Annotated in this window: 55 protein-coding genes, 1 tRNA gene and 1 riboswitch (2 of these 57 running past the window's edge); of the genes, 16 read left to right on the forward strand and 40 right to left on the reverse strand. The window is 40.1% G+C overall.

Features of this window, described 5'->3' with window-relative positions; all coding sequences use genetic code 11:
- From B6F02_RS00545 to glgB, 5 genes are all read right to left on the reverse strand, one after another.
- Positions 1–2333, reverse strand: the 5' portion of a protein-coding gene (locus B6F02_RS00545) for a glycogen/starch/alpha-glucan phosphorylase (protein WP_080145458.1). The gene continues 103 nt to the left of window position 1, outside the view; 2333 of the gene's 2436 nt are visible here — the first part of the coding sequence; it begins with the start codon at positions 2331–2333; its stop codon lies off the left edge, out of view.
- A gap of 101 nt (positions 2334–2434) precedes the next feature.
- Positions 2435–3874 carry a glycogen synthase GlgA gene (gene glgA, locus B6F02_RS00550; RefSeq protein WP_080145459.1) on the reverse strand — a complete coding sequence of 480 codons (1440 nt, stop codon included), beginning with the start codon at positions 3872–3874 and terminating at the stop codon, positions 2435–2437.
- Between the two features lie 8 nt (positions 3875–3882).
- Positions 3883–5055 carry a glucose-1-phosphate adenylyltransferase subunit GlgD gene (gene glgD / locus B6F02_RS00555; RefSeq protein WP_080145460.1) on the reverse strand — a complete coding sequence of 391 codons (1173 nt, stop codon included), beginning with the start codon at positions 5053–5055 and terminating at the stop codon, positions 3883–3885.
- The gene (locus tag B6F02_RS00560) at positions 5045–6190 is read right to left on the reverse strand and encodes a glucose-1-phosphate adenylyltransferase (protein ID WP_080145461.1); all 1146 of its coding nucleotides are present in this window, start codon (positions 6188–6190) and stop codon (positions 5045–5047) included. Before B6F02_RS00560 ends, glgD begins: the two co-directional genes overlap by 11 nt.
- Positions 6191–6324: 134 nt before the next feature.
- Positions 6325–8235: a 1,4-alpha-glucan branching protein GlgB gene (gene glgB, locus B6F02_RS00565; RefSeq protein WP_143745157.1), complete on the reverse strand. Its 1911-nt coding sequence runs from the start codon at positions 8233–8235 to the stop codon at positions 6325–6327.
- Positions 8236–8823: 588 nt separating this feature from the next.
- Between glgB and B6F02_RS00570 the strand changes: the two genes are divergently transcribed.
- Genes B6F02_RS00570 through B6F02_RS00580 form a run of 3 tightly spaced genes read left to right on the forward strand, consistent with a single transcriptional unit; the run spans position 8824 to position 11005 of the window.
- Positions 8824–9432 (forward strand): NfeD family protein, encoded by a 609-nt coding sequence (locus B6F02_RS00570; RefSeq protein ID WP_080145462.1) that lies wholly within the window; start codon positions 8824–8826, stop codon positions 9430–9432.
- A 28-nt stretch (positions 9433–9460) separates the two neighbouring features.
- A complete protein-coding gene (gene floA / locus B6F02_RS00575) occupies positions 9461–10447 on the forward strand; it encodes a flotillin-like protein FloA (RefSeq protein WP_143745179.1) in 987 nt (328 codons plus the stop codon).
- A gap of 6 nt (positions 10448–10453) precedes the next feature.
- Positions 10454–11005 carry a hypothetical protein gene (locus B6F02_RS00580; RefSeq protein WP_080145464.1) on the forward strand — a complete coding sequence of 184 codons (552 nt, stop codon included), beginning with the start codon at positions 10454–10456 and terminating at the stop codon, positions 11003–11005.
- 41 nt (positions 11006–11046) lie between these two features.
- On the opposite strand, the gene B6F02_RS00585 is transcribed toward B6F02_RS00580, so the two are convergent.
- The 6 genes from B6F02_RS00585 to B6F02_RS00610 all read right to left on the reverse strand — a co-directional run bounded on the left by B6F02_RS00585 (position 11047) and on the right by B6F02_RS00610 (position 16170).
- Positions 11047–11604: a hypothetical protein gene (locus B6F02_RS00585; RefSeq protein WP_080145465.1), complete on the reverse strand. Its 558-nt coding sequence runs from the start codon at positions 11602–11604 to the stop codon at positions 11047–11049.
- The gene (locus B6F02_RS00590) at positions 11591–12064 is read right to left on the reverse strand and encodes a DUF4430 domain-containing protein (protein ID WP_080145466.1); all 474 of its coding nucleotides are present in this window, start codon (positions 12062–12064) and stop codon (positions 11591–11593) included. The genes B6F02_RS00585 and B6F02_RS00590 overlap by 14 nt, the downstream gene beginning before the upstream one ends.
- A gap of 39 nt (positions 12065–12103) precedes the next feature.
- Positions 12104–13078, reverse strand: coding sequence for an aromatic acid exporter family protein (locus tag B6F02_RS00595; protein WP_080145467.1), 975 nt, complete (start codon positions 13076–13078; stop codon positions 12104–12106).
- A gap of 78 nt (positions 13079–13156) precedes the next feature.
- Positions 13157–14758, reverse strand: coding sequence for an ABC1 kinase family protein (locus B6F02_RS00600; RefSeq protein ID WP_080145468.1), 1602 nt, complete (start codon positions 14756–14758; stop codon positions 13157–13159).
- 60 nt (positions 14759–14818) lie between these two features.
- Positions 14819–15127, reverse strand: a complete 309-nt coding sequence (locus tag B6F02_RS00605; RefSeq protein ID WP_080145469.1) for a phasin family protein — start codon at positions 15125–15127, stop codon at positions 14819–14821.
- A 131-nt stretch (positions 15128–15258) separates the two neighbouring features.
- Positions 15259–16170 carry an aldo/keto reductase gene (locus tag B6F02_RS00610; protein WP_080145470.1) on the reverse strand — a complete coding sequence of 304 codons (912 nt, stop codon included), beginning with the start codon at positions 16168–16170 and terminating at the stop codon, positions 15259–15261.
- A 316-nt stretch (positions 16171–16486) separates the two neighbouring features.
- On the opposite strand from B6F02_RS00610, the gene spx reads away from it, so the two are divergent.
- Positions 16487–16906, forward strand: coding sequence for a transcriptional regulator Spx (gene spx, locus B6F02_RS00615; RefSeq protein ID WP_080145471.1), 420 nt, complete (start codon positions 16487–16489; stop codon positions 16904–16906).
- Positions 16907–16970: 64 nt separating this feature from the next.
- On the opposite strand, the gene B6F02_RS10970 is transcribed toward spx, so the two are convergent.
- The 6 genes from B6F02_RS10970 to gloA2 all read right to left on the reverse strand — a co-directional run bounded on the left by B6F02_RS10970 (position 16971) and on the right by gloA2 (position 22521).
- On the reverse strand, positions 16971–17795 hold the full coding sequence (locus tag B6F02_RS10970; RefSeq protein ID WP_179128492.1) for a YrhK family protein: 825 nt from the start codon (positions 17793–17795) through the stop codon (positions 16971–16973).
- Between the two features lie 404 nt (positions 17796–18199).
- Positions 18200–18835, reverse strand: a complete 636-nt coding sequence (locus tag B6F02_RS00625) for an SGNH/GDSL hydrolase family protein (RefSeq protein WP_256864614.1) — start codon at positions 18833–18835, stop codon at positions 18200–18202.
- A gap of 93 nt (positions 18836–18928) precedes the next feature.
- On the reverse strand, positions 18929–19804 hold the full coding sequence (locus B6F02_RS00630; RefSeq protein WP_080145472.1) for an ROK family protein: 876 nt from the start codon (positions 19802–19804) through the stop codon (positions 18929–18931).
- Between the two features lie 126 nt (positions 19805–19930).
- Positions 19931–21547, reverse strand: coding sequence for a gamma-glutamyltransferase (gene ggt, locus B6F02_RS00635; RefSeq protein WP_080145473.1), 1617 nt, complete (start codon positions 21545–21547; stop codon positions 19931–19933).
- Positions 21548–21625: 78 nt separating this feature from the next.
- Positions 21626–22009 (reverse strand): lactoylglutathione lyase, encoded by a 384-nt coding sequence (gloA, locus tag B6F02_RS00640; protein WP_080145474.1) that lies wholly within the window; start codon positions 22007–22009, stop codon positions 21626–21628.
- 131 nt (positions 22010–22140) lie between these two features.
- On the reverse strand, positions 22141–22521 hold the full coding sequence (gene gloA2, locus B6F02_RS00645) for an SMU1112c/YaeR family gloxylase I-like metalloprotein (protein ID WP_080145475.1): 381 nt from the start codon (positions 22519–22521) through the stop codon (positions 22141–22143).
- Between the two features lie 273 nt (positions 22522–22794).
- Here gloA2 and B6F02_RS10975 point away from each other — a divergent pair, with 273 nt between their 5' ends.
- From B6F02_RS10975 to B6F02_RS00660, 4 genes are all read left to right on the forward strand, one after another.
- Positions 22795–22938: a hypothetical protein gene (locus tag B6F02_RS10975; protein ID WP_179128493.1), complete on the forward strand. Its 144-nt coding sequence runs from the start codon at positions 22795–22797 to the stop codon at positions 22936–22938.
- Positions 22939–23061: 123 nt separating this feature from the next.
- A complete protein-coding gene (locus B6F02_RS00650) occupies positions 23062–23955 on the forward strand; it encodes an AEC family transporter (protein WP_256864621.1) in 894 nt (297 codons plus the stop codon).
- Between the two features lie 98 nt (positions 23956–24053).
- Positions 24054–24428 (forward strand): iron chaperone, encoded by a 375-nt coding sequence (locus tag B6F02_RS00655; protein WP_080145477.1) that lies wholly within the window; start codon positions 24054–24056, stop codon positions 24426–24428.
- A gap of 43 nt (positions 24429–24471) precedes the next feature.
- Positions 24472–24912 carry a PH domain-containing protein gene (locus tag B6F02_RS00660; protein WP_080145478.1) on the forward strand — a complete coding sequence of 147 codons (441 nt, stop codon included), beginning with the start codon at positions 24472–24474 and terminating at the stop codon, positions 24910–24912.
- Between the two features lie 57 nt (positions 24913–24969).
- On the opposite strand, the gene B6F02_RS00665 is transcribed toward B6F02_RS00660, so the two are convergent.
- The 5 genes from B6F02_RS00665 to B6F02_RS00685 form a co-directional block, all read right to left on the reverse strand.
- Positions 24970–25053: transfer RNA gene (locus B6F02_RS00665), tRNA-Leu, on the reverse strand.
- Between the two features lie 56 nt (positions 25054–25109).
- A complete protein-coding gene (locus B6F02_RS00670) occupies positions 25110–25583 on the reverse strand; it encodes a SprT family protein (RefSeq protein ID WP_080145479.1) in 474 nt (157 codons plus the stop codon).
- A gap of 73 nt (positions 25584–25656) precedes the next feature.
- Entirely contained in the window at positions 25657–27834 is a 2178-nt protein-coding gene (locus B6F02_RS00675; protein ID WP_080145480.1) for a Tex family protein, read from the reverse strand.
- A 126-nt stretch (positions 27835–27960) separates the two neighbouring features.
- Entirely contained in the window at positions 27961–28785 is an 825-nt protein-coding gene (locus B6F02_RS00680; protein ID WP_080145481.1) for a metallophosphoesterase, read from the reverse strand.
- 9 nt (positions 28786–28794) lie between these two features.
- Positions 28795–29538 carry a metallophosphoesterase gene (locus B6F02_RS00685; RefSeq protein ID WP_080145482.1) on the reverse strand — a complete coding sequence of 248 codons (744 nt, stop codon included), beginning with the start codon at positions 29536–29538 and terminating at the stop codon, positions 28795–28797.
- A gap of 256 nt (positions 29539–29794) precedes the next feature.
- Here B6F02_RS00685 and B6F02_RS00690 point away from each other — a divergent pair, with 256 nt between their 5' ends.
- From B6F02_RS00690 to B6F02_RS00700, 3 genes are read left to right on the forward strand one after another with little or no spacing between them, the layout of a single operon-like run.
- The gene (locus B6F02_RS00690; RefSeq protein WP_080145483.1) at positions 29795–30658 is read left to right on the forward strand and encodes an efflux RND transporter periplasmic adaptor subunit; all 864 of its coding nucleotides are present in this window, start codon (positions 29795–29797) and stop codon (positions 30656–30658) included.
- 14 nt (positions 30659–30672) lie between these two features.
- Positions 30673–31380 (forward strand): ABC transporter ATP-binding protein, encoded by a 708-nt coding sequence (locus B6F02_RS00695; RefSeq protein WP_080145484.1) that lies wholly within the window; start codon positions 30673–30675, stop codon positions 31378–31380.
- Positions 31380–32600: an ABC transporter permease gene (locus B6F02_RS00700; RefSeq protein ID WP_080145485.1), complete on the forward strand. Its 1221-nt coding sequence runs from the start codon at positions 31380–31382 to the stop codon at positions 32598–32600. The genes B6F02_RS00695 and B6F02_RS00700 overlap by 1 nt, the downstream gene beginning before the upstream one ends.
- 66 nt (positions 32601–32666) lie before the next feature.
- Here the strand turns inward: B6F02_RS00700 and B6F02_RS00705 are convergent, their stop codons facing one another.
- Positions 32667–34139 carry an NCS2 family permease gene (locus B6F02_RS00705; RefSeq protein ID WP_080145486.1) on the reverse strand — a complete coding sequence of 491 codons (1473 nt, stop codon included), beginning with the start codon at positions 34137–34139 and terminating at the stop codon, positions 32667–32669.
- 201 nt (positions 34140–34340) lie between these two features.
- Positions 34341–34438, reverse strand: a riboswitch (purine riboswitch).
- 200 nt (positions 34439–34638) lie between these two features.
- Positions 34639–36012, reverse strand: a complete 1374-nt coding sequence (gene gorA, locus B6F02_RS00710; RefSeq protein WP_080145487.1) for a glutathione-disulfide reductase — start codon at positions 36010–36012, stop codon at positions 34639–34641.
- Between the two features lie 306 nt (positions 36013–36318).
- Here gorA and B6F02_RS00715 point away from each other — a divergent pair, with 306 nt between their 5' ends.
- Positions 36319–36900 (forward strand): chromate transporter, encoded by a 582-nt coding sequence (locus B6F02_RS00715; protein ID WP_080145488.1) that lies wholly within the window; start codon positions 36319–36321, stop codon positions 36898–36900.
- Positions 36897–37460, forward strand: a complete 564-nt coding sequence (locus B6F02_RS00720; RefSeq protein WP_080145489.1) for a chromate transporter — start codon at positions 36897–36899, stop codon at positions 37458–37460. The genes B6F02_RS00715 and B6F02_RS00720 overlap by 4 nt, the downstream gene beginning before the upstream one ends.
- Before the next feature lie 52 nt (positions 37461–37512).
- Here the strand turns inward: B6F02_RS00720 and B6F02_RS00725 are convergent, their stop codons facing one another.
- Positions 37513–38529: an RnfABCDGE type electron transport complex subunit D gene (locus tag B6F02_RS00725; RefSeq protein WP_143745159.1), complete on the reverse strand. Its 1017-nt coding sequence runs from the start codon at positions 38527–38529 to the stop codon at positions 37513–37515.
- 4 nt (positions 38530–38533) lie between these two features.
- A complete protein-coding gene (rsxC, locus tag B6F02_RS00730; RefSeq protein ID WP_256864615.1) occupies positions 38534–39997 on the reverse strand; it encodes an electron transport complex subunit RsxC in 1464 nt (487 codons plus the stop codon).
- A gap of 95 nt (positions 39998–40092) precedes the next feature.
- Between rsxC and B6F02_RS00735 the strand changes: the two genes are divergently transcribed.
- Together B6F02_RS00735 and B6F02_RS00740 are read left to right on the forward strand one after the other, a co-directional pair.
- Positions 40093–40806 (forward strand): MgtC/SapB family protein, encoded by a 714-nt coding sequence (locus B6F02_RS00735; RefSeq protein ID WP_080145490.1) that lies wholly within the window; start codon positions 40093–40095, stop codon positions 40804–40806.
- 220 nt (positions 40807–41026) lie between these two features.
- On the forward strand, positions 41027–41281 hold the full coding sequence (locus B6F02_RS00740) for a hypothetical protein (protein WP_080145491.1): 255 nt from the start codon (positions 41027–41029) through the stop codon (positions 41279–41281).
- A gap of 94 nt (positions 41282–41375) precedes the next feature.
- Here B6F02_RS00740 and B6F02_RS00745 read toward each other — a convergent pair whose 3' ends face one another.
- The 6 genes from B6F02_RS00745 to B6F02_RS00770 form a co-directional block, all read right to left on the reverse strand.
- A complete protein-coding gene (locus tag B6F02_RS00745) occupies positions 41376–42350 on the reverse strand; it encodes a Gfo/Idh/MocA family protein (RefSeq protein WP_179128494.1) in 975 nt (324 codons plus the stop codon).
- Positions 42351–42752: 402 nt separating this feature from the next.
- Positions 42753–43703 (reverse strand): DNA-binding protein WhiA, encoded by a 951-nt coding sequence (gene whiA / locus B6F02_RS00750; protein WP_080145493.1) that lies wholly within the window; start codon positions 43701–43703, stop codon positions 42753–42755.
- A 44-nt stretch (positions 43704–43747) separates the two neighbouring features.
- Positions 43748–44758 carry a gluconeogenesis factor YvcK family protein gene (locus tag B6F02_RS00755; RefSeq protein WP_080145699.1) on the reverse strand — a complete coding sequence of 337 codons (1011 nt, stop codon included), beginning with the start codon at positions 44756–44758 and terminating at the stop codon, positions 43748–43750.
- Entirely contained in the window at positions 44758–45645 is an 888-nt protein-coding gene (rapZ, locus tag B6F02_RS00760; protein WP_080145494.1) for an RNase adapter RapZ, read from the reverse strand. The genes B6F02_RS00755 and rapZ overlap by 1 nt, the downstream gene beginning before the upstream one ends.
- A gap of 210 nt (positions 45646–45855) precedes the next feature.
- Positions 45856–46692 carry an S-formylglutathione hydrolase gene (gene fghA, locus B6F02_RS00765; RefSeq protein WP_080145495.1) on the reverse strand — a complete coding sequence of 279 codons (837 nt, stop codon included), beginning with the start codon at positions 46690–46692 and terminating at the stop codon, positions 45856–45858.
- A 4-nt stretch (positions 46693–46696) separates the two neighbouring features.
- Positions 46697–47812, reverse strand: a complete 1116-nt coding sequence (locus tag B6F02_RS00770; protein ID WP_080145496.1) for an S-(hydroxymethyl)glutathione dehydrogenase/class III alcohol dehydrogenase — start codon at positions 47810–47812, stop codon at positions 46697–46699.
- Positions 47813–47924: 112 nt separating this feature from the next.
- Here B6F02_RS00770 and B6F02_RS00775 point away from each other — a divergent pair, with 112 nt between their 5' ends.
- A complete protein-coding gene (locus B6F02_RS00775; protein ID WP_080145497.1) occupies positions 47925–48281 on the forward strand; it encodes a winged helix-turn-helix transcriptional regulator in 357 nt (118 codons plus the stop codon).
- Between the two features lie 138 nt (positions 48282–48419).
- Here the strand turns inward: B6F02_RS00775 and B6F02_RS00780 are convergent, their stop codons facing one another.
- The 8 genes from B6F02_RS00780 to ppaX form a co-directional block, all read right to left on the reverse strand.
- Positions 48420–48617 carry a YgaP family membrane protein gene (locus B6F02_RS00780; protein ID WP_080145498.1) on the reverse strand — a complete coding sequence of 66 codons (198 nt, stop codon included), beginning with the start codon at positions 48615–48617 and terminating at the stop codon, positions 48420–48422.
- Positions 48618–48744: 127 nt separating this feature from the next.
- Entirely contained in the window at positions 48745–50475 is a 1731-nt protein-coding gene (locus B6F02_RS00785) for a phospho-sugar mutase (protein ID WP_080145499.1), read from the reverse strand.
- A gap of 253 nt (positions 50476–50728) precedes the next feature.
- A complete protein-coding gene (gene trxB, locus B6F02_RS00790; RefSeq protein WP_080145500.1) occupies positions 50729–51682 on the reverse strand; it encodes a thioredoxin-disulfide reductase in 954 nt (317 codons plus the stop codon).
- Between the two features lie 100 nt (positions 51683–51782).
- A complete protein-coding gene (locus tag B6F02_RS00795) occupies positions 51783–52211 on the reverse strand; it encodes a hypothetical protein (protein WP_080145501.1) in 429 nt (142 codons plus the stop codon).
- Positions 52212–52347: 136 nt separating this feature from the next.
- Entirely contained in the window at positions 52348–55254 is a 2907-nt protein-coding gene (locus B6F02_RS00800; RefSeq protein ID WP_080145502.1) for an insulinase family protein, read from the reverse strand.
- 125 nt (positions 55255–55379) lie between these two features.
- A complete protein-coding gene (gene galU, locus B6F02_RS00805; protein WP_080145700.1) occupies positions 55380–56318 on the reverse strand; it encodes a UTP--glucose-1-phosphate uridylyltransferase GalU in 939 nt (312 codons plus the stop codon).
- A gap of 120 nt (positions 56319–56438) precedes the next feature.
- Complete coding sequence (locus tag B6F02_RS00810) at positions 56439–57440, reverse strand: NAD(P)H-dependent glycerol-3-phosphate dehydrogenase (protein ID WP_080145503.1); 1002 nt, start codon at positions 57438–57440, stop codon at positions 56439–56441.
- Positions 57437–57671, reverse strand: partial view of a pyrophosphatase PpaX gene (gene ppaX, locus B6F02_RS00815; RefSeq protein WP_080145504.1) — the final stretch only. 449 nt of this gene lie beyond the right edge of the window; the window shows 235 of its 684 coding nt (coding positions 450–684); its start codon lies beyond the right edge, outside the window — the gene reads right to left on this strand; it ends in the stop codon at positions 57437–57439. The genes B6F02_RS00810 and ppaX overlap by 4 nt, the downstream gene beginning before the upstream one ends.

Genomic DNA, 57671 nt, shown 5'->3' on the forward strand with positions numbered 1-57671 from the left:
AATGGAGCTGAAGCAGCAATATTCAGCAGCGACTTGCGGTTCCATACCTTTTTGTCTGCATACAGTTGATCAATTTTATCTTGAGCAGCAATATAGTCATCGAAGTCTTCCAGCACAAAGTATTCATCATTATAATGAACCAGAGAATCAAAGACAGCTTCTCCTTCTTGCTGAGCATTCGGAATGGTTCCATCAATCAATGCATTTAACACACGATTCAATCGTTCATTAGATTCATAAAGTGATTTTGAGTGATAAGCATGGCTCTGATTAAGCTGATCAACTTCTGTACTGGAAAGACCAAAGACAACAATATTGTCTTCTCCAACATACTCTTTGATCTCAATATTTGCGCCATCCAATGTAGCTAAAGTCATTGCACCGTTCGCCATCAGTTTCATGTTACTGGTTCCTGAAGCTTCTTTACCAGCTAATGAAATCTGTTCACTTACGTCTGCTGCCGGAATAATCTTTTCTGCTAAAGAGACGCCGTAATTTTCAAAAAAGACAACTTTCATTTTATCTCCGACGTCTGGATCGTTATTGACTAAGTCAGCGATCGCATTAATCAGTTTGATGATCTGTTTAGCATATGTGTAACTCGGTGCAGCCTTAGCCCCAAACAAAAATACACGCGGTTGGATGTCTATAGCAGGATCATCTTTGATTCTCAGATAACGATCAAGTATATGCAACGCATTCAGATGTTGCCGTTTATATGCATGCAGCCGTTTGATCTGGACGTCAAATATAGACTGCGGATTCACTTTTAATCCATGTTGCTGCTCAATATAGTCCGCCAAATCTGTTTTGTTCTGAAGCTTGACTTCTGCCAGCTTCTCTAATGTGTCGTCATCTTGTTCGAAGGTCTTCAGCAGTTTCAACTCTGCCGGATTCTGTTTCCATTCCTCTCCAATTTTTGAATCTATTAATTGAGTCAATCTAGGATTAGCTAGATGCATCCAGCGTCTCTGTGTGATCCCATTGGTTTTATTGTTAAATTTCCCTGGATAGAGGGTGAAAAAGTCTCTTAGTACATCATTCATCAAAATCTCAGTATGCAGTTGAGCAACTCCATTGACACTATGACTGCCAATAATGGCTAAGTGCGCCATATTCACCATTCCATCTTGCAGTATAGCAGTTTGCCACGTTAACTTCTCTCCGTAAAGCGGTAAAGTCTCTTCAACAAAACGACGATTGATTTCTTCAATGATCATATAAATCCGCGGCAGCAAAGACTGCATCATATCGATCGGCCATTTCTCCAGCGCCTCTCTGAGGACAGTATGATTGGTATAGCTGCATGTCTTGCAAGTAATCTCCCATGCTTGTTCCCAGCTCAAATGTTCTTCATCCACTAAGATCCGCATCAATTCAGCTACAACCAAGGCTGGATGTGTATCATTAATATGAATAGCGATTTTTTCCGGGAAAAACTTTCTCGGCAGATTATACTTCTGAAATTGTCTAACGATTGACTGCACACCGGCAGACACCATGAAATACTCTTGTTTCAAACGTAAAAGTCGACCTTCATAATTAGAATCATCTGGATACAATACTTGTGTGATGCCTTTGATCTGGTCTGTTTCTTGAACCGTATGATAGTTTTCTTCTTCTTCTACCGGTATCTCTGCTGACCATAGTCTCAAGTTGTTCACTTTATTTGTTCGGTACCCAACCATTGGCGTGTCGTAAGGAACCGCAAGTACATTCTGTGTTCCTTCATATTTAGGAATCCAGTGATCTTGGTGATCTATTTCCATCCATACATGTCCGCCGAAACGAACGATATAAGAAGACTGATCATTTCTAGTTTCCCAGACATTCTGGTTTCTCAGCCAATATTCCGGCAGTTCAACTTGATGTCCATCCACGAATTTTTGACGAAACAAACCGTATTGATACCGAATTCCATTGCCATTTCCAGGAATCCCTAAAGAAGCCAGTGAATCCATAAAGCAAGAAGCCAGACGTCCAAGCCCTCCATTACCCAATGCCGGATCCGCTTCCGCTTCAACAAGTTCATCAAAGTTCAGACCCAGTTCAGCAACGCCTTTTTCAATTTCAGAAAGAATACCCATATTATACGCATTGCTCTTCATTTGTCTGCCTGGTAAAAACTCCATTGAAAAGTAATAGACCTGCTTCACTTTTTCATTTAAGTACTGTTCTCTTGTTGCCTGCCAGTTCTCAGCTAACTGATTTTTGATCAGTGTCGCTAGAACAATATACTGCTGTTCTGTTGTTCCTTGTTCATAAGTAAAGGCATATCGATTCTGAAATAATTTTTTATACGCTTGAACAAATTTATCTGTTGATGTAAACATGGTGTTCCTCCTGTTCTGCTTTGGCTTCGGTTAAACGAAGACCCTTGAAAGGTTTCCCGTGTGTTGCTTACAAAGGAAATTTCAAGGGTAACGGTTGCTGATCAATAAATTAAGTATTTATATTGATCAAGATATTTTTCTGCTGACTTGTCCCAGCTGTTATCTTGCTTCATACCTGTGACAACCATTTTATGCCACTGCTCTGGCTGGTCGTAATAAACAGAAAGTGCTCGATCGATCGTTTCAAGCATGGTCCGGGCATTAAAGCCATAAAAACTGAATCCATTGCCTTCACCATTCTCTTTATTATATGGCGTAACCGTATCTACCAGTCCACCGACTTCATGGACGATAGGCAGTGTGCCATAGCGCAGAGAGTTCAATTGTGATAATCCGCAAGGTTCAAATTTAGACGGCATTAAAAAGGCATCGGATCCAGCATAGATCCACTGTGCCAAATTGCTGTCAAATTCAATTCTGGCACTGAATTTATCTGGATATTTATCTGTAAAGTAACGGAATGAGTCTTCAAAGTAAGGCTTTCCGGTTCCAATCAGTACGACTTGAACTTGTCTGTGCGAAAGCAGTTCATCCATTGCTTCAGCAATCAGTTGAACACCTTTTTGCTCATCTAAGCGAGTCACCACGCCGATCAGCGCAACATCTTCATCTACAGGTAATCCAAATTTTTCCTGAAGTGCTGCTTTATTTTTCTTTTTGCCGGATAAGTTGTCCACGGTGAATTGTGCCGGTATAATCGGGTCTTTTTCTGGATCATAAACATCATAATCAATCCCATTCAAGATCCCAACTAATTTATAAGATACATTGCTCAAATCTTGATCCAGTCCATAACCATTCTCGGCTGTTTTAATTTCTTCAGCATAGGTGGGACTGACTGTAGTCACTAGATCCGCATAGTAGATGCCGCCTTTTAACCATCCGACCTGTTCTTCATATTTTAAACCATGATCATGGAAGGCACTGTATCCCATATCAAACAAGTCCGATAGAACCACTTGATCGAACTTGCCTTGAAACAAGATATTGTGAATCGTCAATACTGTTTTGATGTCTTTCAGTGCATTGACCCAATGGTATTTATCTTTCAGCAGCACTGGGATAACAGCTGTCTGCCAATCGTTGACATGAAGGATATCAGGAATAAAGTCAACTTTTTCCAGCATTTCAACGACCGCTTGGCAGAAGAAAGCAAAGCGTTCGCCATCGTCCGGATAGTCATAGAGTTCAGGACGGTCAAAATAATAGAGATTATCAACAAAATAGTAGACTACGCCGTCCATCTTCAGCTGCTTGATCCCGCAATACTGATTACGCCAGCCGACACGCAGATTAAAACTCGTTACATCGGTCAACTGTTCCTGAAACTCCTGAGGCATTTTCTGCTTGTAAAACGGCAGCACGACACGGACATCATTACCTTTTTTGGCTAATTCTTTTGGCAGTGCGCCCATCACGTCGCCTAATCCGCCCGTTTTGAAAAACGGGGCACACTCTGAGGCTGTAAAGACAATATTCATTTTCTCTGTCATCCTCTCATCAGAGTCCCGTCTTCTTCGACGATCTCATTTTTCCCAATGACGATTGGATTTTCTGGTGTTCCTTCTAAGTGAGCACCTTTTTTGACATACACGTGTTTATCAAGAATGACGTAGTTTAGTGTGGCACCTTCTTCGATATAACAGTTTTTCATAACAATAGAATTCTCAACTTTTGCACTTTCAGCTACTTTGACTTTTCTAAATAGTAAAGAATTAGTTACTTCTCCATATACTTCGCAGTCATTTGCCACTTGTGAATTATGAATAGCGGCTTCTTCACCATAATAAGAAGGGGCAGAATTCTGCGAACGTGTCAGAACTGGATCTGCTCTATAAAACAGTGCATTAAAGTTATCCTCATTCAGCATATCCATATTCGCTTCGAAATAGCTCTTCAGATCTTCAATCGGTTTTAAATAGCCAGTGTACTCATAACCATACATTGGGTCTCCATCTTCTAATGCTAATTTGGAGAAACTGTTTACACTAACGCAAAGATTTTGTTCTCTAGCTTTTTGCAGGTAGTCCAGGAACGTTTTCTTGTTGATCACCATTACTTCTATTCCTAAAGAAATCATATCATCATTCATTGGCGTTTCTGCTACTGGATTCACGGCAGTAATATTTCCTGCTTTTTCTTCATCAAATGTATAGTGATTATAAACAGAATCTTCTATCAGTATAGTTCGTGGTACATTTTTGTAAGCGATAGTCACTTCACTCTGTTTTTCATTGTGATAATTGATTAGAGAATCTAGATGCATATTAGATAGAACACTGGATCCCATCAATAGAACATAGTCTGCTTTTGATTTTGTCACGTATTTATAGTGATCATCATAGTAAGCCGGTGTAAAATCTTCATCCGTACTGTTGGTTTTCAATCGAATCTGTGAGTGAGTGAAAACACCGCCGCCTGCAATAGAGTCCAGTCCCCAAGTTGCTCCTGAACGGATGTGATCATAAAGTGAGTGTCCTGATTCAGAAATAAATAATGCAGCTGATACTGCTTCAGCATTATATAAGCTTGAGAATGGGAAATCGATTAGACGATAGCGACAAGCAAACGGCAAGGACGCAATCGGTCTGCGATTCGTTAAAGGTCTTAACTTTTCATCATTTTCTACTAAATTAAAGATTGCTGCTATATCATTCCGCATCTTTATAGCCTCCTACTTCTTCTCCATAACCGACAACGGAAATTTCTCCATTGTCTCCTATAATTGTAGCACCATCATAGATATTGGCATTTTCTCCAATAATGGCTTTTTCAATTTTAACATTTTCCCCGATAACCGCTCCAGGCATAATTACGCTGTCTTTGATTACCGAATGTTTACCGACTTTAACATTGTGCGATAGTATTGAATGATCGACTTCTCCAGCTACGTAGCACCCATCTGTAATCATAGAGTTTTTGACTTTTGCTGTATTCGTCAAGAACTGAGGGGTTGTATTGGGATTTTGTGAATAGATTTTCCACTTGGAGTCGCGAATATCTAATTCATGTTCAGGATTTAAGAATTCCATGTTCGCTTGCCACAGACTTTCTACTGTCCCGACATCTTTCCAGTAACCTTTGAAAGAGTAAGCATAAACAGATTCACTGTTTCTCAGATATGCTGGAATTACGTGATGTCCAAAATCATCCATCTGACGGTTTTTAGACTGGTTATCAATCAAATATTGCTTCAGACGAGGCCAGTTGAAAATATAAATTCCCATAGAAGCTAGGTTGGATTTCGGTTCATCCGGTTTTTCTTGGAATTCCGTGATTCGATCTGTTCGGTCCGTATTCATCACACCGAATCTAGAAGCTTCTTCCCACTCGACCGGCATAACGCCCACTGTCAACGAAGCTGCTTTTTCTTTGTGGAAGTCCAGCATTTTTTCATAGTCCATTTTATAAATGTGGTCTCCTGAAAGGATGACTACATAATCAGGATTCTGGCGATCAATGAAATTGATATTCTGGTAAACCGCGTGTGAAGTCCCTTTAAAGAATTTTTCTCCGTCCACACTTGAATAAGGCTGCAAGATTGTTGCTCCACCATTGTGACGATTCAGACCCCAGCTGGATCCATTTCCAACATGGCGATTCAATACTAACGGCTGGTATTGGGTAACCACTCCTACATTATTAATGCCTGAGTTGGCACAGTTAGATAATGCAAAGTCGATAATACGGTAGTTTCCGCCAAACGGTACTGCTGGCTTGGCGATTTGCTTTGTCAGTTTTCCTAGCCTCGATCCTTGACCACCGGCTAATATCATTGCTACTGTTTCAGTTTTCATACTTCTTCGGAAGTGTCTGTTAGACCTTCCTTCCCTCCTTATCAAGATCTTCCTTTTTAGTGCGTTCAGTGAAGCTGATTACTTTGTACGGGCTGATTCGATCGACTGAAAGTTAAGTAATAATGTCGGATGTGTTATTTTGGAACACCATAGATTCGTTTCGGTTTCAGAACTGTCACACTAAGTGCTGGCAATATCAATTTAACCGAATGATCATATCCATGTCTAGAAATAGGCTCAGTCTTTAACACTCCTTGGCCAACCGTCCAGGTTCCACCCAACGACTCGGCTTCTGTGTTCCACACTTCTTCATATTGTCCTTTATATGGAACACCGACACGGACATCTTGCCTTTCCACTGGAACAAAGTTGCATAATACGATCAAGAAATCTCTTGCCTTTTTCCCTTTTCGAATAAAGAACAATATCGTTTCTTCATTATGACTGGCATCCAAAATCTCCATGCCTTCTTTTTGATGATCTAATTCCCATAGTGCTTTTTCTTCTTTATAAAACTGATTTAACTGTTTAGTAAAATTCAGGTGCGTTCGGTTGACCGGGTCCTCAAGATCTACCCACTCTAACCCTTCAGCATATTTCCATTCTAAAAACTGACCATATTCAGATCCCATGAACTGCAATTTTTTCCCGGGATGCATCATTTTAAAAGTTTCCAGTGTTCTTAGTCCTGCGAACTGGTTATAGCGGTCACCAAACATTTTATGCATCAGAGATTTTTTGCCATGCACCACTTCATCATGAGAAATCGGTAATACAAAATTCTCGTCAAATGTATACATAAAAGAGAACGTGATCAAGTTAAACTGATGCTTGCGATCAATTGGATCCATTTCAAAAAATCTCAATGTATCGTTCATCCAGCCCATATTCCATTTATAATTAAATCCAAGACCGCCCTCATGTACTGGGTGAGTAACTTTTTTCCAAGCTGTACTTTCTTCTGCCATGACAAGCAGATCCGGATGGCGTTCAAACAGCACTTTGTTCATCTTCTGAATGAAGCTCACACCTTCACGGTTGTGATTTGTTCCATCTTCATTGGGCGTCCATTCGCCTTCATCATAATCCAGATAAAGCATGTTGCTGACTGCATCTACTCTCAAACCATCTAAGTGAAACTGTTCTACCCAGTAAAGCGCGTTAGAAATCAGGAAACTGTGCACTTGTGCTTTTCCTAAATCGAAATTCAACGTCCCCCATCGATTATTGACTGCCCGGTTTTTATCCGTATATTCAAACTGCGGTGTACCATCGTAGTAAGCAAGCCCATAGTCATTGCGATTATAATGCCCCGGCACCCAATCCATAATGACACCAATATTCTGCTGATGCGCAGCTTCCACAAAATCCTGAAAGTTCTCCATCGTACCGAATTTTGAAGAAAGTGCATAAAACCCTGTCACTTGATATCCCCAGCTTGCGTCCAGTGGATGTTCCATTAAAGGCATGAATTCTATATGGGTGTAGCCCATTTCTTTTACATAACGAATCAATTCATCTTGCAGTTCTGGAATAGTATACCAGCTGCCATCCTCATGCTGCTTCCATGAACTCATATGCACTTCGTAAATATTTAAAGGTCTTTCATAAATACGTCTGCGCTTTCTGTTAGCCATCCATAGACCGTCTGACCATTTTCGGTGAGGCAATGCTTTTACAACCGAAGCATCTTTTGGTCTTACTTCAAAAACAAACGCATAAGGATCTATCTTGTAGACTACTTTGCCATCTGCTTGAATGATTTTATATTTATAATGATCTCCATTTCGTGCTTCTGGTATCGTCATTGACCATACGCCAGTTTCCAAGTCCATCTCCATAGCCGCTTCTTCTTGCCATTGATTGAAATCTCCGACAACAAATACATTTTGAGCATTCGGAGCCCAAACGGTGAATCGAAATCCATTTTCAGCTGCCGTACATCCTAACGTCAGATAGCTGTCAAAGTTCTCACCACGGTTAAAAAGATAAATTGATTGTTCAAATGCTATATCTGTACTTTCTGTATTTGCATTATCATGCACTCATAAAGACCTCCTTTCATGTTCTGCCTGAACATTTTAACAGTTAGAACTGTTCAGTATTAATAATGTACAAATTCATACTGTGCTGTGAAATAATATATTTATTCACTACTATAGTTATTGTATCTCAGTTAAGATGCATTACCAAATGATTCCACTTGTAGTTATTCTTTTTTTCAAGAAGAAATACAGCTCTCTCTCTTGCTTTAATTAAATTAGAAAGATTGATATGGTAGTACTGAAACAGTCGTTTACTCAACTTGGTAATTAGTAAGCCGTTACATTTATATGTGTTTTGATAAATATTTATACATTTCCATCCTGATTAATAAAGAGACTTTTCGTTTGTTCTAACATTTAAACAAAATTTTTAACATTAGATTCATTTTCAGCAAACTTAACATTTGAAATATTATCTGTTATTTTGATTGCTGCTTTATTTCGATTAGAAGGGTCTAAACAAAAGTAGCTCCCGATTGTTTAGACAATCCGACTCTAGACCGATGACATCATAATGTTAAAATGGTATCATTAGTCTTGTAAGATGATCGAAGGAGGTTACATAATCAAAAAAGGAGGCTTAAAAAAATGGAAGGATTATTACTTGCTGTTGGATTCATAGGTGTCGTTCTCGCGATTTTGACTCCTTTGTCTAAAACTGGTCTTGCATTAACCCTGATCAGTTTCACTCTTTACTTTAGTGTAATCGGTGTAGAAACCTGGTTGCCCATCGTATTGTTTACTATTGGTCTGCTGCTGATCGTATTTGAGATTTTTATACCGGAATTCGGACTTGCCGGCGCGTTAGGAACCGTGCTGCTGATTGTCGGTCTATACCTGACGATTGGCGACTTCAGTACAACAATTCGCGATTTCAGTTTATCTGTCGTGTTGACTTCAGGTGTGGTATTTTATCTTATTCATAATGGATACTCTCTTGCCAATGCCAATAAATTGATTTTGAACACAAATCTGCAAAGTGATAAAAAAGCAGAAACGACTAAAAAGACAGTACAAATAACACCTGGCCTAGAGGGTATCGCCCAAACGCCTTTACGTCCATCCGGAAAAGTCTCTTTTGGAGAAAATAAAGAATCAATTGTGGATGTCTTAAGTTCTGACGGACATATCTCAAAAGATACTGAAGTCATTGTTGAAAAAGTCATGGGCACAAAAGTTGTTGTAAAGAAAAAATAAATAGGAGATGGTAAGTGTGGATGGATTTATGGGAGAAAGTTATATCGGTATTATCATAATTGCCGTTATTGTTTTAATTGTATTAGGTATATTCCTTCGATTTGTTCCTGTTGGACTATGGGTTACAGCCTATTTCTCTGGTGTTAAAGTCGGTATAGGTACTTTGGTAGGAATGAGGCTGCGTCAGGTCAGCCCTCACGCGATCATTAGACCATTGATCAAGGCAACAAAAGCTGGTCTGGAGCTCAATACCAATCAGCTGGAAGCACACTATTTAGCTGGCGGAAATGTTAATGCAGTGATTGATGCACTGATTGCTTCTCACCGTGCTGATATTGATTTGGAATTTGAAAAAGCTGCTGCAATCGATCTTGCTGGTCGTAATGTGTTTGAAGCCGTTCAAGTTTCTGTTAATCCTAAAGTAATTGAAACACCAGATATCGCAGCCGTTGCTAAAGACGGTATCGAAATCGTTGCTAAAGCTAAAGTAACCGTTCGTGCCAACATCGAACGTCTTGTCGGTGGTGCCGGCGAAGATACAATCATTGCCCGTGTTGGTGAAGGTGTTGTAACGACTGTTGGTTCAGCAGATAAACATTCTGATGTTTTAGAAAATCCAGATATGATTTCTAAAACTGTCCTAAGCAAAGGTTTAGACTCTGGAACGGCCTTTGAAATTCTGTCCATTGATATTGCCGACATTGATGTCGGACGAAATATTGGGGCAAAACTGCAAACTGAACAAGCAGAAGCAGACAAAAACATTGCGCAAGCTAAAGCGGAAGAAAGACGTTCAATGGCGATTGCACAAGAACAAGAAATGCGTGCTGAAACACAAAAAATGCGTTCTAAAGTTGTGGAATCAGAGGCCAGTGTTCCTCTTGCAATGGCTGAAGCTCTGCGTAAAGGCCAAATTGGTGTAATGGATTACTACAAAATGCAAAATATCAATGCTGATACTGATATGAGAAATTCTATATCTACTCAGGCGGAACCTAACGAAGAAGAAGAGTGATAACGTATGGATCTCATAATCTGGTTAATTCAGTTATTCGTTTTCTTTAGTGTTGTATCGGCAATTCTTGGCTCTTTAAGTAAAAAACAGAATAACAAACAGAACAAACGTCAATCACCAAAACAAAATAAATCTTTTCATTCTTCTGTTCAAACGTATTCTGCCAGCTCTGCTGCAGAAAAAGCTAGATCAGCTGGCCGCAATACCCCACAGAAACAGCGGTCTGCAACTGCTCGACCTGCCAGAGAAACTTATGCTGCCTCTTCCAGTCGGCAACGTTCTGCTGCTCAAGCAGTAACTCAAGAGCGAAACCGAAGAAGAAGCGAACGCCAGAAAATGGATCGTACCCGCGGCGCCGGACGCAGCGCACGCGAACCATACTCAAGAAGACAGACGCCCGGACCTGCAGCTCCGCAAGTAGCGAAGCTGCAAAAGAAGAAAACAACCAAACAAACAAAACAAGTCTCTCCTTTGTTCAATCGCAATAAGACTGCCAATGCAATCTTATACAAAGAAATACTAGATAAGCCGATTGCCCTTCGAGAAGACGATAAGTAAAATCAAAACCACTAAGGAAACCTGTGTTAGCAGGTCCCTCCTTAGTGGTTTCTTTGTTTTGAACTGTTTAATTTATCACTGACTTTTTGGAAGATAGGAGTAACGGTTGGATACAGTATAATAAAAAAGCCGATGTTGCCAGCTGCATGATATCCATCAAACCACAGCCCCGCTATCCAGTAGCCGATCAATCCTGAAAATGATAATCCCAGAATTGGTGCTTGCAGTATAGAAATCAACAGACCATACAATAATCCCGTACAGCCAGAAAACAGCAGCCAAAAAAGATAACGAACTGTTTTTCCAATCATTAAATGATCTGCTATATAAGTCAGCAGCACAATCACTGCATAAGCACCGATTTGTGCAAAGGTCCAAGGTCCCATTCCTAAAACCAGGTTAGATACCAGCATGGTCCCTGCTGCCACAATCAATCCATCGATTAATCCGAATGTCAACGTAATTAAAATCAGTAAAACCGTGATCGGCTGAACATTGGGTAAAAAACTAAACAAAAACCGACTAGTCTGTAGACAAGCGATCAACAAAGCTAACGTTGTTAGTCGATAAATGGAGAATTTAACACTAGTTCTGCTCATACGGTTCAAGCGTCCAAGTAATTTGATCCTGATCTTCAACTGTGTAGTCAGCGGCACCGATAGTAGCTGTTTCTCCATTAATTTCATAAAGCCAGTATATATTTTCTGCCTCACTCTGTTCATAACCTTCGATAGAAGTGATCAGTCCACCTTCTTCTTCTATTTCATACTGCTCTTTCATGACTTCCATCAGTGTAGTTCCTTCTGCTGTATCAACCGATTCTTCGATCGTACTTTCATCAACTTCATAAAGGTCATCATCAATTTCAAAGTCAAAAGAGACTGTAATTGGATCTTCCATTGTATTTTCAGGTATACCTTCAGAGGATGCGTTGGAATCCTCGCTGCTTGAAGGATCATTAGCACCTGCTTCTTCTGTGTCCTCTGAAGCAGGTGTATCTGTTCCGCATCCAGCCACTAGTAAACTGAATAATAGACCTATTCCTATCATCTTTTTCATATTGATCTGTATCTCCTTTTCTTGATTTCTATATCGAATTTACAATCTTTGTTCTAATTGTTGTCGTTCATCTATGTAAAACTCTCTTTTCAGTTTAATAAACCGTTCGAAATCCGTTAAAATTTGATAAAGTATTGCTCTGCTTTCAAATTCTTCTCTTGTAGCAGGTAATGGAGACCTCTTAAAGGTATCGTAGAGATCAGATATATCGTGCAGCAACTGCAATCCTGTATTCTGTTCATGCAACTGAGCGGCTGTTTCTACAAACAGATTGGCCAAGATATCATTTTGCTCTGTCGCTAAATGGACAAGCGGAAGATTATCGCAGATTTTCTGCATAATAATCTGCTGTTCTTTTCTCATTTGAGCGTATTTTACATAATAACTGCTTCTATTGAAGACTTGGTTCTCATATTCTTGAAATGCTAACTGATCCATTTGCTGAATGGTAGACTCTAGTTGTCTTAACTGCTGGTATACCAGCTTATAGTTCTTTTCCCCGAGCAACTGTTCCTGAAACATGATAAGTGTTTCGCTCATTTGCTGTTCTATACTGAAAATGGTTTTTTTCAGCTTGTCTTGCTGCGAGGGCATCCACATATTGACCAGCAGCGCAGCGCTCACACCAATGACCATTAACGCCATTCCGTTGACTTGCCAGTACCAACTGATACTTTCAGCTGTCATAAAATGCGTGACCAGAACCGTTGTTGGAGCTATCCCAGACTGCAGGCGAAATAGGCAAGACAACGGAATAAATGCACATAAGTAAAGACCGAACGCAAAAATATTAAAGCCAATCCAGTAAAACAAACCAGTTGCCACTATGAAGCCTATTACAGTGGAACCAATTCTCGCAGCTGCCGTTAGCAGGGATTCTTGTTTTGTCTCCAGCACACTTAAAATTGCAATTACGCCTGCTGCTAAAGCAGACTCTAAAGATAAAAATTGAGACAGTATAATCGCCAATGATGCAGCTGATACTATTTTTATCGTTCTCATCGGTATCGTCATATTGATTCTCCTGCTTTATAAATTACTGAATAAAGTTTCTTATTTAAATATTCTAACCCGCCTTAGTTTTCTCAGCCGTCACAAGGTCCCAGACCTTATAATAGAGATCAGCAGCCACAGTCCCATTATCCCAGCACCAAGGAAAATAATGATAGCCAGTATTGAGACGCCCGTACCTTCTGCTACAGCCAATATAACAGCAGAAGCTAAGATCAGTGCAGCAATGATGACGGCAAAAACGATTCTATTGACCATTTTATTTAAGCCCGTCCACTTAGCATTCCCGTCCACTAAATCGATATGAACTTTTAATCTCCCGTTATTAACCGAGTCTAATGCTTTTGAAAGTTTTGTCGGCAGTTGAGAAGAATTCTGCGCAAATTGGTAGAGACCTACCATCAATTTATCTTTTGTAACGGAATCAAAAAAAGAAACACTGTCATTATTTTTGATATAAGCTGAAGCAATATTTAAGATATTTACATCTGGATAGAGTTCAGTGATCACACCTTCCAATATCGTCAACGACTTAGCTAATAACAGAAAATCATTCGGCATAATCATTTTATATTTATGCGTAATATATAAAACATCTGTGAAAAACACACTTAAATCAATATTTTTAAAGCTTCTAGAGGCATAGGTATGATAGAAATCCGTTAAGTCTTCATTGAGTGCAAAACGATTCACTTTCGTTTTGACAATAGCCATTTGAAGTAAAATATTCATCATACTTTCTATATCTTCCAGTACTAGTGATTTGATCAAACGGATCAGGCTCTCTCGAACCTCAGGAGACAATTCTCCTGTAATGCCAAAATCAATAAACACAATTTGCTGATTTTTAATGATCATATTTCCTTGATGAAGATCACCATGAAAAAATCCATCTTGAAAAACCTGCGATAGAAAAGAATACATTAACTTTTCTGCAATATCTTTTTTATCGTAGCCAGCTTCTATAATTTGATTTTCATTTAATCCTTTTATTCCTTCAACGTATTCTTCTACTAAAACCCGTTTAAAAGTAAGACTTACATGAGGTTTCGGTGCACTGACGGCTTTAATCGAACGATTTAAATCACGAAACTTCATTAAATATTTTGCTTCATTTCTGAAGTCTAATTCTATTTTTGTCGTTTCCAGCATCTCTCTGAAGGCAGAGTCTGCATCCACCAGCATTTCTTTAACAGTATTGGGTGCCATAGAAACGATACGAGAAAACAATCGAATATCCCGCAATAGATTTTCTTCTATATCCGGACGCTGCACTTTAATAATGACATCTTCTCCAGTCAATAGTTTAGCTTTATGTACCTGAGCAACGGAAGCGCTAGCTAATGGCTTCTCATCAACATACTCAAACACTTCTTCTAAGGCCTGACCAGATTCTGATTTGAATATTTCAGCAATCGTCGTAAAAGGAAAAGGAGGTGCACTGTCCCTCAGTTTTGATAGTTCTTGAATATAGTTATCCGGCAGTAAATCTCTTCTAGTAGAAATGATTTGGCCAATTTTAATAAAACTAGGTCCCAATTCTTCAAAAGCCCGTCTCAGGTTTTTTGCATCTTGTTCTTTGTTTCTGGATTTTATTCTTGTGTGATAAATATGACCAAAACCATATGAAGCTAACACAGAAGCAATTTCTCTAAGTCGTTCTCGGTTTGATTTTGCAGGCATCTGGCAACCTCCTTTCTAAAAATAGTGCTAGTTAGCATAAACTAACTAGCACCCTTTTTGCTATTTATTGTTAGAATGAGTTTCCAGTTTTCTTTCTAATTCTTGAACTTTAGCTTCAAGGTCATCAATGTCTTGTCGTTGTGCTACATTCAATTCCAACAGCAGCGTTTCAAGCCGTTCTTTTTCTTCTAGATCCACAGACTGCTGATTCTTATTGCGAATCAGTTCGGACGTTAGTGCTTTTCCTTCTTCAACGGAGAGTTTTCCTTTTGCTACTAGTCGATCAATTTGTTCCATTGATTTTTCAACGGCAAGAGCAGTACCGCCGACACCAATCAATAAAGCTTTTTTTATCTCGTTTACTAACATAAAAGTACTCCTTTCTCAATCTGTTCTAAACCATTACTATTGTTACTTATTTAGTATATCACTCGTGTAAAAGATTGTCAGATAAAATCTATTTGGATATTCATAAAAAGATCATTTCTTTCAGCAGTCTTTTATGGGACAAGATTTCCTGCTGCTCGGTAAATTTCATACCATTCTTCTCGTGTCAATCGAATATCAGAAGCCGACGCATACGTTTTAATCCGTTCCGGATTCATAGTTCCTAATATAACTTGCATTTTCGCTGGATGTCTCAATAACCAGGCAATCGCAGCAGCTTCGTTATTTACACCATGCTGTTCACCAATCTTCGTCAGTACTTCATTAACTTCATTGTATTCAGGATTATTTAAGAATACGCCTTTTTCACCCTGTACCGGTGACCATGGCTGAACAGTAATGTTATTTAATCGGCAATAGTCCAGAATACCTCTGTCGTGATCTACGGACTGTTCATGTTTTGTATTGACATGAATCCCTGCATCAACCATCCCTGTGTGCATTACACTGAATTGCAGCTGGTTGGCTACAAGATCTTGTTCAATATACTTTTCTAATAATTGAATTTGATAAGGACTGTGGTTGCTGACGCCGAAGTGTTTGACTTTTCCTGCTTTCTTTAATGCAGTAAAAACTTCTGCCACTTCTTCCGGTTCCACTAAAGCATCTGGACGATGCAGCAGCAAAACATCCAGGTAATCTGTATCCAATCTTTCCAAAATACCGTCTACCGCTGCTGTAAGGTGTTCTTTAGAAAAATCGTAAAACCCTTGTCGAATCCCTGCTTTTGACTGAAGCAGAATATCTTCTCTTTTCAGAGAACTATTTTTCAATGCCTTTGAAAAGATCTTTTCTGATTCTCCCTTGCCGTAAATATCTGCATGGTCGTAAAAATTAATACCGCTCTCATGAGCAGCTTCTATAACGGCTGTGGCTTCAGTCACCTCTAATGCATTCATACGCATGCATCCTAATGCTACTTCAGATACGGAAAGATCACTTTTACCAAGTTGAATATTTTTCATAATTATAATAAACCCCTTTCAATTTGATTCAACAGTATCATTGTATGGATTATTTGTAAAATAAGCTAGAAAAATCTACTCACAGAAGAGAAAAATAATTCTATGTGAAATTGTGTCACTTTTGTGACAAAGTGATTTCGATTATTAAATAACCTTGTTTGTGACAGAAATTTGTCAAATACTCTTGATTTATTCTCTGACAGCCCCTAAAATAGAAATTGTAACAAATTGTTCACAAAAAATGTTCAATAAAACCAATACGAGATCATTTTACATAAAATGATTCAGCATACTTTCAAAAAGGGGCAAATGACACATGATTAAATTATACGTATCTCCAAGTTGCACGTCTTGTCGAAAGGCTAAAGCATGGTTAGAAGAACAAAATCTAGAATTTGAAGAAAAAAATATTTTCCATGAGCCTTTATCAAAAGATGAAATCAAAGACATCCTAAGCTTAACAGAGGAAGGTACCGAAGAAATTATTTCCTATCGTTCTCAAGCTTATCAAGCATTGGATGTAGATATTGAAGATTTATCAATGAATGAATTGCTGACTTTATTCAAAAACCAACCGAGCTTGATTAGACGTCCGATCATCATGGATGACCGCCGACTGCAAATCGGATATAACGAAGAAGAAATCCGCTGCTTCTTACCAAGAAAAGTACGCGAACTGGAGCTAGCAGAAATCCATCGTAAATTGGCAAATGAAGAAGCTGTAGAAACAGCGTAATAACACTAATAAAAAAACTCCACAAATTTGTGGAGTTTTTTTATGTCTTCATACCTTACTTGCTCTAGTCGTCTTCTTCTACGTATACTTTAGCTTCCTGGTCTTTACTTTCTACTTCTTCTTTCTTTTTCTTTTCTCGATCTTCTTTTTTCTTTTTCTTTTCTTCTTCGCTTAGTTCTTCATCTTCAGTGTCCTGTTTTTGCTCTTCTTCATCTTCTACATAGATTTTTGCTTCAGGATCTTTACTTTCAATTTCCTCTTTATCCTTTTTACTCTCTTCATTGTTTGAGCCTTTATCTTGTTCTTTCTCATCAATACTGATCTTTGCTTCCGGGTCTTGATCTGGCTCTTCAGTATGGTCCTGTTCATGATGCTCTTGCTGTTTTTCCCCGGCATTCTCACCAGACTGGTTATCCTTTTTCACACTTACCTTATCGTTTGTATCAAGGGAACTTCTATCATCTTTTTTGCCATCTTTCCCAGTGTCATCATCATCTCTGTGGTTATCGCTTCCTGTTTTCTCATTAGACTGATCATTATTCGATTTTTTATCTTGTTGTTCATTCGTGTCATCGTCTTTTTCACCCAGTACCTGCTTTTTATATTCATGCTCTTTATACAGGAAAACATGGTGAATAATTCTAATGACAGGTCGCATTAGTAGGAAAAAACTGGCAAAAATATATAAATACATCCCCAGATCTTGAAGATTCGTAAAAGTTTGAATCAGACTACCAGTAAGATATAAACCACCAGTGACCAGATCATTGGCCAGAGAAATAATCGTATAATAATTTTGAAAGTATACCCTGAATCCTCCAAGTTTAACAACGACATCTTCTTCTTTGGTTGGCTTCACTTCATGTGTTTTTCGTTCAATTTCTGGCATACTGATAGACTCCTTTATTGATACAATTTAACACTTAAAGATTATCATAATCTTAATAACTTTTCATATAATAAGCTTTCTAATACATATACAGAGAATTTAATGAGCTGATAATAGTTGAAAACGCATGTTATAATATTACCATTATAGTAAATCTGGTCTCATTCCTGTTGAATCAATTGAAAAAGAAACCAAAAAAAGAGACAGAGAATAAATTCTCTGTCCCTTAAGCAACTTTAATAAAAAAGTGAGGATTGATGTTCACAGCATCAGGGTCCTCCAATACCAACATCCTGTTGTGTGTCCGAAAACACTTGTATTGTGCTGACCGTTCACAATAGTGAACGAATCGACTCATCGCATAAACAGGATTATATCATAAGTTATCTATGCATGCAACATCTTTATTGTTCTACCTGATTCATCCAAGCTTTTTTAATGAATCCGTGACCGGCAACTGTAGGATGTACACCATCTTCGCCAGTGTAGTATTTAAACCCATGACTGATTCCCGCTGCATTAAACAGGCCATCTAACGGTATCAACTCTGTCTGATAGTCTCTGGCCATTTTACGGACTATCTGGATTCTAGGATCCAGTTCTCGGCGCCAGTTGATCCTGTCTTTTGGATATGGCAGGACAAAGGGCTCTATTAATATCACTCTGGCATCTGTTCTCTGGCTGAGTGATTTAAGTAAAAATCGATAGTCTTCTTCAAATTGATTTAACGCTTCTTCATCCAAGGCATCTGTTCTATCGATCTGATGACTTGTATCATTAATTCCGATCAAGATAGACACGATATCTGGATTCAAATTCAAGCAATCTTCTTCCCAACGGTTTTTCAAATCGATGACTCGGTCACCAGAAATTCCTCTATTGTAAAAGGTTAATTGCTTTTGAGGGAAAGTCGCTTTCAGTTCTGAAGCAACCAGCAGTGGATAGCCTTGACCTAAATCTTCTGAGTGTGAACGATTTCTTCCTGCATCTGTAATACTATCTCCGATAAAGAGTATTTTTTCGTTTTGTTTAATTTTCAATGGTTCTCCTCGTTTCTATAAGAATCCTACTTCAAAAACATAAACATTTCTTGCAAAACCACTCATTAAAGCTTCAAATATGCAGTACATTTTCTATTGATGACTCTTCTTATAATGACATATTGCTCCGATAAGATTAGCGTCATTTTTGAACTGGCAAAGTTCGATGACCGGTCTAAACGGCGGAACCCGCAGTCGACTGAATAAAGCATCCATCTCATCATTGATTCTTTCAATTAAATCAGGTTTGTTCGATACACCTCCACCTAAAAGCAGAACTTCCGGGTCAAATGAATAAGCTAAATTATATAATCCTTTTACCAGATAATGATAAAAAGTATTCACTTCTTCTTTCGCCACTTGATCTCCTGCTTCTGCAAGTTGAAAAACTTGTTCACCGCTCACTTCATTGGTCGGCAGATTCATGCGCTTGGCGTAACGTCTGGCCATTGCAACTGCTGTCCCTAATTCACTGAAGGTCCTCTCCCCTTCTAACAGCATGAATCCGAATTCTCCTCCCAGCAGATGATGACCATGCTGGATTTCTCCATTAACGATAATTGCTCCGCCGATTCCTGTGCCTAATACGACAAACAGTACATTGCTTTTGTCTACCGCTGCCCCTCGCCAGATTTCTGCTAGACCTGCACAATTGGCGTCATTTTCAAAAGAGACTGGCAATCCAAATGCTGCTTCCAGCTCATCATAAATCGGGAAAAAGTGAATGTAAGGCACTTCACTGACACCTTCAATTTGTCTGTCGATCTGATTGATGGCACCTGGTGCAGAAAAGGCAACACCATCTATTATAAAACGTTCTTGAAAAGATACTTTCGTCTGCACTAATAGCGACTTTAATTGGTCCCAGCTATCCGGAGTGAAAAAACTGCCTTTCTCTTTTAACTGGTCTTCATCCCAGATTGCATATTTTACTGAAGTTCCACCGATATCAAATGCTAATAAACTCACTGGCTCCCTCCTTCATGATTTGACATATTTACCCTCTTTATGAAAATGCTTTCTTTATTATAGCACTCTGTTTTATAGATTGAAATAACGTATTTTATAACAGACAAACTCTTTGTCCTTTCAGTCCTACCAAACGGCAATATGACCATCCGCTCTCGACTCAGTGCCACCAATCAATACGCCTTGGTCATTTCTCAAGATGATCTCACCTCTGCCGAATAGACCTTTTGTTGGCGTAATTGTTACCTGATGTCCTCTTTTAATCAAATTTTGGATAATATGAAGCGGCATTTCCGGCTCTACTGATACTTTTTTCCCTTCGTCCCAATGCCATCTAGGTGCATCCAGCGCATCTTGCGGATTCAGATGGAAATCAATCAGTGAACTGATGACCTGAAGATGCGCTTGGGGCTGCATATGCCCGCCCATAATACCAAACGGTCCGACTGGTTTATTATCTTTAGTGATAAACCCTGGAATAATCGTATGGAAAGGGCGTTTTCCAGGATGAACGACATTTAGATGCTGCTCTTCCAGCGTAAACCCGCATGCTCTATTCTGCAGACTGACCCCATATCCGGGAACGACCGCTCCTGACCCGAATCCCATATAATTACTTTGGATATAGGAAATCATATTTCCTTCTTCATCTGCTGCGGATAAATAAACCGTACCCGACTGATCTTTAATGCCTGGTTCTGGAAGAGATGCCTGATCGTCGATCAATTCCGATCTAGCTTTAGCGTAACTTTTTGATAATAGTTGATCTACCGTTTCACTCATATACTTCATATCAGAGATGGTTGCTTTCCCATCGCTGAAGGCCAGTTTAATCGCTTCTATCTGTTTATGAACCGTTTCAGGATCCTCTTTAGAAGTCAACTCAACGTTTTCCAGGATGTTCAATGCCATTAAAGCCACAATGCCTTGACCGTTGGGCGGCATTTCCCAGATATCGTATCCCTTATAATTCGTTGATATCGGTGCAATCCATTCCGGTTGATAGTCTGCTAAATCTTCTTTTCTGATAAATCCATCAAACGCTCTTGAAAGCTGATCAATAGCGTCAGCAATTTCTCCTTTATAAAAAGCCTCACCATTCGTTTGCCCAATTAAACGTAATGCTTTAGCGTGACCAGGTGATCTCCAGATTTCTCCTGGCTGGATCGGATGTCCATCAGGTGCAAAAGTGTCAAACCAAGTTTTGAGTTCTGGGAACGTTTCAAGCTTCTTTTTTAATATAGTAAACGTCCGCTCAAACGCTTGAGACACTACATTGGACACTGGAAAACCTTCTTCGGCAATCAAAGCAGCGGGTTCCAGTACTTCTGATAAAGGCAGCTTGCCATGTGTTTGATTCAAAGCAGCCCATCCTGCTGGAACACCCGGTACTGTCACAGCTTTAAATCCATGCGGTTCGATTTTATCACCGGCTTCTAAAAAGGCTTCTCTCGTCATGCGTGCCGGTGCTGGTCCGCTTGAATTGAGTCCATAAAGTTCTCCGTCTTTCCATAGAATCGAAAAGCTGTCTCCCCCGATACCATTTGATCCTGGTTCTACAACGGTCAACGCCGCTGCCGCAGCAATAGCTGCATCAATAGCATTTCCACCTTTTTTCAGTATTTCTAATCCTGCTTGTGAAGCTAATGGATGCGAGCTCGCAACCATTCCTTTCTTGCCATAAACCAGTTCTCTGCGAGAAGCATAATGGAAAGTATTTGCATCAAATTCAGGTATTGTCATGTCTTTCTCCCCCTATATGTATCCAAGTAAAGCCCGAGAAAAAGTCTTAGGACTTCTCTCGAGCTTTGATGAATTTCTTTATTTTGCTTGGATAACTTCGATCTTGTATCCGTCTGGATCTTTAATGAAGAAATAATTTGCAGCTCCGTCAGATAAGCCTTTAAGCTCTGTGACATCGTAGTCAGTCTTTTTGTATTCTTCATGAGTCGCTTTCAGATCATCTACGCTGATCGCAATGTGACCGTATCCGTTACCAATCTCATATGGTTCTTCTTGGTCATAGTTGTACGTCAGTTCAACTTCATAGTCATCACCAGGTAACGCTAGATAAACCAGTGTGAATTTATCATCTGGATAGTCAGATTTTTTAGTAATCTCCATTCCTAGAACATTTGTATAAAATTCGATTGATTTGTCTAAGTCTTTCACGCGTACGCAAGTGTGTAATGCTTTTTTCGCCATGTATTCTTCCTCCTAATCGTCCATTATGTTTCTATTCTGCCTTATAATCCAATTCTGGTCAAGTTTTGCAGGTTGAATAAGATAAAAGCAGCAGATCGCAACTAATCATTGCATCTTCCTCAGTTTTTTCTTCATTTTTCATATAATTCAAGCGGCAAATCATCTGGATCTTTGAAAAAAGTAAAGGCTTTTTGCGTGATAGGATCGATTCGTATCGGTTCCGTTTCTATTCCTTTTTTCTGAAGCCAGTGTGCGGCCGCCTGTACATCTTCCACCTCAAAGCACAAGTGACGCAGCCCCCTTGCTTCTGGAGAACTGACTCGTTCTGGAGGATCCGGAAAAGAAAATAATTCGATCTGAGCATCTCCTATGGCCAGATCCAGTTTATATGAGTCGCGCTCTTCTCTGTAAGTTTCATTGATTACTTTAAGCTCCAGCTGTTCAGTATAGAATTGTTTCGAACGTTCATAGTCAGAAGCTATGATTGCTGTATGATGGATACGGTTTAACATGTTCTGCTCCTTTCCCCTGACTGAATGGTCTCAGTCACTAGCTATGTGAATTCCCTTGAGTGCTTCTTCATCATACCAATTCTTCTGCATTTTGAAAATGGTGAAATCTACTATTTGAAGCTTACGTTCAAACTATCCAACCCTACTATTTTATATTGTAGAAGCAGTTCATATCGATTGCTATATACTCCTTTTTGATAGATACTTAAGGTACAAAAACAAAGAATATTGTTGTCCGAATAGAATCGCTTTTAGTTTGAAGGGGTGAAGAAGATGAGCGTATTTTTAACCGTTATTTTAGTAGGATGTCTTACCTTGATACCATTTGCCGGTCTTTCTTTACTGAATCTAAACGAACCGCAAAGAGTGAAGGTACCTGTTAGAACCGATGAAGAGAACGATAGAAAAATAAATTGAATACTCATATAAAATGACCTCTTCGGAGGTCATTTTGTGTTTGCAAACCTGTTTTGTAACCTGTATATTTATTTAAATAGACTTTGGAGGTGACCGCTTATTTCATTCATCATTTTAGAACAGCTGGCCACTATGTTCTTTATTATGCTTTTTGGGTTTATGCTGGTGAGACTGAAAGTGCTGGATATGAACGGCAGTCAGCAAATTGCCAACATGACCACTCGATTTATTATCCCGATCGTTTTAATGATGGCTTTTCAGCAAGAATACAATACTGAACAGTTATCTCTTCTAGCATTTGCTTTTATAGGATCTATTCTTATTATCCTTTCTAGAATCGCCCTCGCTTCCATTCTGCTCAAAACTGGAACGAAAATCGACCGATATGCTGTTATCTTTTCCAATAATGCTTTTGTCGGCATTCCTATCGTGCTGCCGCTGCTTGGTTACGAAGGTATTTTTTATCTATCCATGTACATCGTAGTTTCTAGTATCTTCCAGTTTACATACGGTATACATATTCTTTCTGAGGGAAAACAAAGGATGACGATCAAGAAGGCTTTGATCAACCCCGCATCTATTGGGGCTTTTGCTGGATTAGGGCTTTATTTATTGAGGATTCAGCTTCCAGCTACTTTATATGCCGGATTTGATAAGATTGCTGCCATGAGTTCACCCATCGGAATGATTTTACTCGGAGGCTACTTGGCTCGAACGAATCTGAAAGACATTTTTTTGGTCAGGCAAAATTATTGGACCGTTATTACCCGTTTGATTCTTACACCGCTTGGAGGATTGTTGATGATCTGGCTTTTGCCTATTCAAAACGAGGCTGTTTTACTCGTTTTAGCCATCGCAAACTGTACCCCCACCGCTGTGAACACAGCCTTATTCTCTCAACTTTACGGTGGGGACTATGAGTACGGCGCGCGTCTGATTGTGTTAGCCAGTCTTCTGGCAATGGTGACGATGCCTCTGCTGATTACCTTATCCAGCTTTGTTCTATCCATTGGTTAAACGGCTGACTGGACGACTTGGTTTTTAGTTGCTTTCTTTTATCCGCTGAAAGTATACTATAGCTGAAGTTCAGCATTGCAGATGCGGAGGGAAATGGAATGGAAACATTTGAAGAATACTTGTCGACCATAGATCAAATAGACCAACGAGACAAAATGGCTCATCTACTCAACTGGATTTCCGAGACATTTCCGCAATTAGATCAGCGAATAGCTTGGAATCAACCCAATTTTACTGACCATGGTACGTTTATCATCGGCTTTAGTGCAGCAAAGCAGCATATTTCTGTGGCTCCGGAAACGGCCGCACTAGAGAAATTCAGCGATATGATTGAAGCTGCTGGATATTCTGCGACTAAAATGCTCTTTCGAATCAAGCAGGAACAGGAAATTGATTATCCCTTGCTTGAAGAAATCATTCAGTTTAATATCGAAGATAAAAAAGACTGCACAACGTATTGGCGTAAAGCTTAAGTTTGCATCACTTTAATAACAAATTTCGGGAGGAATCTTTACAATGGCTTTAGGATTTGGAAACATTGTGCAAACACTGGCAGGAAACTATTCAGAAAAATCTGTATCGGAATTGACCGGAGAATACGGAAAGTACTTATTTAGTGAAGAAGAAGTTAAAATGGGCTTTCAATTAGTACGTGACGCACTAGTCTTTACAAATAAACGTATACTATTTGTAGATAAGCAAGGCGCGACAGGGAAAAAAACTTCCATCAAGTCAATCTACCTTTCTACTTTGGTCGATGTTCGTATGGAAACTGCTGGAAGTGGATTGGATGACAGTCAAATCATCATTACTTTCCTAACCAACGTAAATCAAAGATCTAACAACGAAATGCACGGAACGTATACATTCGATTTCCCTAAAAAGACAGATATCATACCTGTGTATAAAGCACTAGGAGATATCTGCCTGGAAAACAGAGACCGTATTAATCGTTAAGTTAACGAAGAAAAGCAAAAAAGTGATCAGGCAAATGCCTGATCACTTTTTATTTTATGCACACGAGAGGACTCGAACCTCCACGGGGCTTCGCCCCACCAGCCCCTCAAGCTGGCGCGTCTACCATTCCGCCACGTATGCGTTTGTTCAACAAAAGCTATCATAACAGGGTTTTCATTAGAAGTCAATATCGTGTTTCAAAGCTGTACTTCTTCTCTTCCCAGCAGCTTGAATGCGCCTTTACAATTTGAACAAACATATTTATTTGTATTGAATCTTCTTTTTCTTCTTACATTCGTTCCACATTTCTGACACTGGTATTTCCACAACTGGATCCACTCATCTGCACCGGCTTCTTTCATAGAAGGTACATAGCGCAATCCGCCGACTTTTTTCAGCAAAGCCTTAAATTCTCGATCTTTGTGCTGATGACCTTTACCTGCCAGATGCAGATGATAATGGCAGAGTTCATGTTTAATAACGCCGATCAATGTTTCCATTCCAAACTTTTCTAACACTTGAGGATTAAAATCCAGATGATGCGACTGCAGAAAATACCGACCGCCAGTTGTTTTCAATCGTGCGTTAAAGGTTGCCTGATGTCTAAAAGGCAGTTCAAAAAAATCGATTGAAACCTCCTCAACCAATTTCTGTAACGCTTTTTGTTCCATAATGACCTCCTTATCCATCGAAAAAAGGAAAAAGGACGAGATGCTCCCAGGCATCTCGTCAATCCATTTCAGGTTACCCTTTCTGAACCATCGTTAAAGCAATCCGTCCTTTTTGCAAGTCGACAGAATCGATCCAAACTTTTACAATGTCTCCAACGGCTACAACAGCGCTGGGATGTTTTACAAATTTATTGCTTAATTTAGAAATGTGTACTAATCCATCTTGTTTAACGCCAATATCGACAAAAGCGCCAAAGTCGACTACATTCCGAACCGTTCCTTCCAATTCCATGCCTTCTTTTAAGTCTTCCATTGTTAAGACATCTGTTCTCAGTAATGGCGCCGGCATATCATCACGCATGTCGCGGCCCGGCGCTGCGAGAGCTTTCAAAATGTCTTTATAGGTTTCGATTCCCAAGCCAGTTTCTTCCAGTGCTTTTGCTTCATCCAGCAATTTCACTCTCATGCTGAGTTCTTCAGTTCCGATTTCCTTTTTCGTTACACCAGCCAGTTCTAATATCTGTTTTGCTTCTTGATAGGTCTCCGGGTGAATGCCTGTATGGTCAAACGGTTCTTTCCCATCAGGAATACGCAAGAACCCGACCGCTTGCTCATAAGCTTTCGGTCCAAGACGCTTCACTTTTTTCAACTGTGCACGGCTGGTAAACTTACCATTTTCTTCTCTGTATAAAACGACATTCTGTGCAGTCGTTTTGGTTAAACCGGCAATATGTTTTAATAGTGCCGCACTAGCTGTGTTGACATTGACCCCCACCTGGTTAACCACTGTTTCGATCACAAAATCCAGCTGTTCCGTCAGTCTTTTCTGTGAAACATCGTGCTGATATTGTCCGATCCCGATGGATTTAGGATCAATCTTGACTAGTTCTGCCAATGGATCTTGCAGACGGCGTGCAATACTGACCGCACTTCTCTCTTCAACTTGAAGATCCGGGAATTCTCTTCTGGCTTCTTCGCTGGCAGAATAAACAGAGGCTCCGGCTTCATTCACGATAACATATGCTACTTTTTTTGATACTTCTTTTAAGTTTTCTGCAGTAAACGTTTCTGACTCGCGGCTCGCCGTACCATTTCCAATTGCAACGGTATCTACATCATACTGCTCAATCAACTCTTTGAATCTTCCTGCTGCGGCTGCTCGCTTCTGCTGTGAAGCAGGTTTATGCGGATAGATAACGTCAATAGCAAGAACTTTTCCAGTAGCATCAATGACCGCTAGTTTACATCCAGTACGGTAAGCCGGGTCCAAACCAAGAATTGTCTGATCTTTCAATGGTGCTTGCAGCAGTAAGTTTCTCAGGTTTTCACCAAACACTTCAATAGCTTGTTCTTCTGCCATTTCTGTTAGTTCATTACGGATTTCTCTTTCAATTGCCGGGCCGATGAATCGTTTGTAAGCATCGATAACCGCTTCCTGCACCATTTTAACAGCTGGCGTTAAGTCGTTTACCGTAATTTCTTGTTTGTAGAGGTAATGATGGATACGTTCTTCATCCAATTCTACCGATACAGACAGCACACCTTCTTTTTCCCCGCGATTCATCGCCAGGATTCTATGAGAAACCAGCGACTTGATGGCTTCTGAATAGTCATAGTACATCTCATAGACAGCTTTTTCGTCAGCAGTTTTGTCTTTTCCTTTTGCCGTTATTGATCCATTCTTGCTGGTATAGGCTCTCGTCCATTCCCGATACTTAGGATTATCTGAGATCCTTTCTGCTAGAATTTCATGAGCGCCTGCCAGAACTTCATCAATAGAAGCGATGCCGTGCTCTTCAGAGAGATAGTTTTCTGCTTCAGTCTCCAAGTCTCCTGCCGGGAAAGTCAGAATCCATTCTGCAAAAGGCTCCAGTCCCTGTTCTTTTGCAATCGTCGCTTTCGTACGACGTTTTTGTTTATAAGGACGGTACAAATCTTCTACGCGCTGCATCTGATTCGCCTGACGAATCTCTTGTGCCAGCTCTGGTGTCAACTTGCCTTGCTCTTCGATAGCAGCTAAAACGTCGGCCTTTCGTTTTTCCAGATTCTGCAGATACGTATGGCGTTCTTCGATTTCACGGATTTGAACTTCATCCAGTGATCCTGTGACTTCTTTACGGTACCGTGCGATAAACGGCACAGTATTCCCATCATTTAATAAATCCAGTACGGAAGTGATTTGCTTTTTTGAAAAGTCGGTCAATTCTTTATTCAGTAATTCTATAATTTGTTTTGTATCGATATCTGCCAAGCCAGTTCATCTCCAATATTTATATAATCAACTAATCTATTTTAACACAAATCAAAAAAGAACACTGTTTCAAAATGACAACAAGCCATTTCAAACAATGTCCATATATTTTCTGTTGGCTGAATTTCAGATCTCGATGACGGTGAGTGTTTTGATTAATTGGGTTCGGACATCTTTGTGACTCCAGTGCCTTTTATTGCCTAAGCAAGCCGCCAGATATGTCCGCTCTTGGTCTCGATAGGTTTTTCTGAAATGAACATGTCCCATGAGGCTGTACTGGATGTTCGGAAAGTCCTGGTAAAGTGATTCGTAAGATTTCGCCCCTAAAAAAGCATTTGCGTAGTCATATATTCTGTGCGGCAGTGAAACGACAAATTCTGGATGCGTTGCTACATGGGTCATTAAAATGATTTTTTTATCCCCAGCAGCTGTTAAATCCTTTCTTAACTGTTCCAGCATCTGCTGACTGATCGTTACATCACTTTTTCTCCAGTCGACATAGTGACGATCATTCCATGAAGCAAATTTGTATTTTTTCTTTTCGAATTGCTGCTCCGTATACTTTTCATGATTGCCGTATCCATAGTCATACCATCCAGGGGAACCCACCAACACCCATTCGTCGTTTAAGTGCGTTGGCTTCTCAACCAGCGACTCTTTTTTTGACCGAAAGTAGGCATCGACTTGATTGGTATCTTTTACATCATGTTCTTTTGACCAGTAATCATGGTTGCCCGGAACAAAAAAGACAGGAATACCCGCAGACTGCTGCAAGTCTTCCAGAAAGTGCTGGCTTCTCAAATAGTGGTTGGAGATGTCGCCAGCGATCAGCAGCAGATCCAGTTTTTTAGTATGAATCAATTCCGTCAAAAGAGCATCGACCGTCTCTCCTTCTTTTAACGCTTTTTCGTTCACGTCGATATGCAAGTCGGAGATCATTCCTATTTTCATATTGTTTATTTATTCCTTCCGTAACAGGTCATTAAATGCAAATCCTGTATTTTCGATACTATATTGATCAATGATGCCATCAGCGTCTAAAACGATACCGTGCAGCGTACCGCCATACACTGCTCCTCCGTCAATACCGATTTTACCATCTTCCGTTTTCCATATCTCAGTATTCCGGTTGCTTCCATGCAGCATCGCAGTGACTGTATGTCCGAAGATAATCGTTTTCCCTGTTGTATTGGGCTGGTCGTAGAATCCTTCTCTAATCCATACATAATCCATATCTCTCGTATTGCGCCAATCTTCAATGGTTAAATCCACACCTGCGTGGGCAATAATATAGTTTCCCCATTCAAAATAAAGGGGCAGATTCTCAATGAAAGGTTTCAGCCACGGAACCTTGCTATTCAGACTAGCTGCGAGTTCATAAGCATCCACTGCTTTTCCTTCTGTATCGATGAAGGAATTGATCGTAACCATGCCGCCATTCATTTTATAATTAGCAGCATACTGTCCGGGAATATTGATAAAGTTCAATAGCATATCTTCGTGATTACCTTTTAAACAGATCGCATCTTGCTCTTCTACCAGTTCTCTAGCTAATTCAAAGCAGGCCTTTGGGTCTTCTCCTCTGTCACCCAAGTCTCCGACAAGTACTAGCTGTTCTTCTTCTGGATTCCAATGCTGTAAGAGTTCTTTGAACATGGTGATTTGACCATGTACATCTCCGACAACAAATAATTTCTGCTTCATCTCATGCTCTCCTTTCATTTTCTTTCGTCAGTTTATAATCATATTTTACCATATATAGGCACTCCAATTGAAAAATCTGAAACAGGCACCTATTCTATCAACTCCTTTGTCTTTCTTCTATGGCCTGTTCTACTTATTTAAGGCAGCTATCCTTTCATATTGACTACTCAAGCTTTCTGTATAGAATTACAAAATATCAAACTGTATAATGAATTTGTGAAAAAAAGATAATGACTATAGAGAGGAAGCCAAGCAGATGAATTGGAAGAAATGGACAGGAATAGTGGTTGTATTAGCCGTTCTGCTTTTTATCGGATACAGTGTTTACAGCAGTTCTCAAGGAGAAGAAGTTCCAACTGTCCGGACAGCAGAAGCAACAGAAGATGCAGTGACAGAAATCATCGTTGCCAACGGTACGATCATTCCTTCTGAATCACAGGAAGTGATGGGACAAGGAATCGTTTCAGAACTAAATGTGGTCGTCGGAGATACGGTTGAAGAAGGGGATCCTTTACTGACATATATAGATGGTACGTCTTATTCAGCAAGTTTCAGCGGAACGGTTACGCAAGTAAATGTAAATGAGTCTGAGCCGGATAATAATGCCCAGCAAGGACAGCCCTCCGTGGTGGTTTCTGATTTAAAAGAGCTGGAAGTAGAAGTTCAGCTTTCTCGCTCAGATGCTGCTCGTGTGGAGGTAGATCAGCCTGTTACGCTGACTTATGGAGAAAACGAGTTTGCGGGAACCGTCGCTCAGATTGATCCAGTTGCAACTCAGCAACCTGCTCAAACGGGTACATCAGCTGCTTTAGGGGCTTTAATCACATTTGATGAGAATCCAGAGGAGCTGATTGCCGGTTTCGCCATTGATGCAGATATTACCGTAGCTGAAGAAGACCAAGTCCTGATCATCCCTATAGAAGCCTTAAACTATGATGATGATAACCAACCCTATGTTTACACAGTCACTAATAATGCGGCTGCCAGAACCGAGATTGAAACCGGGATCCAGTCTAATACGACTATTGAAGTCACCAGCGGACTATCTGCAGGAGATCAAGTAATCCTCTCTCCTAGTGCTGAAATCAGTAATGAAACACAAGTAGAAATCGAAGAGTAAAAGGAGGGGTTCTCGTGATTGAAGTCACTGATATTGAAAAGATTTACCGCATGGGTGGTGAAAAACTAACCGCATTGGATAACGTTTCACTCTCTATACAAGAAGGAGAATTCACTTCGATTATGGGTCCCAGCGGTTCAGGAAAATCGACTTTGATGAATATATTAGGTTTGCTGGATCGCTTTGACAGCGGCCGTTATTTACTGAATGGGACAGACGTTTCCAGTATATCTGACACAGAGCGCGCGCATATTCGCAACAAAGAAATCGGATTTGTTTTTCAATCATTTAACCTCATGGCTCGGATGAATGTCCTTGAAAATGTCATGCTGCCGCTGGTTTATGCAAGAGTTCCCAGAAAAGAGCGGAAAGAACGCGCCATTGAAGCCCTCGAAAAAGTCGGTTTAGGTAATCGCCTGGATCACCTGACAAATGAAATTTCCGGTGGACAAAAACAACGGGTTGCAATTGCCCGTTCCATTGTCAATCGCCCTTCCGTTTTGATGGCCGATGAACCGACAGGAAATCTGGATTCTAAAACAACAGAAGACATTATGAATATTTTTCAGGATCTGAATGATGAAGGAACGACGATCGTTATGGTCACGCACGAACGTGAAATGGCTGAGTATACAAAACGAATCATCCATTTCAGAGACGGCCAATTGCAAAACGATGAAATCCTTCAGCCCAAACGATTGTCGACAACGGAGGTGCATTGATGTTTTTTAAAGAAAATTTGAAGATGGCAATAGACAGCATCCTTGCAAATAAGATGCGCTCCTTTCTCACAATGCTGGGCATTATTATCGGTATTTCATCCGTTATTGCTATCTTAGCTGTTGGGAATGGTGCTTCCCAGGAAATTACTGGAACATTTAGTGATTTAGGCGCCACCACCATCAGTTTGAGCGCTGATGATACAGAGCAAAGTGGAAGTCCATTGACAAATGAAGATCTAACTGTACTGAAAGAATCCATTTCAGAAATTCGTTATATCTCTCCAGATGGACAAACTCAGGGAACCGTTGCTTCAGACGAAGAGTCACGGCAAGCGATTGTTTCCTACGGCACTCCAGATCTTCAATTCTTGAGTCAGACGATGAGTTCAGTACTTGTTGAAGGACGGTATTTTAATCAAAATGATTATGAAGAAGCTGCTGACGTAGTGGTCATCGATGAAGACACAGCAGATGCTTTATTCGGCAGAACAAATATTGTTGGAGAAACCGTACGTGTTACTGTCGCTCAGACACCTCTGAACTTGAGGATTTCAGGTGTGGTTGAGGGACGATTCAGTGATATGCAGGGTGCCTTCGATACAAGCGAACTGCCGGTATTTCTATCGATGCCAAATTCTACACTGGGTAATGCAGTCCCCCAATTTTCAGGAATTACTTCTGCAATTGTAGAAGTTGAAGAAACTGATCAGATCGAACCCGTTTCTAATCAGATGGTTCGACTGCTTGAGCTGAGAAACAATACCGTCGGAGAGAATATCTACTCAGCTACAAACTTCTTACAGGCATTAGACCAAGTCAATAACGTACTGGGCTTGTTCATTAACTTTATTGCTGCTGTAGCTGGTATCGCTTTGCTTGTGGGCGGTATCGGTGTAATGAATATTATGCTGGTGTCTGTTACTGAACGAACAAGAGAAATTGGTACTCGAAAAGCTTTAGGTGCCACAACTAACACGATATTGACACAGTTTTTAATGGAATCCGTCATTTTAAGCTTGATTGGCGGACTGATCGGTCTGACCTTAGGTATTTTACTGTCTAATATCATTGCCGGAGCTTTAGATATTGTACCGAACATTACTCTTGGCAGTGTTATCCTCGTTCTTGTCTTTTCTACAGCAGTCGGTGTATTCTTCGGTATTTATCCTGCCCGGAAAGCCGCTCGCTTAGATCCAATCGAAGCCTTGCGATATGAATAAACGTTTCATTCGTAAATAAAAATGCTGACATCCTTTTAAAGGGTGCCAGCATTTTTACTGTATATATTAAACGTGAAGCAATGCCATAACGACAAAGTTGACTATAAATAATCCTGCCGTTACCCAAATAACCGGGTGAATTTCACCTGCTTTTCGTTTAACAAGTTTTGTAATGATATAGAATACAAAACCAGCTGCGATACCATAAGAAATACTATAGGCAAATCCCATAAAGATAGAAGTAAAGAATGCTGGTACTGCTTCTTCAAGATCATTCCAGTTGATTTCTCCAAAGGTAGACATCATCAATATCCCTACAACGATCAATGCAGGGGCAGTTGCTGCTCCAGGAACAATTGCAATCACTGGAGAAAAGATAGCGGCCAGCAAGAATAGTCCCCCGGTAACGACACTGGTTAGTCCTGTACGTCCCCCGGCTCCGATTCCAGCCGTACTTTCAACGAAGGTAGTAACATTTGAAGTCCCGAAAATTGAGCCAGCAGTTGTTGCGATTGCATCTGCAAATAATGCTTTCTCCATTTTTGTATTGATCCCTTTTCCTTCATCCATCGCTTTTTCGTCTTCAAGCGTGAAGATACCTGTTTTACGCCCTGTTCCGATAAACGTTCCGACTGTATCAAAGATATCGGTTAACGTAAAAGCAAATACTGTAATAAAAATTAGTGCATATCTGGATGGGTCTGCCAGCAGAGCACCTAGACCTTCAGAACCGAATGCTGCTCCAAACGTTGTACCCAGTTCATTGAATGCTGCTCCCACCGAGTTTGCAGGATTCGTTAAACCAGATAAATCTGTTACACCCATTGGAATCCCAATCAATGTAGTTGCTAGAATCCCGATAAGGATTGCTCCTTTGACATTTGCCACCATCAAGATAATGGTAATGATTAACCCAATCAAAGCAAGCAAGACATGCGGACTAGTAAACGAAGTCAGATCTGGAACGATTCCTCCGCCAGTCACGACTGTATTCAAGCCTCCGCTGAACGTTTCTGTTCCGGGAGTGAAAGCTTCATTATTTACTGAAATGATATCTGGAGCTTCTGATGTAAACTGCAGAAAGTCCGCATTTTTCAGTCCAATATACGCAATGAATACACCGATCCCGCCACCGATTGCATGCTGCAGTGTTTCAGGAATTGCATGGATAATCATTTTTCGGATACTAGTTAATGTAATAATGATGTTTACGATTCCGCAGATAAAAACCATCATAAGAGCCTGCTGCCACGAGAATCCCAGAGCAAACACGACCGTGTAAGTGAAGAAAGCGTTCAAGCCCATTCCCGGTGCTTGAGCATAAGGAACTTTAGCGTATAGTCCCATAATCAGTGTACCAATAGCAGATGAAATGATGGTTGCTAAGAATACCGCTTGAGATGGCATTCCAGTAAGAGACAAGATTTGCGGATTAACAAATACAATGTAAGACATAGCAAAAAAGGTTGTGACGCCTGCTGCAACTTCTCTTCCTACATTCGTATGATTTTCTTTAAGTTGAAAATACTTTTCAAACACAGATAAACCCTTCTTTCAAAATAGTATAAATCCTTGAGCAGATTTTTTCTCTAATAGTTTAGTTTTACAATAAGGGAAGAGATTCTGTCTCATCCATTTTTCGTCTGAATAAAATCGTCATTGGTTATAAGTGCATAGAAAAAAGGATGAGAGGTCTCATCCCTAAAAATGCTGAAAAAATTTAAAAAAGCTCACTCGTCAGTGAAATTTCTTAAATCTAATAGTCAATCTTTTAAGGTGATTGGTAGAAACATTAGCCCTTATCGCTAAACGATATTAGATCTTTTTTACAATTCCTTTTTGATTATAATGGGCACTCAATTAAAAAGCAACCATATTATTGAACATTAGGTCAAATAAATGTTCTATCGTTCGTCATTTACGGTTTCGCTGTTGCCAAGTTATTAAAAAAAATCGCTAAATATCCTTGTTTATTAACAATGATAAAGCTTACAAAAAAAGAGGACTCCAAAAGAGTCCTCCTTTTTTAATGATACTGTTATCCTTTCATTGTGACAAACTCTTCAGCTGCAGTAGGATGAATGGCTACTGTACTGTCAAAGTCTGCTTTTGTTGCGCCCATTTTAATCGCTACTGCAAATCCCTGCAGCATTTCGTCCATTCCGCGCCCGATTCCATGAAGGCCGACAACTTTTTCTTCAACACCTGCACAGACCAGCTTCATATATGTTTTCTGGCGGTTTCTCGTGATTGAGCTGTGCATCGAAGTGAAGGTCGTCTGATAAACCTTAATATAATCTTTCCCATATTCATCTTCCGCCTGTTCTTCGGTCATTCCGACTGTACCGATAGGCGGATGACTAAAGAACACAGTAGGAATATTGGTGTAATCCAGATAAAGGTTCGTTTTCCCGTTAAATAATCTTTCAGAAAGGCGTCTGCCGGCCGCGATTGCTACTGGTGTCAATTCTACTCTTCCCGTTACGTCTCCAACTGCAAAGATATGATCAACTGTTGTGTTCTGGTACTGATCTACCTCGATATACCCATCTGGATAAACATTAACACCCGCGGCTTCTATATTTAAGCTGTCCGTATTTGGATTTCTTCCGGTAGCCCATAAAATCTGATCAGTCTCATGAGTTGATCCATCTTCAAAATACATCGTATATGACTGATCGTCATTTTGTCTGACTTCTTTGACAGATTTATTCGTATGAACTTTTTTCCCTTCAGCTTCTGCAAGCTCTACAAAACCTTTACAGATGATATCATCAAATCCATGCAGCGGCTTTGGTTTGCGGATAAACTGGTGAGTGTCCACTTTGAAACCATGAAAAATCCCGCTCATTTCCACTCCGATATATCCACCGCCAACTACAGCGATGCGTTCAGGTAAAGTTTTTAACTTAAATACATCATCAGAAACGATTCCAAACTCGCTTCCAGGGATATTGGGACGTTTCGGTCTGCCGCCAGTGGCAATCAGAATACGGTCCGCTGTATAGTGTTCTCCATTCACTTCTACTGTATGCGGATCAACAAATGATGCATATCCTTGAATCAGTTCTACACCATTGCTGTCCAGACCATTTTTATAAGCGGTATGAAGCCGCGCGATAAAAGCTTGACGATTATCTGCCATACGACCGAAATCCAATTTAGGCGATTCAGTCAATTCTATTCCATAGTCTTCTGCGTACAGGCCGATTTCTTCCATCAACTCTGAAACATGCCACATCACTTTTTTGGGTACACACCCTAGATTCACACATGTTCCGCCCAAGTCGTTAGCCTCGATCAGCCCTACTTTTGCACCATGCATACCCGCACGGTTTGCAGAAGCGATTCCTCCGCTGCCTCCGCCAATTACTAAATAATCATACTGTCGTGCCGCATTGTTATCTGCCATTGTCCATTCATCCTTTTAATCCTAGTTTTCATTCACTAACTTATTGTACATGAATTTTCGGGTGGATAATAGTCCAGTCTTTTCTAAGTGGTTGCGCTTAACTATTGACTGCTGTGAAATCATTTCTATTTTATTTCAATTAAGTTTATTATACTGTTTTTTCATTCTTATTCTATCTGGTTTGCTCAACTCTCCTGCGTTATTGTATAAAATGACTAGCATTTTTCAAAACGCACTTTGAAAGCTGATGAATATAGATTATACTTGAAACTGTATTATATTTTCTGAAAAAGAAAGGGAACATACATGGAGAAGAGTAACTCACTATATTTTGATTTATTTAAATCAACTTTTTTCTTAAGTGCATTTACTTTCGGCGGCGGATACGTCATTGTTCCATTAATGGAGAAACGCTTCGTCAATGAATTGAAATGGATTACTGAAGATGAAATGCTTGATTTGATTGCATTAGGACAATCTGCCCCCGGACCGATAGCTGTTAATACATCTATTCTGGTCGGATATAGAATGGCGGGAATACCTGGTGCCTTAGTTACTGTGCTGGGAACCATTCTGCCGCCTCTAGGGATTATGACTGTACTGGCTTACGTCTATTCAGCTGTCAGTACGAATCCGATTATCAATAACATGCTTTTAGGTATGCAAGCTGGTGTAGCGGCAATTATTGTGAATGTCGTTTACAAAATGGCTTCTCGAATTATTAAACAGAGAAAAGTTATTCCTGTTATTGTCATGATTATTGCGCTGATTGCCGGTATCGTTTTCCAGGTCAATATTCTCTGGCTGCTGCTGTTTGCAGGAATCGTCGGTGCAGTGACGACTTACTTGACATTAAGAAAAGGTTCTGAGAAAGGAGATTCCAAATGATTTATTTAGAATTATTCCTCAGCTTTTTACAAATTGGACTCTTCAGTTTTGGTGGAGGATATGCAGCATTGCCGCTGATTCAACAACAAACGATTGAAGTCAATGGATGGATCACGAATCAGCAGTTTATTGATATTTTAACGCTCTCTGAAATGACACCTGGTCCGATCGCCATCAATGCTGCTACCTTTACTGGTAATACGATTGCTGGAATTTTTGGAGGGATTATTGCCACGATTGGTGTTACGCTGCCTTCTGTAATTATTGTTCTAACGTTGGCCTATTTTTATTTCAAGTATCAGAACATTTCAATGGTACAAGGTGTGATTCAAGGACTAAGACCCGCTGTTGTTGCATTGATTGCTTCCGCAGGATTAACGATTTTTATGACCGCCATGTTTGGTCACAGTGAGTTTCCGATTCACTTGAGTCAGCTTAGAATTGTCTCTGTTGTCTTATTCATTGTTGGACTATTCTTGATTCGCATGTATAAACTAAGTCCTATAAAGATTATTATACTCAGCGGAATAGCCGGCATTATTATTTATCCTTTCCTATAACAACAAAAGCGTCCATTCTCTGCTGAAATTCAACCAGAGAATGGACATTCTTTTATCTATTTAATTCACCTTGGCGGTCATACTTTGTTTTCGGTCTGGTTTTATGCCCATAAATTCTCGGCATAAGCGCTCCATCAATGAAAGGTGCACAGGCATTCATAATCAATATGGCAAACCCTACTCCACCAGGATAATCAAAAACAATCCTGAACAAGGCTGTCAATACCCCGCATCCAATGGCAAAAACCGTTTTCCCAGCTGGCGTCAGCGATCCGGAGCTATAGTCAGTAGCCATATACGTAGCTGCAAAGAACAAGGTGCCCGTTAATGCATGTGTCATCATAAATGTAAAGTTGAACCCGCTCCATAACCCCATCATCAATACTGTCGTTAAAATATAGAGAATAGGTATTTTCGGATGGATCACTCTCCTGAAAATCAAGTAGAGCATCCCGATTAAAATTGCCAGTTTAGACGTTTCACCGACATTCCCTCCTAGATTTATTCCTAAAAACAAATCCCACAATCCAGGAACCTGAGCAGACACTGTTTGAGCACCGTCTCCTATAAATTCTAGCGGCGTAGCTCCAGATATAACTTCAGCACCCCAAGCTGCAGGAAGTACCCAGTTCGTAATCCAAGGAGAGAAAAACACTTTCAGCATTACCCTTGCCGCTACTGCCGGATTGAAATAGTTTTTTCCTATTCCGCCATTCAGCTGTTTAACAATGATAATCGCAAATAAAGAACCAATGACAACTGTCCATAGCGGCGCTGTCACCGGAAGGCTCAATCCAATCAGCATTCCCGTAACACAAGCGCTTAAGTCTTTGATTTTAATTGTCTGATATCGGAATTTCTGATAAGCGTATTCACTCAATACCGCTGTTCCGATACCTACTGCTACCATCAACAAAACCCGTAATCCAAAAAAGTAGGTTGCTGCGAACAAGGGCGGGACCAGTGCAATCAGTACTTGACCCATGATCCATGCTGATGTTCTATTAGTTCTAATATGCGGAGAAGGTCCGACACTGAATTTCTTTTTTGTATCCATCGCTTGCGCCATTATTCTACCCCGCTTCCTGTTCTTTGATTGCTGCTTTTGCAGCACGAATATTATCTAAAAGCGGGATTTTAGAAGGACAGATAAAGGAACAGTTTCCACATTCGATACAATCCATGGCTCCCAGTTCTTTTGCTTTCTGCAAGTTTCCTCTGTCAAAGGCATCTGAAATCAATATCGGCTGCAAGCTGACTGGGCAGACATTTAAGCATTCAGAACACATAATACAATCTTTTTCTTCTCCTTCATCTGCTTCTTCTGGTGTCAGCACCGTAATGGCGGTTGTTCCTTTAATGATAGCAACACCTAGATCAGAAACAGGTTTCCCCATCATCGGACCTCCTGATAAAACTTTTCCAGGTACTTCTGAAAATCCGCCGCAATCTTCAATCAGCGAATCCATCGGTGTCCCGATCTTTACTTTTAAATTCTTCGGTTCTTTAATGGGTGTTCCTGAAACAGAAACAATTCTTTCAATCAGTGGTTCACCAAATTCACAAGCTCTGTAGCAGGCGCGAATTGTAGAAGTATTCATTACTACACAGCGCACTTCTGCCGGCAATCCCCCTGGCGGCACTTCTCTGCCGGTCAAGTTTTTGATCAAACCCTTTTCCGACCCTTGCGGATACATCGTTTTTAGTGGTTGAACCACTACTTTTGGATAAGCTTCCGCTACTTTATTCATGGCTTTTAACGCTTCTGGTTTATTGTCCTCTATCCCTATGTATACTTTCTTTAATTTAGGGAAAAGTTTGCTGATGACTTTGATACCTTTGAAAATTTCATCTGCATGCTCGATCATGACGCGATTATCAGAGGTAGAGTACGGTTCACACTCTGCTCCGTTCACAATCAGTGTATCGATTGTCATACCCGGAGGCGGACTCAGCTTTACAGCTGTCGGAAATGTCGCTCCGCCCATCCCTACGATACCGGCTTTTCTAACCGTTTCAATGATATCGTCGTCTGTCATTTCCTCTGATTTCCCTGGATCGACTATAGGTTCTGCCTTCGTATATTGATAATCATTCTTGATAATGATGGAATCTACATCCCCTTTTGCAGAAGGACGCTTTTCAATCGCAATCACTTCTCCGGACACGGAAGAATAAATATTGGCCGAGATAAATCCTCCGGCATCTGCAATCATTTGTCCGGCTTTCACTTTCTCTCCTACTTCTACAATCGGCTTGGAAGGTGCACCAATATGCATGGAAACTGGAAAGATCAATATTTTGGGAACAGAAGCGTCCACAATCGGCAACTTTCTAGTATGGTGCTTATTTTCTTCAGGATGCGATCCACCTTGTTTCCTCATAAATGAAAACTGCATTTTCAACGTCCTTTCTTTAAATAAGTGGGTAGTAAAAGTATCAGAATCTTTTGGTTCATCTAGGTATTCTACTGTCTCTTCACATTCAATAGTACGGGCGTCTAAATCACGGTTTTCTATATTTGAAACCGTCTGCATATTAATTAACTTTTTTGTTCCTTTATTGTATTATATAAATTAATCCTCTCGAATGAAAGCGAAAACGACTTAAATGAAAGTGAGGTGCTGCAATTATGGTGGATACTCAGTGGGAGTTACTGCTCAGACTTATTCTAGCAGCCTTTTTAGGGGGGATCATCGGGTACGAACGAGAGTTGAAAGGTAGAGATGCTGGTATCCGTACCCATACTTTGGTCAGTTTAGGATCAGCCATCATTACATTGACTCAACTGGAAGCCAGCGAATGGGTACTGAATTATGCAACAGAACATGCAGACCTTCCGCCTGTTTTAACAACAGATATTACTCGTTTAACTGCTCAAATCGTCAATGGTATCGGCTTTCTTGGAGCAGGTACAATCATTATCAGCAAACGCAGTGTTTCAGGACTAACGACAGCAGCTTCGATCTGGGCGGTAGCCAGTTTGGGGATAGCGATCGGAATGGGATATTATTTTATTTCTCTTTCAAGTACGATCATTATGCTGGTTGTCTTGAGAATCGTTAAAAATTTATTTAAAATTGAACAAACAAAACAACTGGATATCAAGTACAGGAAAAGAGAGGAAACGCTAGAGTACCTTAAAGACTGCTTTGATCACTATAATGTTACGGTCGTTTCAACAGACCATTCTATTTTTTACGAACAAGATGGTGCTTCGACTTGTAGAGATATTTACACTGTGCATCTGCCCGGCAGTCTGAATATGATGACGTTTATCTCAACTTTGGGAAATAATCCGAATATTTATGAAATCAAAACGATTAAGGCAGCCTTGGATCAATAATGATGCATTTCATACCTCAAGATCGTTTTTTATTGAAGATCCGTTTGCCAGCGCAACTAATGTATCAATCGTTTTATATCCCTTTTACTCATCCCCCTCCTTTTTCATTTTACTAAAAAAAGGAGATGATTTACCGCGTATAAACAGATTAGTTTATAAAGAGCAGGATGTAGATTAAACTATGTTTAGAGATACTAAAATAAATGAGGAGGAATCATTCATGGCTTCAACCAACGCACCTTTTCCATTAACGAATAAAGTAACAGCCAAGTTGGGAACAACAGACTACGAGGTCAAAAACGGCAGTACAGATGATGTTCAAAAAATCGTGATTGAAGAAGAAAATATTGTCTTTTATATCTTTCCAAATCAAATCTACTTGTACTCACACCCTATCTCTACAGGACGTGAATGGCACTCGAACGGGGCGATCTCGGTCAATGATGACGGTAAAGTGGTTATTGAACTCGTTTAAGTCAATGTATATTATTTAATTTAAAGCAGTCGAGAAGTTTTGCTCTCGGCTGCTTTTTAATTGGATTTTTCACTTATCTGCTTAGTCCTTTTCGCTATTTTCCATCCATTTCCTGCGGGTAAATCAAACCCATCTGATGACGGCACTCGTCTAATAAGCGCATAACTTCAATGGTACTGTTTGCTGACACTTTCTCTCCTTCTATTCTTCCAGATCGAATATCCTTTGCTGTATTCGAGAATTGCCTGCCGTATAGCAACTCGTCGCTCCCTTGGAATACTTCTTCTCCTTCATCTGTTGTCAGTACAGCTTTTTTCGCCATGTGAAATTGGGGCACTTCTATCGTGCCTTTTGTTCCTTTTATATTGAAAAAATGACCGCCATTTTCTTGCATTGAAACCTTCATATTCACTTCAAAATCTGGATATTGAAATACAATTTCTTCTTTGTAATCTACCTCATGCATTTCTCCTTCGCACTGAATAGATTCTGGTAATCCAAATAGCTCATAGCTGTATCTGATATTGTACACACCTAAATCCATTAAAGCACCGCCAAGCATAGAAGGCGTGGTAAGCCTTGGATTATCCGTGTATTCAAGTAATGCAACCTCGAACGCACTATCAGCTGAGACAATATCTCCTATTGCTCCAGCATCAATCCATTCTTTTACTTTTAAAGCTGTTATATTATGCCATGTCCACATAGCTTCAGAAACGTATACATTTTGCTCTGCAGCATAGTCAAACACCGTTTCAGCCTCTTGTTCATTTATGGTAAAAGGTTTCTCACACAGAACGGCTTTTCCATTTTTTACAGCCAGTCTTGTATAGTAACCATGCTGATCGCCATTCACGTTGACGTAAACACCTTCAACTTCCGGAGCGTTAATGGCCTCTTCAGCTGTCTCGAAAACTGTTCCGCCAAACTCTTCTGCAAATGAGTCTGCTTTAGATTTTGTGCGATTCCAGACAGAAACAATTCGATTATCCTCTGTTTGAACCAGTTCTTTTGCAGTACCATGAGCAATCCCGCCACAACCAATGTAAGCCCATCCAAATTTCTTCATCTTAAGTCTCCTCCGTTGTATGTTTATTAATCGATCTATGTGCTGTACAACTTTAAAGCAGTTTACGACTCTATTGAATGACGCCTGCATACTACTGAAACCTTTATTGTCAGACACTTACATCATACCACAGTGATGACGATGCCTAAAGTAAACGTATTCATTTGTGAAATAAGCAGATGATTCAATAATTATTGAATCGAATAGTAGGAAAATTTAAAAAAGCAGGCGTGATGATATATCAACACGCCTGCTTACTTTATACCTCACCAGAGGGAATCGAACCCCCAGCTTGAGAACCGGAATCTCAGGTGTTATCCATTACACCATGGTGAGTTGGCAACTATCCTATTTTACTGTATTTTTTGTTATCAGACAAGGTATATCCTGATTTTTATTCAATCAGGATATTTTCCCCTGGACTGCATGTTCTTGAATTTCTTCAGCCATTTTATTGAGTTTTCTCAATCGATGATTAACACCTGATTTTGAGACACCGCCATTAGGAACCAGTTCTCCTAATTCTTTTAGACTGATGTCCGGGTATTCTACTCTCAATAAGGCAATTTCCTGCAGCTTAGCTGGTAAAGAATCCAATCCTACTGTCCGCTCAAGCAGCTTTATATTTTCAATCTGCTTGCTGGCTGCATCAATCGTTTTATTCATATTGGCATTCTCGCAGTTTACGAGTCGATTGACAGAGTTTCGCATATCTCTTACAATTCGAACATCCTCGAATTTAAACATACTTCCAGTCGCACCGATCAATGCTAAGAAATTTGCGATTTTTTCAGATTCTTTCAGATAAACGATATATCCGTTTCTTCTTTCATGTGTCCGTGCATTCAGTTCAAAAGTCTGCATCATTTTGCAGATATCTTCGTTATGTGCTTCATAACTTGAATGAATCTCAAGATGATAACGACTTGTTCCCGGGCTGTTGACCGATCCGCCTGCTAAAAATGCACCTCGTAAGTAAGACTTGGCTTTTTGTCTGCTGGAGACGATTTCCTCCGGCACATGGCCATGATACAGCATACCGTCCATGATACCCAGTTCAGACAAGATCAGCTTACTGCCGCTCTTCAATCGTACAATATAGACATTATTCTTTTTCAATTTCATTTTCTTACGGACGAGCAGTTCAGATTCAACATCAAAATTATCTTTGATTAAAGAATAAATGCGTCTTGCGATGGCGGCATTCTCAGTCTGTACATTTAATAAAAATTCTTGGTTGACAATACTGAGTGTCCCATTCATTCTGATCAGAGCAGCTAACTCCGCTTTCGCATGTTCAGGGTGTACTTCTAACATCGTCAGCTCTTTTTTTACATCTGCGGCAAATGACATATAGGGTCCTCCTTTCTCTACTTCTTCATTTTCTAGAAACGTGATTAAAAATTACGGATAGCTCTTTGAGAATCAAATGCAGTTCTGAAAATTTCTTCTGCAACTTTCTCTCCATTATGGTAGACACCAGAATTTCTCATTTCCAGAAAATCATCTGAAACGATCACTGGGACTTCTGCTTGCATCCCTTTGAAATCATGAGTGACTTGTAATAAATTTTCTGTTGCTTGGATATCTTCTACATATTTATCAGGTACTTTACCGATATTGGCAAGTACAATATCAACGAATTGCTTTCCAAGATGTCGATGCAGCACTTGAATATGTTCAGCATCTGACAAGCCTTCTGTTTCTCCGAGCTGAGACATGATATTGCAGATATAAACGACTTTACCTTCTGTATTCATTACTGCTTCTCCCAGATCAGGGATCATCAAGTTCGGTAGAATACTGGTATATAAGCTTCCCGGACCTAATACAACAAGATCAGCATCCATGATCGCTGAAACAACTTTTCGGCTGGCTTGAATCGGATGAGCTTCGCCGACACAAGATAGCGCGACATAATCGATCATTTTACCAACTTTTGGTATCTTGGATTCTCCCTTTTCCGTTGTACCATCTTGGTACCGTGCATTTAAGACTAGCGGTTCTTCCGCTGCCGGATATACATTCCCTCTAACCTGCATCATTTTCGCCAGCAACTGAATGGCTTCATAGATATTCCCTTTCATATCTGCCGTAGCAGAAATAATCAAATTACCAATAGAATGTCCAGATAATGATTGATGATCCGAGTTGAACCGGTATTGAAAAATGTCCTTTTGAACTTGAGGGATCTCTGATAAAGCGACAAGCACATTTCGCAAGTCTCCCGGCGGCACAGCATTCAAACTCTCCCGCAAAGCACCACTGCTTCCGCCATCATCTGCAACGGTCACTACAGCCGTTACTTCTGCATCTTTCTCTTTTAAACTTTTTAGAATAACCGGCAAACCTGTTCCGCCGCCGATCACAACGATTTTTGGTCGTCTCTTCCTGAATTTCTGTTTCATCATGATCGCACGACAGACTCCTTCGTTTTATCTTTATCGCGGTGAGTAGTATTAACTAGATACCCATCCGCTTTGATTTTTTGTCCAAGCCGCTCCGCTAGTGCAACAGAACGATGTTTTCCACCTGTACATCCAATCGCAATCGTTACATTACTTTTCCCTTCTCGTTTATATCCAGGAAGCGAATAGTCGATTAAATCGGCAAATTTTTTGAAAAACGGTTCAGTTTCCGGCTGCTGCATCACATAGTCGTAGACTTTTTTGTCCATTCCCGTCATCGGGCGCAATTCTTCGATATAATGCGGATTCGGTAAGAATCTTACATCCATGACGATATCTGCATCGATCGGCAGACCATATTTAAAACCGAATGAAACCATCTCGACTCGGAACATTTCTTTTTCTTTTGTTTTAAATTCACTGATCAGTTTTTCTCTCAATTGACGAGGTGTCAGATTTGTAGTATCCAAAACGACTTGTGCACGAGTTTTAATATCTTCCAGCAGAGCTTTTTCTTTTCTGATTCCCTCGATCGTTCTGCCATTCGCTGCCAAAGGGTGTGACCGGCGTGTTTCTTTATAACGGGAAACCAGTTCGGTTTCCGTCGCCTCCAAATACAAAATTCGTGTCGTAATTCGAGAACTGTTTTCTACTTTGAAAATTGTTTCTTTCATTTGTTCAAAAAAGTCGCGCATACGCAGATCCATCACTAAGGCGATTTTTGAAAATTGCCCAGATTCTCTAACTAAATCCCAGAAAGTAGGCAGCAAGTTAGGCGGCATATTATCGACACAGTAATAGCCCATATCTTCAAAACTCTGCATTGCCACGGTTTTTCCAGCACCGCTCATTCCAGTGATTACGACTAATTCTATATTCTCTCCCATTAAAAAGCACTCCTTAGTTGATGTCAGCTTACTATATACGACTTGGGATGTTATGGTAACCATTCCCTTTATTATATCATTCCGGGCGTGTCATGTATAGAGTGTTTGGAACATTCTTGTGAGATTAATGTGACAGTGTGTTTTATATGTTAAATTAAAAACCGTTCAAAATGGATTTTTCCCATCTCAAACGGTTAGAAATAAATTTGATTATCTAGAGGCGAAGTGGTTAGCATGAAACGCAATATGCTCATTGATAAATGTAGCAATCGTAAAGTAACTATGATCATATCCTTCTACTGAACGATAGGTAATATCCTTATTTTCTGCTGCTTTTAAAAAGTCTGTTTCCACTAATTGGACGTCATAAAAATTGTCTGCAGTTCCTTGAGTAATGAAGATGGGCGGAACAATCTCTGCTTGCTGAATCAAATGAGTAGAATCCCATTCATTCCAAGCTGATTTTTCTATACCTAAATAAGCACTAAACGCTTTTTCTCCCCAAGGTACAGCTGTCGGTGTCAAAATAGGCGCAAAAGCAGAGATCGATTCAAATCTTTTTGACTGTTTCAATCCTATCATCAGTGCTCCATGACCACCCATTGAATGCCCCATAATACTTTCTTTCCCAGAAAAATCAGGAATCAATTCATGTACGATGCTTGGCAGTTCTTCTGTTAAATAGGTATACATTTGATAATGTTCTGACCAGGGAGTTTTTACAGCATTTAAATAAAAACTGGCTCCTTGTCCCAAATCATAACTTTCATCATCCGGTACATTTTCCCCTCGAGGAGAGGTATCAGGAATAGCGATTGCCACATTATGTTCAGAGGCCGCTTTTTGAAAACCGCCTTTTTGGCTGAAGTTATCATCTGTACAGGTTAAACCAGACAACCACCAAATCAAAGGAACAGCTTTTTCCTGAAAGGCTGAAGGCAGAAATAAACTAAATACCATCTCACAATTCAGCACCTTAGAAAAATGACGGTATTTCCGCTGCTCTCCACCAGCAGCTAGATGAGTTTCGATATGTGTTACAGTCATGCGATCACTCTCCATATGTTAAGATTGTGCGGATCGATTCTCCTCTGTGCAGCAGATCGAAAGCTTCATTGATTTCATTGAAGTTTAAATGATGCGTAATAAAAGAATCCAGATCGATTTCACCGTCCATATAATCTTGAACCATTGTCGGTAATTCTGTACGTCCTTTTACTCCTCCAAATGCTGAACCGCGCCATACGCGTCCAGTAACTAATTGGAATGGACGTGTATGAATCTCTTGTCCAGCGCCGGCTACTCCAATGATGATGCTTTCGCCCCACCCTTTGTGGCATGCTTCAAGAGCAGACTTCATAACTTCTACATTTCCGATACATTCAAAACTGTAATCTACTCCGCCATCTGTCATTTCAACGATCACTTCTTGAATTGGCCGATCATATTCAGAGGGATTGATAAATTCTGTTGCACCCATTGATTTTGCCAGTTTCCATTTATCCGGATTTAAGTCAATCGCAATAATTCTTCCGGCGTTGGCTTTTTTCAACCCTTGGATTACTGCAAGACCGATTGCACCCAACCCGAATACAGCAGTAACAGCACCCTCTTCAACTTTTGCTGTTTTTTCAACAGCACCAATTCCAGTTGTCACGCCACACCCAAATAGACAGACTTTATCTAATGGAGCATTTTCATCAACTTTAACTAAATTGATTTCGTTTACTACTGTATACTCACTGAATGTACTTGTTCCCATGTAATGGTAAACAGGTTCTCCATTATAGGAAAAACGTGTCGTCCCATCTGGCATTAATCCTTTTCCTTGTGTCTCGCGAACTGCTCCGCATAAGTTGGTTTTTCCAGAGAGACAGAACTTGCATTTACCGCATTCCGGTGTATAAAGGGGAATAACATGATCACCTGGTTTTACAGAGGTTACCCCTTCTCCTACGGAAACGACTTCCCCGGCTCCTTCGTGCCCCAATACTGATGGAAAGACACCTTCTGGGTCATCTCCTGATAAAGTATAGGCATCGGTATGACAAACAGAAGTATATAAGATTTTCACTAATACTTCATTTGCCTTTGGCTCTTCTACATCTAGTTCAACGATTTTCAGCGGTTCTCCTGGTCCAAATGCCACGGCTGCTTTACTTTTCATGTCTATTCCTGCTTTCTATCATATCTATTCTTTTCTCTTCCTTCATTGTATTGTATAATACAGAAAAAATGAATACTGACATTTTTGTCACTATAAAAAGGAATGGATATACTTGATTACTCATAAGAACAAAGAATTCCATACAAGTAAGGACTTGGCTCTTTCAGTTATTGGTGGTCGCTGGAAAATCAGTATTATATGGGCTCTTTTACAAGGGTCACCGCTTCGACTCAGCGAACTGCAGAGAACTTTTCCTGATATCAATCAAAGAATGCTGATTAGACAACTACGGGAATTAGAAGAAGATCAGATTATTCAGCGAACTGTTTACCCGGTTGTACCGCCAAAAGTCGATTATAAGTTGACTCGTATTGGACTGGATCTATCACCCGTCATTCTGGCCATTTGCGATTGGGGAGAAGACTATCAGGAATTTCTGCAATCAAATTTTACAGAATCAATAAATTAAACTTTTGATCAACTTAGGTCTCCATAACCAGTTCAAGATCCCTCTTTTAAACAGCGATTACCTTAAAAGACACTATTCTTCCAGCTGCACTGGTTAGAATAGTGTCCTTTCCTTTTGAAGCAGTATCACTCGGTTCTTTTATTGTTCTTCTTTATAAGTGCTGGTACCTGTTGCTTGGTACACTCCGCATTTCTGTGTATGCCCCGATGCCAGTAAGCCGATTCCTATGATACCAAGAACTTTTGTGAAACCTTTAGTAAAAAACAGAAATGGAACAAGCGCTGCACCAAAGATGATTCGCAGTGTACGGTCTAATTCTCCTACATTTTTGTTCATTGCTTTACGCCTCCTTTTACTTTCTTCTTAATTATAAAAAACAAAGCGGTACTTCTAAAGGAAAACACCCTCATTTTGAGAATAAAAAAAGACGCACTTAAGCTGTGCGCCTTTTAGTCTGCAATCCTTATTCTCCAACAATCTCATTGATTGCTTTTTCAAAAGAGGCCATTTTTTCATTTACGGCAACGCCTGAATCGTCATAAGCTGCAATGTAGAATTTGATTTTTGGTTCTGTTCCAGAAGGTCTTGCTGCGATCCAGCTGGTATCAACTAAATGATACTTCAGGACATCTGCTGACGGCATATCGATGGTTTCTTCATTTCCATCCATATCCACACGCTTGCTTGTCTTAAAGTCCTCTACACTCTTGATTTTGATTTTTCCAAAGCTATCTGGAGAGTCGTTTCTCAAACGATCCATCAAGTCTTTGATTTTTTGAGCACCTTCGATACCATCCATTTTGATTGAGATGGTTTTTTCTTTGAAGTGACCATGCTCTTGATACAAGTCCTGCAGCGCGTCAAAGCAGCTATTTTGCTTTTCTTTATGGAAGGCAGCCATTTCTGAAACCAGGACGAGAGCCTGGATTGCATCTTTATCGCGTACAAATGGTTGTACAAGATAGCCATAGCTTTCTTCAAACCCGAACATAAACGTATGAGAACTGTCTTGTTCGTAATGTTTAATTTTCTCTGCAATAAATTTGAATCCTGTTAAGACATCTACTGTTTGAACGCCATTCTTTTCAGCGATCGCTCTTGGCAGATCACTTGAAACAATTGATTTAACAATTACACTGTTTTTAGGGAGGATCTCAGTTTCGCGGTGTGCTTTGATCATGTAATCCAGCATTAAACTTGCAATTTGATTACCGGTCAACACTTCATAATGACCTTTTGTTGTTTTGACAGCTAATCCTAGACGGTCTCCATCTGGGTCTGTTGCAATCAGCAAGTCAGCATCAATTTTGCAGCCTAGTTCGATGGCTTTTTCAAACGCTTCTTTATCTTCCGGGTTTGGAGATTTGACTGTTGAAAATTCCGGATCTGGTTCAGCTTGTTCTGGTACTAATTCGACATTCCGGAAACCAGCTTGTCTTAACGCTTTTTCTCCAAGCATTTTTGCCGTTCCGTGAAGCGGCGTAAATACGATTTTCAGGTCATTTGCAACTCGATCGATCAAATCCGGATTGATCGTAACGGTCTTCATAGCTTCTAAGTACTCTTTGTCCACATTGTGTCCAATGATTTCTAGAAGTCCTTGTTCTTTTAATGTGTCTTCATCGGCTACTTCAACAGCAAGCATATCTTCGACACTTCTTACGTAAGCTGTTAATTCGTTTGCTTCTTTCGGCGGCAGTTGCCCACCATCTTCACCGTACGTCTTATATCCGTTGTATTCAGGAGGGTTATGACTAGCTGTTACCATAATACCTGCTGCTGCTTGTAAATGACGAACAGCGAAAGATAACTCCGGAGTCGGGCGCAACTCTTCGAATACATAAGCTTTTATGCCATGAGCGCCTAATGTTTTAGCAGACTCAAAAGCAAACTCTTTTGACATATGACGAGAATCATACGCGATTACGACACCTCTTTTTTTAGCCTCTTCACCTTGTTCATTTTCAATAAATAACGCTAATCCTTCTGTCGCTTGACGAACAGTATAAATATTCATGCGGTTGATTCCAGCACCGATGATTCCACGCATACCTGCTGTACCGAATTCTAAAGGTGCATGGAATGCATCTTCCAGTTTAGATTCGTCATGTTCAATATTTTTTAAATCCTCTGCAACTCCTTGATCTAATTCAGAGTAATTTTTCCACATATTATAGGTTTCCTGCCAACTCATTTCTAAAACCTCTCTTTAATTGAATTTTGTCATGATATTGATTTAATTGTACCACTTTTATTCTGATTGTGCATGATTAAAACATGAAAGGCTTTCATAGACTGATTTTTATTTTATACTTTGCATGTTTACTCAAAAAAAAAGCACAATTTGAGAGCATTCCCATCCTTTCAATTGAATGGACAGTAGGAAACAGTTCTCAAACTGTGCTTTTGATACTGGTTTAAAGAAGCATATGATTTAGCTGCTTCTCTTAAACGCTTTGTACTTCCAATTTTTCTTTCAGTTCTTCGACGTATTGATAAGCTGCATTTCCTGCAATAGACCCATCTCCGACAGCTGTTGCCACTTGGCGAAGAACGGTCTTGCGAACATCTCCGACAGCGAAAATACCAGGAATCTTCGTTTCCATATTTTCATCTGTTTCAATCCAGCCTTCTTCATCTGTAATGCCTAAAGAGCGGAACTGATCAGAGTTTGGCAACAATCCGATATAAATGAACGTTCCTTCTGCTTCAATCGTAGAAACTTCACCAGTTTTCACATTACGAATACGCACAGCGTTAACGGCTTGTTCTCCTTCGATTTCTTCAACGACAGAATTCCAGACAAAATCTACCTTATCATTTTTAAAAGCACGATCCTGCAATATTTTTTGTGCACGCAATGAATCTCTTCTATGCACGATAGTTACCTTGCTGGCAAATTGCGTTAGATACGTTCCTTCTTCAACAGCAGAATCTCCGCCGCCGACTACCACAATGTGTTTTTGTTTAAAGAATGCGCCGTCACAGACTGCACAGTAAGACACTCCTCTACCGTTAAACTCTGCTTCGCCCGATACCCCGAGTTTTTTGTGTTCTGCACCTGTCGCAAGGATGATTGAACGTGTACGGAAAGTCTTTGTTGAGGTAATAATTTCTTTGTATTCTTCTTTGTTGATGATTTCTTTTACATCGCCATAAGCGTATTCAGCGCCGAACTGCTGGGCACCTTCAAACATTTTAGTTGAAAGGTCCGGACCCAGAATACTACTAAATCCAGAGTAGTTTTCAATTTCAGCTGTATTATTCATTTGACCGCCAGGGATACCTCTCTCTAGCATTAATGTTGATAAGTTCGAACGAGAGGCATATAGTCCTGCAGTTAATCCGCCGGGACCTGCACCGATGACGACTACGTCATAAATTTTCTCAATGGTTTCCATTAGAAAACTCCTTTCACTAGTTTCTAGTCTTATTATATTGGAAATAGCTGATTGAATGCTACTTCTTTCTCTTACTTTTAGTAAGTTTTAATGTTCATCTTCAATTTTTGGACAACTTTTGTCTAATCATTTTTCTCATTTCAACTGCTTCTGTCTGATAGGTCTCAGCTTTCTGGGAGCTCAGATAGAGATCCAGCAAAGATAAGGCAGTTTCATATTCATTCAAGTGAAGATAGTTGGTAGCTTGAAAGAAATAGAGTTCATTGTAGTGGGGTAACTCCTGTTCCAGCATCTCATTTAACAGAGCAATCGACTGTTGAAATTCCAGCATATGCTGGTGGATCAAGGCAAGCTGGACCTTTCCAAAAATCGTTTCCTCTTTAAGATCGGCTAAGCTGATTCCTGTTTTAAAATGCCGTTTTGCACGCATATAGTCTTTTTTACTATAAGCGATCATTGCTCTTTCATAATAAATTTTTGCGCAGGGAATCAGGGAAATGACCTGATCCTGGTGATTGAATTGATTCATTATAGAAGCTCCTCTAAACAATTAAAGCACTACGGGATAGAGGTTGTTCATTGACTTTAATTGTAATGAAAGTATATTGCAAAGTCTACTTTTTGCATTTTCACTGGTTCATCTTAACAACACTTTCCTGCTGTATTTACTTGAACAGCACCGTCTTATGTTCAAATTCAGTTGAGTCTTTTGCGATGATTCGCTCGTTTCCGACTACGCATACTGATTCTTGATCAACTAAACGATCAAAAATCTCTGCTGCTGCATGAATGTCGGACAAGCGTGTAGAGAGGATTTCTGCTCGTCTTTGCTTACGTTCATCCTCTGTAATCCCTTGGAAATAAGCATTGTCTGCTGCATTTCCTTTCATTCTTGCATTCAACGGATGATCCACTTTTGCGATCGTCCCTATAATAAATCGGCTTAATGCCAATTCGCTCAGCTCCAGTTCTTTTAAGAAAGATCCAGTGTGATCATAAGTTTTCAGTGTATTTGAAAGGTTTGGATCACGGTAAGAATAAAAACCAATATTTCCAGTTTCTGACAGAGACATTCCGCCTCCATACGCTCCCCCGACAACACGCAGTTTTTCCCATAAATACTCTAGATTTAAGATGCTGTTGACAACAGCCAAGTGTCCTGTTACCTTTTCACCGATTAGTTTCAAGTTAGAACCCTTTGAGACATATACTACAGAATTGCTGTTTGTATAGGCTTCTGATGTAACTGAAGGGGTAAATGTCTGCTCAACACGGCTTCGCTCCACCATTGGGTAATCAGCTTCAAGGACAGCTTGTTTGAAATCAGCATAGCGTTCTTGATTTCCTGTAAAGCTGACCGTAAGATTCATTTTAGAATAAATGGAATGTGCAATCTGCTGCAGCTTTTCAATCAGGTCTTCATACTCTGAATCCAGGTTTGCTTCCAGTTCTGTCAAGAAATGATAGAAACTAATACCTTCCAGCTGCTCTTTCAACTGACCAGCAACTGTAGAATGGCTGTTCACCTTCATCATTCCTGCCACATGTCCACTATTTTCCAGATATAGTTTAGTGGAAGAACTCAATCTGCCGATAACTTCCTTCACTTTATCTTTATCATCAAAAATCGTTTCTATCAGGATATGATTGACTAAGCTTAAAGATTCTTTAATTGATGATTCTTTTGTTCTAACGGCTACTTTTATTTTATGCAGCGCCGAGTCGATTTCAGGCGAATAAACCTGGTTAGATAAAGAGACACGGCCGACTTTTATTGCAATTTCCTGCGATAAGGCTTCACTGGAGTACTTAGATGTTCCTAATTGTAGAACAAGCGTTGTAAACAAGCGGTAGTAAGGTACCCAGCGATCTTCTATATTGCCCACATCAAAGTACAGATTGTAATAGGCCAGTTTGTTGGTTTCTAATTCATGATATAAGAAATCAATGGACTCTTCTGTTTCTTTTTCAACCGGCAGTTCCATCGGTTCTTTACTGATATCTTCTAAGTCAAGCGTGGGTAAGGTCTGTTTATTTTCTTCTGAATCTAACGTTGTTTGAAACACAACTAAACGTTTATTTTCTTCAAGCAAAGCTGATTTTTCTGTTTCCGTCAGATGAGCACTAACCTGTTTCAGCTTCTCTTGTTCCGCTTCATATTCTTTACCTTCTACTTCTGTTGAAGGCACGCCTACTGCGACTGTTTTATTCGAATTATTTAGCAGATAAGTCTGGATCAATTGTTCAAAATACCCTTCATCCGCTTTTGCTTTTATCTTTTTAAAAGACTCTTCATATTTAAACATTGAAAAAATCGGTCTGCCGGCTACCCAGGCTTCTGTTGCACTGATGCCGTAATGCAACCCTTCAGGAGAAGAGCCGAAATCTCCTTCACGCAATTGAAATTCCAGAGAAGCAATAGCAGATTCAACAATCTTTTTATCAATACCTTCGCTGACTAATTCTTCTAGTACAGCTGTCAATTCTTCTACAAAAGCTTCTTTTTTCTCTACATCTGTCTGACTCAAACCAATGTTAAACGACGGCATCGTTGATGAAGTATCAAACCATCCGAAAATATTTTTACCAAGACCTTTTTGCAGCAGACGATTTTTGACTGGCGCTGCATTACCGCGCAGCAATATTTCATCTAAGATTTCAAAAGCCAGCAGCAATTCTTCATGGTCTTCAATAGAAAATTTTGTACCATAACCTAAATAGGCTTGCTGTTCACTGCTCTCATTCTCTGAGATTGGAAAAGCTGTTTTTGCTTCTGGAACTGCTTGACCCCCTTTTAAGTCAACTTGAATCCCAGATACATCTTGAGCGTCGAATTGATTTAAGTACTCAGCTAAATGATCCAAATGTTTTTCGACATCCATTTCGCCGTATAAGTAAATAAAACTGTTAGACGGGTGATAATAAGTTTGATGTGCCTGGACCAGCTGCTCCCAAGATAAATCCAGAATGGACAGCGGAGTACCCCCGGAGTTGGTCGCATAAGGCGTATTCGGATACAATGCTGCTTCTAGTCCTTGTACAAAGCGTCTTTGAGAAGATGACTGTGCGCCTTTCATTTCATTGAATACGATACCTTCAAAAGTATAATTGTCTTTCTGCTCATCGTACTTCAAGTTCCAACCTTCCTGCTGGAAGATTTCTTTTTTGTTGATTACATTCGGGAAGAAAACGGCATCCAGATAGACATCCATTAAATTAGAAAAATCCACTTCATTGATGCTGGCTACAGGATAGATCGTTTTTTCGCTGAAGGTCATTGCATTTAAAAAGGTTTGGAGAGACCCTTTCAGCAACTCTACAAATGGATCTTTCAGCGGATACTTTCTTGAGCCATTCAACACAGCGTGTTCTAAAATGTGAAAGATCCCTGTATCGTCTTGAGAAGGTGTTTTGAACCCAATTGAAAAAACTTTTTCTGGATCATGATTATCAACATAAACAACCGTTGCCCCTGTTTTTTCGTGCTGCAACTGATATACATTCCCTCTAATCTCAGGAATCTGTTCTGTATGCGTTACAATAAATCCGTTATACTGTTGATCAAGTTTCATAATTTCCCTCCAGGTATGATATCTCTGTGTTCATAATATTGCTATTATATCAGAAATGTCATCATTTTTTTATCCTTCATTTTGCATACAAAAACATCACCAGCTAGCTGGTGATGTTTTTAATCTTATTCAGATTGGTCTTTATCCAATTCGTGAGATTCAGCATCCATCTTGATATTTGTTCCGCCATTCTCCAACTCTTTTGCCAGTTCTACAATGTATTCTTTTAAATTGTCTTTAACTTGCGGATGAGTCAGACCGTATTGGATCGTTGTTTTCAAGAATCCGAATTTATCGCCGACATCAAAGCGGTCGCCTTTGAATTCTTTCGCAAATACGCGCTGTGTTTTGTTTAAAGCATCGATTGCATCGGTTAACTGGATTTCTCCTCCGACACCCGGCTCTTGTTTTTCAAGCAAATCAAAAATCTGCGGAGTCAGCAGGTATCTTCCGATAATCGCCAAGTCACTTGGTGCATCTTCCGGCTTTGGTTTTTCAACGAATTGACGTACATTATACAATCCTTCTTCTGCCTCTGCTTCAGGATCAATAATACCGTAGCTGGATGTTTCTTCATGCGGCACTCTCATAACTGCAATATTAGAAGCATGTGTTTTTTCGTAGCCTTCAATCAACTGTTTAGTCAATGGTACTTCATCAGCTGTTACGTCGTCTCCTAACATAACAACAAAAGGCTCATCTCCAACGAATGCTTTTGCTTGAAGAACAGCATGCCCCAGACCTAGCGGGTAAGATTGACGAGCAAAGTATAGGTTTAGACCCGTCGTTTCTTCAACTAATTTCAACAACTCGTCTTTTCCTTTTGCTTTTAGGTTTTCTTCCAGCTCTGGATTAGAGTCAAAGTGGTCTTCGATTGGACGTTTTAGTTTCCCAGTAATGATCAGGATATCTTCAATCCCTGAAGCAATCGCTTCTTCAACAATAAACTGGATCGTTGGTTTATCCACGATGGGAATCATTTCTTTAGGCATTGCTTTAGTTGCCGGTAAAAAACGTGTACCATATCCTGCTGCTGGGATGATCGCTTTTCTGACTTTTTTCATCTCTTTCTTCTCCTCTTTCACTGTTTTTCTCCTAACTTCACTTTATATGTAGAAAGACTTTCGCCCTCCTTCTACAATTAAGCAGAATGTCTTAATTGAGCGTAAAAACGACCCGACTTACTATTCTGGTTTGCCTTCACGCTGCATTAAATCAAGTATAACATATTTCACTTCAGCGTCACCATAAATGACTCTGTAAATGGCTTCCGTGATCGGCATATCGATCTCATAGTCCTGTGCCAGCTCGTAAGCTGCTTTGGTCGTAGAAATCCCTTCCACTACCATACCCATTTCTTTTAAGATCGTATCAACCTGCTGCCCTTTTCCAAGCAGCTGACCTGCCCGCCAGTTTCTGGAGTGCGGGCTTGTACAGGTCACAATCAAATCGCCTACACCGCTTAACCCCATAAAGGTCAGCGGGTCAGCCCCCATAGCCGCACCCAGTCTGGTAATTTCTGCCAATCCTCTAGTCACCAATGCGGCTTTGGCATTATCACCAAACCCCATTCCAGTTAACGCTCCAGCACCCACAGCGATAATATTCTTCAGTGCTGCTCCTATCTCTACACCAATGATATCCGGATTTGTGTACACTCTGAAATAATCATTCAAGAATAAGGTTTGAACACTTTCAGAACTCTTTAAGTCTGTCGAAGCAGCTGTAATGGTTGTAATGTCTTTAGCCATCACTTCTTCTGCATGACTCGGTCCAGATAATGCAACCACACCGAGTCTTTTTTCTGCCGGTATTTCTTCTTCTAAGATTGTTGAAATCCTTTTGTGTGTCTGCTGTTCTAATCCTTTAGATGCATGAACGATCAGCTTGGGACTGCCGATATATTCAGCTGCAGCGGCTGCTAAGGATCTGATCGCTTTTGTCGGAACAACAAATACCAGTACCTCTGCGTGGTGGACCGCTTTTTCTAAATCACTCGTCGCGGTCAGTGTTTCCGGTAGCGTAAATGCTGGAAGATAAGCATGATTCGTATGCTGCACATTGATTTCTTCTGCTTGAGCTGGATTTCTGCTCCAAAGCATGACATCTTGTCCATTTTCAAGCAAGACCGCGGCTAATGCAGTCCCCCAGGATCCAGCTCCTAAAACAGCTACTCGTTTACTCACTGTTTGGGTGCCTCCTCAAAAACTGCCGACTGTTCTGCCGGTTCGCCGATGATTAAACCGGTTAATTCACTCATAGACTTGACAGTGTAAGTTGGATGATAGGGAGCAATCTCTTCTTTGGTTTTCTGGGACCACTCTACAAATACACTTGGGATGCCCGCATTGGTTGCCGATTCGATATCATGAGCGTTGTCTCCGATCATAATCGCCTGATTATGCGGTGCATTCAGT

Source organism: Marinilactibacillus piezotolerans, assembly GCF_900169305.1.
Taxonomy (GTDB): domain Bacteria; phylum Bacillota; class Bacilli; order Lactobacillales; family Carnobacteriaceae_A; genus Marinilactibacillus; species Marinilactibacillus piezotolerans_A.

Bases quoted from the DNA above. Each gene is read 5' to 3' on its own strand.
- glgA (WP_080145459.1), bottom strand. From the start codon at position 3,874: ATGAATATTGTCTTTACAGCCTCAGAGTGTGCCCCGTTTTTCAAAACG.
- glgD (WP_080145460.1), bottom strand. From the start codon at position 5,055: ATGCGGAATGATATAGCAGCAATCTTTAATTTAGTAGAAAATGATGAA.
- B6F02_RS00560 (WP_080145461.1), bottom strand. From the start codon at position 6,190: ATGAAAACTGAAACAGTAGCAATGATATTAGCCGGTGGTCAAGGATCG.
- B6F02_RS00570 (WP_080145462.1), top strand. From the start codon at position 8,824: ATGGAAGGATTATTACTTGCTGTTGGATTCATAGGTGTCGTTCTCGCG.
- floA (WP_143745179.1), top strand. From the start codon at position 9,461: ATGGGAGAAAGTTATATCGGTATTATCATAATTGCCGTTATTGTTTTA.
- B6F02_RS00580 (WP_080145464.1), top strand. From the start codon at position 10,454: ATGGATCTCATAATCTGGTTAATTCAGTTATTCGTTTTCTTTAGTGTT.
- B6F02_RS00585 (WP_080145465.1), bottom strand. From the start codon at position 11,604: ATGAGCAGAACTAGTGTTAAATTCTCCATTTATCGACTAACAACGTTA.
- B6F02_RS00590 (WP_080145466.1), bottom strand. From the start codon at position 12,064: ATGAAAAAGATGATAGGAATAGGTCTATTATTCAGTTTACTAGTGGCT.
- B6F02_RS00595 (WP_080145467.1), bottom strand. From the start codon at position 13,078: ATGACGATACCGATGAGAACGATAAAAATAGTATCAGCTGCATCATTG.
- B6F02_RS00600 (WP_080145468.1), bottom strand. From the start codon at position 14,758: ATGCCTGCAAAATCAAACCGAGAACGACTTAGAGAAATTGCTTCTGTG.
- B6F02_RS00605 (WP_080145469.1), bottom strand. From the start codon at position 15,127: ATGTTAGTAAACGAGATAAAAAAAGCTTTATTGATTGGTGTCGGCGGT.
- B6F02_RS00610 (WP_080145470.1), bottom strand. From the start codon at position 16,170: ATGAAAAATATTCAACTTGGTAAAAGTGATCTTTCCGTATCTGAAGTA.
- spx (WP_080145471.1), top strand. From the start codon at position 16,487: ATGATTAAATTATACGTATCTCCAAGTTGCACGTCTTGTCGAAAGGCT.
- B6F02_RS10970 (WP_179128492.1), bottom strand. From the start codon at position 17,795: ATGCCAGAAATTGAACGAAAAACACATGAAGTGAAGCCAACCAAAGAA.
- ggt (WP_080145473.1), bottom strand. From the start codon at position 21,547: ATGACAATACCTGAATTTGATGCAAATACTTTCCATTATGCTTCTCGC.
- gloA (WP_080145474.1), bottom strand. From the start codon at position 22,009: ATGGCGAAAAAAGCATTACACACTTGCGTACGCGTGAAAGACTTAGAC.
- gloA2 (WP_080145475.1), bottom strand. From the start codon at position 22,521: ATGTTAAACCGTATCCATCATACAGCAATCATAGCTTCTGACTATGAA.
- B6F02_RS10975 (WP_179128493.1), top strand. From the start codon at position 22,795: ATGAGCGTATTTTTAACCGTTATTTTAGTAGGATGTCTTACCTTGATA.
- B6F02_RS00655 (WP_080145477.1), top strand. From the start codon at position 24,054: ATGGAAACATTTGAAGAATACTTGTCGACCATAGATCAAATAGACCAA.
- B6F02_RS00660 (WP_080145478.1), top strand. From the start codon at position 24,472: ATGGCTTTAGGATTTGGAAACATTGTGCAAACACTGGCAGGAAACTAT.
- B6F02_RS00670 (WP_080145479.1), bottom strand. From the start codon at position 25,583: ATGGAACAAAAAGCGTTACAGAAATTGGTTGAGGAGGTTTCAATCGAT.
- B6F02_RS00680 (WP_080145481.1), bottom strand. From the start codon at position 28,785: ATGAAAATAGGAATGATCTCCGACTTGCATATCGACGTGAACGAAAAA.
- B6F02_RS00685 (WP_080145482.1), bottom strand. From the start codon at position 29,538: ATGAAGCAGAAATTATTTGTTGTCGGAGATGTACATGGTCAAATCACC.
- B6F02_RS00690 (WP_080145483.1), top strand. From the start codon at position 29,795: ATGAATTGGAAGAAATGGACAGGAATAGTGGTTGTATTAGCCGTTCTG.
- B6F02_RS00700 (WP_080145485.1), top strand. From the start codon at position 31,380: ATGTTTTTTAAAGAAAATTTGAAGATGGCAATAGACAGCATCCTTGCA.
- gorA (WP_080145487.1), bottom strand. From the start codon at position 36,012: ATGGCAGATAACAATGCGGCACGACAGTATGATTATTTAGTAATTGGC.
- B6F02_RS00715 (WP_080145488.1), top strand. From the start codon at position 36,319: ATGGAGAAGAGTAACTCACTATATTTTGATTTATTTAAATCAACTTTT.
- B6F02_RS00720 (WP_080145489.1), top strand. From the start codon at position 36,897: ATGATTTATTTAGAATTATTCCTCAGCTTTTTACAAATTGGACTCTTC.
- B6F02_RS00725 (WP_143745159.1), bottom strand. From the start codon at position 38,529: ATGGCGCAAGCGATGGATACAAAAAAGAAATTCAGTGTCGGACCTTCT.
- rsxC (WP_256864615.1), bottom strand. From the start codon at position 39,997: ATGCAGACGGTTTCAAATATAGAAAACCGTGATTTAGACGCCCGTACT.
- B6F02_RS00735 (WP_080145490.1), top strand. From the start codon at position 40,093: ATGGTGGATACTCAGTGGGAGTTACTGCTCAGACTTATTCTAGCAGCC.
- B6F02_RS00740 (WP_080145491.1), top strand. From the start codon at position 41,027: ATGGCTTCAACCAACGCACCTTTTCCATTAACGAATAAAGTAACAGCC.
- B6F02_RS00745 (WP_179128494.1), bottom strand. From the start codon at position 42,350: ATGAAGAAATTTGGATGGGCTTACATTGGTTGTGGCGGGATTGCTCAT.
- whiA (WP_080145493.1), bottom strand. From the start codon at position 43,703: ATGTCATTTGCCGCAGATGTAAAAAAAGAGCTGACGATGTTAGAAGTA.
- B6F02_RS00755 (WP_080145699.1), bottom strand. From the start codon at position 44,758: ATGAAACAGAAATTCAGGAAGAGACGACCAAAAATCGTTGTGATCGGC.
- rapZ (WP_080145494.1), bottom strand. From the start codon at position 45,645: ATGGGAGAGAATATAGAATTAGTCGTAATCACTGGAATGAGCGGTGCT.
- fghA (WP_080145495.1), bottom strand. From the start codon at position 46,692: ATGACTGTAACACATATCGAAACTCATCTAGCTGCTGGTGGAGAGCAG.
- B6F02_RS00770 (WP_080145496.1), bottom strand. From the start codon at position 47,812: ATGAAAAGTAAAGCAGCCGTGGCATTTGGACCAGGAGAACCGCTGAAA.
- B6F02_RS00780 (WP_080145498.1), bottom strand. From the start codon at position 48,617: ATGAACAAAAATGTAGGAGAATTAGACCGTACACTGCGAATCATCTTT.
- B6F02_RS00785 (WP_080145499.1), bottom strand. From the start codon at position 50,475: ATGAGTTGGCAGGAAACCTATAATATGTGGAAAAATTACTCTGAATTA.
- trxB (WP_080145500.1), bottom strand. From the start codon at position 51,682: ATGGAAACCATTGAGAAAATTTATGACGTAGTCGTCATCGGTGCAGGT.
- B6F02_RS00795 (WP_080145501.1), bottom strand. From the start codon at position 52,211: ATGAATCAATTCAATCACCAGGATCAGGTCATTTCCCTGATTCCCTGC.
- B6F02_RS00800 (WP_080145502.1), bottom strand. From the start codon at position 55,254: ATGAAACTTGATCAACAGTATAACGGATTTATTGTAACGCATACAGAA.
- galU (WP_080145700.1), bottom strand. From the start codon at position 56,318: ATGAAAAAAGTCAGAAAAGCGATCATCCCAGCAGCAGGATATGGTACA.